General features: G+C 40.4%; 58 protein-coding genes and 4 pseudogenes (1 of these 62 running past the window's edge). 15 read left to right on the top strand and 47 right to left on the bottom strand.

Features of this window, described 5'->3' with window-relative positions:
- Nucleotides 1-242 carry the end of a hypothetical protein gene (locus MHB54_RS28630; RefSeq protein WP_063477446.1) on the top strand. The gene continues 397 nt to the left of window position 1, outside the view, so the window shows 242 of its 639 coding nt (coding positions 398-639); its start codon lies off the left edge, out of view; the stop codon is at nucleotides 240-242.
- Between the two features lie 168 nt (nucleotides 243-410).
- Here MHB54_RS28630 and MHB54_RS28625 read toward each other — a convergent pair whose 3' ends face one another.
- From MHB54_RS28625 to MHB54_RS28615, 3 genes and pseudogenes are all read right to left on the bottom strand, one after another.
- Nucleotides 411-1049: a hypothetical protein gene (locus MHB54_RS28625; protein WP_063477447.1), complete on the bottom strand. Its 639-nt coding sequence runs from the start codon at nucleotides 1047-1049 to the stop codon at nucleotides 411-413.
- A 45-nt stretch (nucleotides 1050-1094) separates the two neighbouring features.
- The gene (locus tag MHB54_RS28620; protein WP_074961862.1) at nucleotides 1095-1583 is read right to left on the bottom strand and encodes a peptidoglycan-binding domain-containing protein; all 489 of its coding nucleotides are present in this window, start codon (nucleotides 1581-1583) and stop codon (nucleotides 1095-1097) included.
- Nucleotides 1584-1717: 134 nt separating this feature from the next.
- Nucleotides 1718-2209 (bottom strand): annotated as a pseudogene (locus MHB54_RS28615) (Tn3 family transposase); the annotation flags it as partial.
- A 531-nt stretch (nucleotides 2210-2740) separates the two neighbouring features.
- Between MHB54_RS28615 and MHB54_RS28610 the strand changes: the two are divergent.
- The 3 genes from MHB54_RS28610 to MHB54_RS28600 all read left to right on the top strand — a co-directional run bounded on the left by MHB54_RS28610 (nucleotide 2741) and on the right by MHB54_RS28600 (nucleotide 4565).
- Nucleotides 2741-3163 (top strand): MerR family transcriptional regulator, encoded by a 423-nt coding sequence (locus MHB54_RS28610; protein WP_036684645.1) that lies wholly within the window; start codon nucleotides 2741-2743, stop codon nucleotides 3161-3163.
- A gap of 16 nt (nucleotides 3164-3179) precedes the next feature.
- Complete coding sequence (locus MHB54_RS28605; protein ID WP_036684644.1) at nucleotides 3180-4151, top strand: aldo/keto reductase; 972 nt, start codon at nucleotides 3180-3182, stop codon at nucleotides 4149-4151.
- Nucleotides 4152-4325: 174 nt separating this feature from the next.
- Nucleotides 4326-4565, top strand: a complete 240-nt coding sequence (locus MHB54_RS28600; RefSeq protein ID WP_179087093.1) for a hypothetical protein — start codon at nucleotides 4326-4328, stop codon at nucleotides 4563-4565.
- 177 nt (nucleotides 4566-4742) lie between these two features.
- Here the strand turns inward: MHB54_RS28600 and MHB54_RS28595 are convergent.
- Nucleotides 4743-7223: pseudogene (locus tag MHB54_RS28595) on the bottom strand (Tn3 family transposase); the annotation flags it as partial.
- A 1-nt stretch (nucleotide 7224) separates the two neighbouring features.
- Entirely contained in the window at nucleotides 7225-7794 is a 570-nt protein-coding gene (locus tag MHB54_RS28590) for a recombinase family protein (protein WP_076315855.1), read from the bottom strand.
- Between the two features lie 359 nt (nucleotides 7795-8153).
- On the opposite strand from MHB54_RS28590, the gene MHB54_RS28585 reads away from it, so the two are divergent.
- The 3 genes from MHB54_RS28585 to MHB54_RS28575 all read left to right on the top strand — a co-directional run bounded on the left by MHB54_RS28585 (nucleotide 8154) and on the right by MHB54_RS28575 (nucleotide 10164).
- Complete coding sequence (locus MHB54_RS28585; RefSeq protein ID WP_071220739.1) at nucleotides 8154-8750, top strand: TetR/AcrR family transcriptional regulator; 597 nt, start codon at nucleotides 8154-8156, stop codon at nucleotides 8748-8750.
- 188 nt (nucleotides 8751-8938) lie between these two features.
- Nucleotides 8939-9607 (top strand): YqeB family protein, encoded by a 669-nt coding sequence (locus MHB54_RS28580; RefSeq protein ID WP_340982188.1) that lies wholly within the window; start codon nucleotides 8939-8941, stop codon nucleotides 9605-9607.
- 347 nt (nucleotides 9608-9954) lie between these two features.
- Nucleotides 9955-10164 carry a hypothetical protein gene (locus MHB54_RS28575; protein ID WP_063477448.1) on the top strand — a complete coding sequence of 70 codons (210 nt, stop codon included), beginning with the start codon at nucleotides 9955-9957 and terminating at the stop codon, nucleotides 10162-10164.
- 377 nt (nucleotides 10165-10541) lie between these two features.
- On the opposite strand, the pseudogene MHB54_RS28815 reads toward MHB54_RS28575, so the two are convergent.
- Nucleotides 10542-10623 (bottom strand): annotated as a pseudogene (locus MHB54_RS28815) (hypothetical protein); the annotation flags it as partial.
- Nucleotides 10624-11176: 553 nt separating this feature from the next.
- Nucleotides 11177-12225: pseudogene (locus MHB54_RS28565) on the bottom strand (IS3 family transposase); the annotation flags it as partial.
- 843 nt (nucleotides 12226-13068) lie between these two features.
- On the opposite strand from MHB54_RS28565, the gene MHB54_RS28560 reads away from it, so the two are divergent.
- The 5 genes from MHB54_RS28560 to MHB54_RS28810 all read left to right on the top strand — a co-directional run bounded on the left by MHB54_RS28560 (nucleotide 13069) and on the right by MHB54_RS28810 (nucleotide 18376).
- The gene (locus MHB54_RS28560) at nucleotides 13069-13818 is read left to right on the top strand and encodes a DUF4046 domain-containing protein (protein WP_340982187.1); all 750 of its coding nucleotides are present in this window, start codon (nucleotides 13069-13071) and stop codon (nucleotides 13816-13818) included.
- A 402-nt stretch (nucleotides 13819-14220) separates the two neighbouring features.
- On the top strand, nucleotides 14221-15828 hold the full coding sequence (locus tag MHB54_RS28555; RefSeq protein ID WP_340982186.1) for a spore germination protein: 1608 nt from the start codon (nucleotides 14221-14223) through the stop codon (nucleotides 15826-15828).
- A gap of 4 nt (nucleotides 15829-15832) precedes the next feature.
- Nucleotides 15833-16933, top strand: coding sequence for a GerAB/ArcD/ProY family transporter (locus tag MHB54_RS28550; RefSeq protein WP_340982185.1), 1101 nt, complete (start codon nucleotides 15833-15835; stop codon nucleotides 16931-16933).
- Nucleotides 16923-18152, top strand: coding sequence for a Ger(x)C family spore germination protein (locus MHB54_RS28545; RefSeq protein ID WP_340982184.1), 1230 nt, complete (start codon nucleotides 16923-16925; stop codon nucleotides 18150-18152). Before MHB54_RS28550 ends, MHB54_RS28545 begins: the two co-directional genes overlap by 11 nt.
- A gap of 17 nt (nucleotides 18153-18169) precedes the next feature.
- Complete coding sequence (locus tag MHB54_RS28810; protein WP_063477453.1) at nucleotides 18170-18376, top strand: CLC_0170 family protein; 207 nt, start codon at nucleotides 18170-18172, stop codon at nucleotides 18374-18376.
- Between the two features lie 1560 nt (nucleotides 18377-19936).
- Here the strand turns inward: MHB54_RS28810 and MHB54_RS28540 are convergent.
- The 12 genes from MHB54_RS28540 to MHB54_RS28485 form a co-directional block, all read right to left on the bottom strand.
- Nucleotides 19937-21202 (bottom strand): TcaA 3rd/4th domain-containing protein, encoded by a 1266-nt coding sequence (locus MHB54_RS28540; RefSeq protein WP_340982183.1) that lies wholly within the window; start codon nucleotides 21200-21202, stop codon nucleotides 19937-19939.
- A gap of 38 nt (nucleotides 21203-21240) precedes the next feature.
- Nucleotides 21241-21552 (bottom strand): hypothetical protein, encoded by a 312-nt coding sequence (locus MHB54_RS28535; protein ID WP_340982182.1) that lies wholly within the window; start codon nucleotides 21550-21552, stop codon nucleotides 21241-21243.
- 24 nt (nucleotides 21553-21576) lie between these two features.
- A complete protein-coding gene (locus MHB54_RS28530; protein WP_340982181.1) occupies nucleotides 21577-22389 on the bottom strand; it encodes a hypothetical protein in 813 nt (270 codons plus the stop codon).
- Nucleotides 22390-22397: 8 nt separating this feature from the next.
- The gene (locus tag MHB54_RS28525) at nucleotides 22398-24584 is read right to left on the bottom strand and encodes a C40 family peptidase (RefSeq protein WP_340982180.1); all 2187 of its coding nucleotides are present in this window, start codon (nucleotides 24582-24584) and stop codon (nucleotides 22398-22400) included.
- Entirely contained in the window at nucleotides 24581-26950 is a 2370-nt protein-coding gene (locus MHB54_RS28520) for a VirB4-like conjugal transfer ATPase, CD1110 family (RefSeq protein ID WP_340982179.1), read from the bottom strand. The genes MHB54_RS28525 and MHB54_RS28520 overlap by 4 nt, the downstream gene beginning before the upstream one ends.
- The gene (locus MHB54_RS28515) at nucleotides 26901-27296 is read right to left on the bottom strand and encodes a PrgI family protein (protein WP_340982178.1); all 396 of its coding nucleotides are present in this window, start codon (nucleotides 27294-27296) and stop codon (nucleotides 26901-26903) included. The genes MHB54_RS28520 and MHB54_RS28515 overlap by 50 nt, the downstream gene beginning before the upstream one ends.
- 159 nt (nucleotides 27297-27455) lie before the next feature.
- Complete coding sequence (locus MHB54_RS28510; protein WP_340982177.1) at nucleotides 27456-28268, bottom strand: hypothetical protein; 813 nt, start codon at nucleotides 28266-28268, stop codon at nucleotides 27456-27458.
- 51 nt (nucleotides 28269-28319) lie between these two features.
- Complete coding sequence (locus MHB54_RS28505) at nucleotides 28320-28640, bottom strand: hypothetical protein (RefSeq protein WP_340982176.1); 321 nt, start codon at nucleotides 28638-28640, stop codon at nucleotides 28320-28322.
- A 94-nt stretch (nucleotides 28641-28734) separates the two neighbouring features.
- Nucleotides 28735-30600 (bottom strand): VirD4-like conjugal transfer protein, CD1115 family, encoded by a 1866-nt coding sequence (locus MHB54_RS28500; RefSeq protein ID WP_340982175.1) that lies wholly within the window; start codon nucleotides 30598-30600, stop codon nucleotides 28735-28737.
- Nucleotides 30600-31091, bottom strand: a complete 492-nt coding sequence (locus MHB54_RS28495) for a hypothetical protein (protein ID WP_340982174.1) — start codon at nucleotides 31089-31091, stop codon at nucleotides 30600-30602. Before MHB54_RS28495 ends, MHB54_RS28500 begins: the two co-directional genes overlap by 1 nt.
- Nucleotides 31092-32516: a DNA translocase FtsK gene (locus tag MHB54_RS28490; protein ID WP_340982173.1), complete on the bottom strand. Its 1425-nt coding sequence runs from the start codon at nucleotides 32514-32516 to the stop codon at nucleotides 31092-31094.
- Between the two features lie 58 nt (nucleotides 32517-32574).
- Nucleotides 32575-32835 (bottom strand): helix-turn-helix domain-containing protein, encoded by a 261-nt coding sequence (locus MHB54_RS28485; RefSeq protein ID WP_340982172.1) that lies wholly within the window; start codon nucleotides 32833-32835, stop codon nucleotides 32575-32577.
- Nucleotides 32836-32934: 99 nt separating this feature from the next.
- Here MHB54_RS28485 and MHB54_RS28480 point away from each other — a divergent pair, with 99 nt between their 5' ends.
- The gene (locus MHB54_RS28480; protein WP_340982171.1) at nucleotides 32935-33363 is read left to right on the top strand and encodes a helix-turn-helix domain-containing protein; all 429 of its coding nucleotides are present in this window, start codon (nucleotides 32935-32937) and stop codon (nucleotides 33361-33363) included.
- An 86-nt stretch (nucleotides 33364-33449) separates the two neighbouring features.
- Here MHB54_RS28480 and MHB54_RS28475 read toward each other — a convergent pair whose 3' ends face one another.
- From MHB54_RS28475 to MHB54_RS28400, 16 genes are all read right to left on the bottom strand, one after another.
- Nucleotides 33450-34031 (bottom strand): response regulator transcription factor, encoded by a 582-nt coding sequence (locus MHB54_RS28475; protein ID WP_340982170.1) that lies wholly within the window; start codon nucleotides 34029-34031, stop codon nucleotides 33450-33452.
- A gap of 54 nt (nucleotides 34032-34085) precedes the next feature.
- Nucleotides 34086-35453, bottom strand: a complete 1368-nt coding sequence (locus tag MHB54_RS28470; protein WP_340982169.1) for a HAMP domain-containing sensor histidine kinase — start codon at nucleotides 35451-35453, stop codon at nucleotides 34086-34088.
- 8 nt (nucleotides 35454-35461) lie between these two features.
- A complete protein-coding gene (locus MHB54_RS28465; protein ID WP_340982168.1) occupies nucleotides 35462-36172 on the bottom strand; it encodes a haloacid dehalogenase-like hydrolase in 711 nt (236 codons plus the stop codon).
- Between the two features lie 233 nt (nucleotides 36173-36405).
- A complete protein-coding gene (locus MHB54_RS28460; RefSeq protein WP_340982167.1) occupies nucleotides 36406-37875 on the bottom strand; it encodes a relaxase/mobilization nuclease domain-containing protein in 1470 nt (489 codons plus the stop codon).
- Between the two features lie 5 nt (nucleotides 37876-37880).
- Entirely contained in the window at nucleotides 37881-38216 is a 336-nt protein-coding gene (locus tag MHB54_RS28455; RefSeq protein ID WP_340982195.1) for a plasmid mobilization protein, read from the bottom strand.
- Nucleotides 38217-38559: 343 nt separating this feature from the next.
- Entirely contained in the window at nucleotides 38560-39042 is a 483-nt protein-coding gene (locus MHB54_RS28450) for a DUF2538 family protein (protein ID WP_340982166.1), read from the bottom strand.
- A gap of 25 nt (nucleotides 39043-39067) precedes the next feature.
- Nucleotides 39068-39388 carry a hypothetical protein gene (locus MHB54_RS28445; protein WP_340982165.1) on the bottom strand — a complete coding sequence of 107 codons (321 nt, stop codon included), beginning with the start codon at nucleotides 39386-39388 and terminating at the stop codon, nucleotides 39068-39070.
- Nucleotides 39389-39403: 15 nt separating this feature from the next.
- A complete protein-coding gene (locus MHB54_RS28440; RefSeq protein ID WP_340982164.1) occupies nucleotides 39404-40345 on the bottom strand; it encodes a tyrosine-type recombinase/integrase in 942 nt (313 codons plus the stop codon).
- Between the two features lie 18 nt (nucleotides 40346-40363).
- The gene (locus MHB54_RS28435) at nucleotides 40364-40819 is read right to left on the bottom strand and encodes a DUF2538 family protein (RefSeq protein WP_256703086.1); all 456 of its coding nucleotides are present in this window, start codon (nucleotides 40817-40819) and stop codon (nucleotides 40364-40366) included.
- A 39-nt stretch (nucleotides 40820-40858) separates the two neighbouring features.
- Nucleotides 40859-41041: a hypothetical protein gene (locus MHB54_RS28430; protein WP_340982163.1), complete on the bottom strand. Its 183-nt coding sequence runs from the start codon at nucleotides 41039-41041 to the stop codon at nucleotides 40859-40861.
- A complete protein-coding gene (locus MHB54_RS28425) occupies nucleotides 41022-41234 on the bottom strand; it encodes a hypothetical protein (RefSeq protein ID WP_340982162.1) in 213 nt (70 codons plus the stop codon). The genes MHB54_RS28430 and MHB54_RS28425 overlap by 20 nt, the downstream gene beginning before the upstream one ends.
- A gap of 24 nt (nucleotides 41235-41258) precedes the next feature.
- Nucleotides 41259-41597 (bottom strand): hypothetical protein, encoded by a 339-nt coding sequence (locus tag MHB54_RS28420; RefSeq protein WP_340982161.1) that lies wholly within the window; start codon nucleotides 41595-41597, stop codon nucleotides 41259-41261.
- 151 nt (nucleotides 41598-41748) lie between these two features.
- The gene (locus MHB54_RS28415; protein ID WP_340982160.1) at nucleotides 41749-41973 is read right to left on the bottom strand and encodes a hypothetical protein; all 225 of its coding nucleotides are present in this window, start codon (nucleotides 41971-41973) and stop codon (nucleotides 41749-41751) included.
- Between the two features lie 68 nt (nucleotides 41974-42041).
- A complete protein-coding gene (locus MHB54_RS28410) occupies nucleotides 42042-42701 on the bottom strand; it encodes a zeta toxin family protein (protein ID WP_340982159.1) in 660 nt (219 codons plus the stop codon).
- A complete protein-coding gene (locus MHB54_RS28405; RefSeq protein ID WP_076315766.1) occupies nucleotides 42694-42891 on the bottom strand; it encodes a hypothetical protein in 198 nt (65 codons plus the stop codon). The genes MHB54_RS28410 and MHB54_RS28405 overlap by 8 nt, the downstream gene beginning before the upstream one ends.
- A 153-nt stretch (nucleotides 42892-43044) precedes the next feature.
- The gene (locus MHB54_RS28400) at nucleotides 43045-43272 is read right to left on the bottom strand and encodes a hypothetical protein (RefSeq protein ID WP_340982158.1); all 228 of its coding nucleotides are present in this window, start codon (nucleotides 43270-43272) and stop codon (nucleotides 43045-43047) included.
- 523 nt (nucleotides 43273-43795) lie between these two features.
- On the opposite strand from MHB54_RS28400, the gene MHB54_RS28395 reads away from it, so the two are divergent.
- Nucleotides 43796-45055 carry a cytochrome P450 gene (locus tag MHB54_RS28395; RefSeq protein ID WP_340982157.1) on the top strand — a complete coding sequence of 420 codons (1260 nt, stop codon included), beginning with the start codon at nucleotides 43796-43798 and terminating at the stop codon, nucleotides 45053-45055.
- 279 nt (nucleotides 45056-45334) lie between these two features.
- Here the strand turns inward: MHB54_RS28395 and MHB54_RS28390 are convergent, their stop codons facing one another.
- The 11 genes from MHB54_RS28390 to MHB54_RS28340 form a co-directional block, all read right to left on the bottom strand.
- Nucleotides 45335-46048, bottom strand: a complete 714-nt coding sequence (locus MHB54_RS28390; RefSeq protein WP_340982156.1) for a cytochrome c biogenesis CcdA family protein — start codon at nucleotides 46046-46048, stop codon at nucleotides 45335-45337.
- Between the two features lie 21 nt (nucleotides 46049-46069).
- Nucleotides 46070-46435 carry a ZIP family metal transporter gene (locus MHB54_RS28385; protein ID WP_340982194.1) on the bottom strand — a complete coding sequence of 122 codons (366 nt, stop codon included), beginning with the start codon at nucleotides 46433-46435 and terminating at the stop codon, nucleotides 46070-46072.
- 288 nt (nucleotides 46436-46723) lie between these two features.
- Nucleotides 46724-47200, bottom strand: coding sequence for a signal peptidase II (lspA, locus tag MHB54_RS28380; protein ID WP_340982155.1), 477 nt, complete (start codon nucleotides 47198-47200; stop codon nucleotides 46724-46726).
- A gap of 367 nt (nucleotides 47201-47567) precedes the next feature.
- Nucleotides 47568-49721 carry a heavy metal translocating P-type ATPase gene (locus MHB54_RS28375; protein WP_340982154.1) on the bottom strand — a complete coding sequence of 718 codons (2154 nt, stop codon included), beginning with the start codon at nucleotides 49719-49721 and terminating at the stop codon, nucleotides 47568-47570.
- Complete coding sequence (locus MHB54_RS28370) at nucleotides 49714-50085, bottom strand: ArsR/SmtB family transcription factor (protein ID WP_340982153.1); 372 nt, start codon at nucleotides 50083-50085, stop codon at nucleotides 49714-49716. The genes MHB54_RS28375 and MHB54_RS28370 overlap by 8 nt, the downstream gene beginning before the upstream one ends.
- 75 nt (nucleotides 50086-50160) lie before the next feature.
- The gene (gene lpdA / locus MHB54_RS28365) at nucleotides 50161-51570 is read right to left on the bottom strand and encodes a dihydrolipoyl dehydrogenase (RefSeq protein WP_340982152.1); all 1410 of its coding nucleotides are present in this window, start codon (nucleotides 51568-51570) and stop codon (nucleotides 50161-50163) included.
- Nucleotides 51571-51610: 40 nt separating this feature from the next.
- Entirely contained in the window at nucleotides 51611-52249 is a 639-nt protein-coding gene (locus tag MHB54_RS28360; RefSeq protein ID WP_340982151.1) for a CadD family cadmium resistance transporter, read from the bottom strand.
- A gap of 141 nt (nucleotides 52250-52390) precedes the next feature.
- The gene (locus MHB54_RS28355) at nucleotides 52391-53047 is read right to left on the bottom strand and encodes a class I SAM-dependent methyltransferase (RefSeq protein ID WP_340982150.1); all 657 of its coding nucleotides are present in this window, start codon (nucleotides 53045-53047) and stop codon (nucleotides 52391-52393) included.
- Nucleotides 53048-53522: 475 nt separating this feature from the next.
- Nucleotides 53523-53699 (bottom strand): hypothetical protein, encoded by a 177-nt coding sequence (locus MHB54_RS28350; RefSeq protein WP_340982149.1) that lies wholly within the window; start codon nucleotides 53697-53699, stop codon nucleotides 53523-53525.
- 123 nt (nucleotides 53700-53822) lie between these two features.
- A complete protein-coding gene (locus MHB54_RS28345) occupies nucleotides 53823-54080 on the bottom strand; it encodes a hypothetical protein (protein ID WP_337035713.1) in 258 nt (85 codons plus the stop codon).
- Between the two features lies 1 nt (nucleotide 54081).
- Nucleotides 54082-54846 (bottom strand): ParA family protein, encoded by a 765-nt coding sequence (locus MHB54_RS28340; protein ID WP_337035664.1) that lies wholly within the window; start codon nucleotides 54844-54846, stop codon nucleotides 54082-54084.
- 653 nt (nucleotides 54847-55499) lie between these two features.
- Between MHB54_RS28340 and MHB54_RS28335 the strand changes: the two genes are divergently transcribed.
- Entirely contained in the window at nucleotides 55500-55691 is a 192-nt protein-coding gene (locus MHB54_RS28335) for a hypothetical protein (protein WP_340982148.1), read from the top strand.
- Nucleotides 55692-56357: 666 nt separating this feature from the next.
- On the opposite strand, the gene MHB54_RS28330 is transcribed toward MHB54_RS28335, so the two are convergent.
- Nucleotides 56358-57521: a replication initiator protein A gene (locus tag MHB54_RS28330; RefSeq protein WP_340982147.1), complete on the bottom strand. Its 1164-nt coding sequence runs from the start codon at nucleotides 57519-57521 to the stop codon at nucleotides 56358-56360.
- Between the last annotated feature and the right edge of the window lie 150 nt (nucleotides 57522-57671).

Here is a 57671-nt window from a genome sequence, read left to right as displayed (position 1 = left end):
AAAATGGTGCTGAGATTATTGTAAATCAGGTACCTGTCGAGGGAAGTACCATCGAGACTATAAAGGGCTTCTATAAAGAACCGACAGAAGTTACCGAAATCAACGGCCATACCGTTGTTTATGTAGATGGCGAACATAGAAAAGCCGCACATTTATTCTTGAATGATCATCTGTTTAATGTCTCCACCTCCACTGGAGACCTTGATGATGTAATGAATGTACTCCAACAAATTCAGGAGTAACAATAAAAACCCACCGGGATTGAACTGTACCTCCAATGTTAGATGTGTCTAACAATTGGGGTGCAGTTCATACGCGGTGGGTTTTCGCTTGTTTAACTTCCGTCAAATCCATCGATAAAGCTTCCGCAAAATGCCTAGTTGCTCCTTTCTTTGAGTGTGCCTTTTGGATTACTCTTTAATTTCTTTCGCTAGTTCAATCAGGTAATCAAGAGTCACATCTTCATAAACTGTACCCACGGTAAATACATGATCATTTGTAACAATGTGGACCGTTTTCCTTGGGCCTTCATCTGTAGTCACTGCTTGGAATCCATTGATATCAATCACGGACACTTCACTAGAGTCATATATGCTCAAATTTTTAAAATAGTCAATAGACACCCTTGGGTCACGGTCTACTTGGAAAAACGTTACTTCTGATCCGCTCTTAAGAGCATAGATTACTTGTTTTTCTACATTTGTTCCCCAATCAGTTTCATTTGCCAATACCAATTTCTCAATAGAATTGTTAGACGCAGTACTTATATTCGCTTGAGACATTGTTCGATCTGCCAAGTCTAACGGAATATGGATATTATCAGTCGAAGCATTTTCAATATCAATATTTACAGTAACCGGTTCAGGACGTTGATTTTCAGTAAAATCGCTTTCATTAACAACACCTTCCAAATCAGACGGTGTAGACTCAGATATGCTGCTTTCATTTACATTTGTTACAAGCGGTTGTTCAGCGGTATAAGCATAAATTGAAGTGCTTGCTCCCAAAGCAGCCACTATTCCTAAAGAAATTAGAATAGACTTTTTCATGTATTCATCCTCCTATTGATTTTATTGAGTATATTCGAGATAACATTAGAGCCATCTCTGGAAAACCAAACCAGAACTTACCACATTTCCATTTGATCTGTACTGAAGATAATAATTCATAGTTACATCGACGTTAGTCGCATAGTATGAATATATAGTTTGGTAGGTTGTGCTACCAGGATGAAGGTAACGGTATTCTCCATACCCCCCAGTAGGCATCACATAAGTATCCATCCTTGACCATGTACTTGAGCCAGCAACCCCGTCTGATGTCAATCCTTCTCTTGATTGGAAAGCTTTCACCGCATTTGTAGTGCCAGAACCATAACTGCCATCTATCGTTCCTACTGTTGATTGATATCCAGATGACCACAAGTTAGCTTGAAGTGCTCTAACATACCCTCCAGAAGAACCGGAACGAAGTGTTGGGAACTCCTCCCTGAAAAGTGCATCAGCTGCAGTACCTAAAAATAACATACTGGATAGAGAAATAGATGAAGCAAGCAATAAGACTTTCGACAGTGCTTTTTTCATTTTACCACCTCGTATTCTTATATTAACTTCATAAAGGGGTCCTGCCGACAAAACGCAGATATTATACGATAAGGAACTTTTCAGAAGGTAAAACCCTGATTTTTCTACGCTAAGCAGAAAAATCAGGGTTTTATTTATGTTCTGAGTGGACGTAGGGAATGAAAGGTCGAAATCTCAGGTTTAAATGAATATTCACCTAGAAAGTTTATGTGTTTCCATCCTAATGGTGATATGTGTGGAAGCAATTTCTCTTGATATTTTCCTGTAGTTTTAAAATGTTCAATTGCTTGTGATAGATACACGGTATTCCAAATACTAATAGCATTAATAATGAGGTTTAAGGCGCTGGCACGCTGCAACTGATCTTGTAGTGCTCTTTCTCTAAGTTCCCCATGTTTCCCAAAGAAAATAGCTCGTGCCAAGGCATTCATGGCTTCACCTTTATTTAATCCACGTTGGATTCTCCGACGTAATGTTTCGCTAGAAATGTAGTCTAATATAAACAAAGTTTTATCAATACGTCCCATCTCTCTTAGTGTAGTAGCAAGGCTATTTTGACGAGAATAAGAACCTAATTTCCCCATAATGAGAGAGGCAGATACCGTTCCTTTACGAATGGTGTTCGAAGAAAATAAAGTATTAGACTGAAAAATAAAGTGTTAGACTAGGAAAATAAAGTTGTAGACTGAGAAAATAAAGTATTAGACGCCCATGCCGCTAACGCGGCACCATCAGATGATGAAATACAGTTATTTCAGGATAGACTGAAGATGCTTCATTGAGCTAACTGGCAGTTTAGTTTAGGTAGCGAGTATTTAATCCAGCTGCCTTTTTCTCTGTTTAGTGCCGACTTTTGTTTGGTAGAACACTCAGATGCACGAAGTGTCCATTGAGTAAGCAAGAAGGATTCGAAAATAAACGATATTGGAACGAACATTGTGCGTATTTTAACGCCGAAGGTGCCTCTATTATAGATCCAGTTTTCACAGCCCCCCCTAAATAGGGTCAATGATGGGCATTATAATGATAACCAGTAGTTCAGACGTTAACAGCTGTCTCCCAAAATAACGCTTGCCTTAAAGTGTACTTTAAGGTTTAGGATGAGGAAGAACCAGCCGATACCGTCTGAAAATAACCGATAAGGAGCGATCCGGCCAATGGCATTCACGATCAAAGAAGCTTCAGAGCGGCTTGGTTGCCCGGCTCATACGATTCGTTTTTACGAGAAGGAGGGATTGCTCCCTTACATTAAGAGAGATAAGAACGGGAATCGACTGTTCGAACAAGATCACCTAGATTGGATCCGGCTGATGACATGTTTCCGGGCGACAGGGATGAAGCTGTCGTTGCTGAAGGAGATGGTGGATTTTGCGCTCGATGGTGATTCCACGATTCCACAGCGCAAAGCGATCTTGAACCAGTACAAGGAAGAATTATTTCGCCGCCAGAACGAATTGGCCGAAGCGCTCGACGCCGTCAATAACAAACTGTCGATATACGAAGACATCGAGAAAGGGAGAATCCCTTCCGAGAGCCAGTTGTTAATCAAGATGGAGGAGTCAGAGCGACAACAAACATAGAATGAGGGATTAACAAATGCAGCAAAGAATTTTGGGCAATAGCAATATCCTCGTCTCTTCGATCGGACTGGGAATTATGGGAATGTCTCCAGGCATTTACGGGGAGACTAACGACGAACAGTCGATCCAAACGATCCATCGCGCTTTGGACATAGGCGTCACGATGTTCGATACCGCGGACGTGTACGGGAACGGGCATAACGAAAAGCTGCTCGGCCGTGCTCTTCAAGGGCGCCGCGAGCAAGCCATTATCGCCACCAAGTTCTCGTACACCCCAAATTACGAGAGCATCAGTGGCCATCCTGATTACGTTAAGAAAGTAGTGGAGGATAGCCTTCGCCGTTTGAATACGGATTACATCGATCTATACTACCAACACCGCGTCGATCCGCAAATCCCGATAGAGGAGACGGTCGGAGCGATGGCAGACTTGGTCAAGGCAGGCAAAGTTCGGGCGCTCGGCCTGTCCGAGGCTTCCGCTTCCACCATTCGCCGCGCTCATGCCGTGTATCCGATCTCCGTGCTAGAGAGTGAGTATTCGCTCTGGAGCCGTGACATCGAAGAGGAGATACTCCCTACCGTAAGAGAGCTGGGGATTACCCATGTGGCCTACAGTCCACTGAGCAGGGGCTTTATCTCCGGCGAGCTTCGCACTTTCGAGGATCTGGCCGCCGACGATCTTCGCAGATGGATGCCGCGGTTCCAAGGAGACAACTTCCGGAAGAACATTGAGGTTGTCGACAAGATTAAGGAGATCGCGATGGAGAAGAACTGTACACCATCCCAATTGGCCATTGCCTGGACGATTGCCAACGGGGCGTTGCCTATCCCGGGTACGAAGCGTATCAAGTACCTGGAGGAAAATGCGGCCGCGGCTGATATCCTTCTCATGAAGGAGGACCTCGAACGAATCGATCAGGTCAGCCCCAAGAATGTCGTTCACGGCACGCGTTATATGAAAGAACAGATGACGCTGCTCGACGGCTAGACTATAATCAGAAGAAGCAATGGTCCACGGGTTCCGTGGACCATTTGCAATTGGATATTGTCTCAGGAGGTCGGCAGCCATGAACGCTCGTTTTACAGATCGAATCAAAATCGCTCCAGGCTTCTGGACGAGCCTGAGAGAAATCGGATAGAACCCATTGACGTTGCGCGCCAATTGAATCTTCCGATAACCATAATTAACGGACCGGTCGTACCGCCCGCTCAATATTATGCCATTTGGCAAGCTTATTACGAACAATCCGGAGACGTCGCTGCGGGAATCGTCAAGCTTGCGACAGCGTACGAGACGGCACAGTATCCGTCAGCCGTCTTGGCGACCTTTCACGCTCGCGACTTCCGTGACGTGCTTAACCGAATGGCGCGCTATAAGCAAATGTGCCCTCCCGTCTATTAGTTATTGAACTAACTGGAATCGTTAGTTGAACAACACAGCAGCAGTCTATGACTTTATTTTCTCGTTCATGGCTGCCGCCGTATGAAATGTTGGTGGCAGTCTAAAACTTATTTCTCAACACCTGAAGTTTTTCAAAATCTGAAACCGCGTCAGATCAACAACTGAAGTCTAATACTTAATTTTCTTTGGACAAATGGAATGTGCCAACCTTAATACATCATCATAATTTTCCTGAATGATCTTGGTGTTAATTCTTCCACGTAGCAACTTCTCCATTTCTGGATATTGGTCGGGCTTTTCAAATGAGTAAAGTTTTGAATCTGCAAGGTCTCGTAATCTTGGGGCAAACCGAAACCCTAACAAATTAGTTAGTCCGAATACTTGATCTGTATAACCGGCTGTGTCTGTATAATGTTCTTTAATATGCAAGTCGGTTTCATGATGCAATAAACCATCTATAACATGAACAGCGTCTCTTGCGTTTGTATTAATCACTTTCGTATAGAAGCTAGAAAATTGGTCACTAACAAAGCGATAAATGGTTGCTCCTTTTCCCGTTCCATAATGTGGATTTGCATCAGCGTGTAAGGATGAAACTCCTACTTGAACACGCATTCCATCTGAAGAAGAAGATGTACCATCTCCCCAGTACGACGACAAGCTTAACTGATGCTGAAAATTCACCATAATGGCTTGTGCTTTATTCATGGCATCTTCATATAAACGCCACTGTGAGGCTGTGGACATTTGCCGGTATGAAACTCCTTGTGTCGCTTCTGCCATCTTAGTAAGACCGATATTTGTTCCCATAGCCATAATCGCTGCCATGATCGCTGGCTTTTCTTCTTCTTTTGGAGGATGCAGTGTAGAAGCATGAAGAAACTGCTTGTCGAATCCCGTCCAACTTGCTACTTCCATAAGCAAATCTGTCAGCTTCACACGAGGTATCAGTTGATATAGAGATAAACTATATTCTCGTGCTTTTTCTGGAACGTTTTTCTCCAAACGATGGACATGCAGCCGTCCATCCTCAAAATTAACCCCATCTAATTCTGTGATATTCGCTTTAATCCATTCAAGCCGATTATGTAATACATCCATTTTTCCTTTTAAGTATTCATCAACAGAAGGTGGTGCGGTAAGTTCATTAAGCTGCTTGTTTTGCTCCCATGTTTCTTTTGTCACTAAATAATTATCAAAATCTTGATGCTGACGACTTCCTTTAATAGAAACGTTACCTGAGCGTACAAGATTTCTTAACTCGGTAAGAACAGACATCTCATAGTATTGGCGATTTATATTCCCGTCATCATCATAAACGTGCTTTTGCCAGCGATTCGAGATAAAGTCCAAAGGAGCACCTTCTGGAACCTTTCGTTTATTATTTCTGTTCATCTCTTTAATGGTCTCAATAGCTTGAAGCAATGGCTCTCCTGATTTTGTAGAAGTGAATTCCAAGGCTTCTAACAATGTTGGGGTATATTTACGTAAGTAGTTAAAGCGAAATTTTAGTAAGTCTAAGTAATCGTAATCCATTGGGCGTGACAATTGCTTCGCCTCTTCTATTGAGTTTACGAAGTCCTCCCAAGGCATAATAGCTTCTAATGCTTCAAATGGATCCTTCCCTTGTTCTTTTGCTTGAATCAATGCTGATCCCAAATCTGCAAAGTGAATAACCTTTTCATTAACTGATTTACCATTTAACCTCTGAATCTCTTCTTGAGCTTTACGTCCCTTTGATAACAATAAGCTGATTTGCCGATCATGTATCTCAAAGGCATGATCAGTAAGGTTTTGGCTAAGTTGTAGGAGATGTAAAATTAAAAGTGTAAATTTCTTATTCTCTTTAAATCTACGGAATGAACGGGGTTCATATTTGGAACCCAATCGTGCTAACTGTAAGACCCTATTTGGATGAATTTCTTTAATATCCACATTAAGTTGCAAAGTTCGTATGACTTGAAGACGTTTTATAACCTTTAAGAAGGCATCTGGAGAAGATTGACCGGGAACTTCTCGTAACCAAGCAAGGGGTGTCTTTGAATAGGTGGAACTTACATCAAGTAAGTGATCTAACTTTGGTTTTTGAGATTCATTTAATGTAGAGCTGATAGATTTAAAAATTCGTTCTTCTGCCCGTTGACGAGCCTCCCATACAATTCTTTCTATTGTTGTCATAGCTGGCAAAATTACTTTTTGTCTTCGCAATTCCTTAATTGTTGAGCGAATCAAGTAATCTGTATTCCCGTTCCCAAGAGCGTGTTGAAGAGTATATTGTGCAATTATTCGATACATCCCAAAGGATAAATTTTGGTAGCCATAATGCTGTCGAAGTTCCTCTAGGTGTTCATTTCGAGTTGCTACCCGTTTTGCATACTGTGTATATTCTTGTGGGGAGACATCAATTTGTTTCGCAATATAATCGAGTATTTGGTTGGGAATGTCTTTAATCTGAAATAAAGTCCAACCCGGATACCGAAGAACTGCAAGTTGTAAGGCAATCCCTAAGCGATTATGGTCTCTTCGATGCTTATTAATAAATGCAAGATCTTCTGTGGTAAAAGTATAGTGCATTTCCATATCATGCTCAGTCATATCATCAGGAATAGACATAAACATATTTCGCTGATCAAGGGTTAATAGTTCTTTCCCTCTCATGTTACACCTCCTCGCTGGATAGCCCTTTCTTTCCCAAGTAACGATATAGCGTTGTTGCTCCTATTCCTGTGGCTTCTTTAATTTGAGATAAGGAGTAGTCTTTACTTTCATACATCTTCATGGCAAGCATAATTTTTTTTGATTCAACCTTCGGTCTACCTCCATTTCTTCCCCTAGATCTAGCTGCCACCAACCCATCTTTCGTTCGTTCACTAATGATATCCCGTTCTAATTCAGCTATGCTAGCCAACATTCTGAAAAAGAATCGCCCCATAGCTGTTGTTGTGTCAATTTTATCCTGAATAGACGCGAAATGGATTCCTTTTGCTTCAAACTGTTCCATGAGTTCGATTAAATGTTTGGTACTCCGACTGATACGATCTAATTTATAGACAACTACTGTGTCACCCTTACGTAATACTTTAAGAAGCTCCTCCAACTGCGGGCGATTTTTCCTTTTACCAGATTCTTTTTCTTCAAAAGTTTCGTCCACTCCATGACGATCCAATGCATCAAGTTGTAATGATAATGACTGATCTTGCGTACTCACACGTGCATAACCAAATTTCAATTTGAAACTCCCCTTTCCATACAAATTAATTATACCAAAAAGGGGGTTAAGGCTGATGTATTGGTATTCTGTTTTTGGTTATAGTTTTGGGTATGTATTTTAGCACTATTTGAGACTTTTAAAGACGCTCACTCACCATAACCATAAACGGTCGTTTATGGTTGTTGTTTTTTAACAAGAAAATAGATATTTCTGTTAAAAATAGATAAGAGAATGTGAAAAAGGTGTATTTAAACTAACTAGGCAGGATAGTCGAATTCTTAGTGTTGACAGGAATAAGAAGTTTGTATTAAAATAAAAATTGATTGAAAGACCAATTTAAAAATTGAATAACCAATATAAACGAGAGGAAGACCCTGATGGAAAACAAACAATCTTTTATTGCTGAAGCACGAAGAGAACAGATTATTCAAGCTTGTATTGATACACTCGATGAACTTGGCTATACAAATGTCAGTTTAACTAAAGTCGCTAAAAAGGCAAAAGTGAGTACAGGATTAATTTCGTATCATTTTTCTGGCAAAATGGATTTAATCAATCAAACCTTAGTGCATTTATTTAACAAAAAATTGGATTTTATTAGTGGGAAGGTTGTTCGAGAAGAAACGGCTATTTCACAATTAAAAGCATATATTGAAGCTAGTTTGGCTTACCAAGTGGCTAATTATAAAAATAATATCGCATTGATTGAAATTGTCTTTAACGCTAAAGACGAAGAAGGAGTGCCTTACTATAAAGCTGATGATGACGAGGAAGATCTGTTAAATGTATTGCTCAAAGAGATTTTATTAGAGGGACAAAAGAAACAAGAGTTTTCTAATGAATTTGATGTAGAAATGATCTGTGTTCTGATTCAAGGTGCAATAGAAGAAAGTATGCTTAAAAATAGGGCTTCCTTTAGTCTTGAGAAGTATAGGGATGATTTAACTAGAGTAATAACAAAAATAGTTATGTAACATCAAAAGGTCTATTTCCCTTTAATTAGAATAATTGATGGTTGAATAAGGATATATATTTATGCGTATTTGTTGTTTGATAATTATTATTTTCATTTGTATTGAATATTTTTGTCAGAATTTCAAGATACTCTAAACATCTTAATTCAACTATTTTTAACTATAAAGTCTCGGAGGTAACAATCCCAATGAAAAATACATCCACAATTGGTATGGGTTTCTTGGAAAAATTGATTGCAGTATTATTTCCTATTGTTTTAGGAACGATAGGTTGGTTTCTTCCAAAGTTGTTGGAATTCGTAAAAAGAATATCTTTCTTTTCTGATTCAAAAGTCATTGAACTTTTGGATGCATTCAACCCTTTTTGGGTGTCTATTATCTTGATGTTCGTAGGTGTAGTTATAGGTGTTCTTTTATCACTAACAGTTTATAGTGAAGCACTAAAAATGAGCATAAGCGATCAAGAAATATTGATCAATAAAGATGATAAAGAAAAGATAATTAGAAAATCTGAGGTAAAAGAAATCTTTATGGAAGATAATAATGTCGTAATTACTGGAAATAAAGGTCAAGAACTTTTGAGTGAAAAGACGGATATTAAGAAGGAAAAAATACGAGAAATCTTTCTGTATCATCATTACCTTTGGTGTGAACAGGACCCTTATGTAGATGAATTCAAACTTTGGGCCCTAGAAGATCATTTACTTGGGGAGAACACCAATTCAATCTTATATGAACGTAGAAATGCAATTAGAGAAGGAGATAAGAAAATGGCAAAAAATTTAAAAATGGATTTAAATGAGCTAGGGGTAGTTGTGAAAGATCAGGGTAAGGATCAATATGTACGAAAGATTTAACTAAACAAGCCAAATTTAAAAAAGTCGGTTCCTTAGCGTATAGGAATTCGACTTTTTAGGTTGCAATTTGCTTAGCGTATAATATATGCGTTTTGTCGACATGACCCCATAAACTTGTAAACCATTATATCACAAATTATTACCATAAACACCATTTAATATAAAAATAGTTATTAAATTCCTAAAAATAGGGGTGGTTACCTACAAAATACTTAAAACCTAAGTATTCCGTTGGTTATATATATAAACACCTAAACCAGACTAAAGGTTAGGAAGAGTTGAAGAAATTTATCCGATATGCTGAATTATCGATAGGATACAAGGTGTTATTAGTGGAGAAATAAGGGGTGAAATTTAGGACTCATGCTAGCAATCCCAAGATATCGCTTTATAATGCTAAAAGAATAGAAGCGATTGAAAATCTGGAAATGCTTACAAAGGTGCAGCGTGAAATACAAAACTACCCGGGGGCGCCCGCAACAGAATTTTTTCGAGAATTTACTGTTTTAAAAATAAAGAAAAAGCCTAACTCTGCTGAGTTAGGCTTTTTTATCTAACTTCCGAATTAACTGACTCACGTAACCTTGGGAAAAACCAAGCTTTCTTGCCCATTCGCCTTGCGTAGCGTTGGGATAGGTCTCCATCACCTCGGCGAGCCGCCTCAAGGCATTGTCCCCTTTTTTTCCTCCAATACTACTCCCCTGTTCCGGTTGATCATCGCTTTCCAAAGCGGCGGCGCTTTCAAGGATGGCCATTGAGTCTAAGTCAGGTTGAGACACCATATCTCGTAAACAAGATCCACAAACTTGCCGCCCCTTGAAGTAACTTATCGACTCCATCGAATCACAAAACAAACATCCCGATTGATATTTACGAAACATCAATCGATTCGCCTGATCATCGATAAAAATCTCAACCGGCTCTCCCACATCCATCCCCAAAACCCGTCGTAATTCGATGGGGATCACAATCCGGCCAAGCTCATCCACCTGCCGGACAATTCCTGTACTTTTCATATAGCTTCCTCCTTCAAGCAAAAACTTTGCAACCCATTATGTTATCATCCAAGCTTTTTAGGACTTCAATTCATTTTGCTTACTGGACGTTGTGAAATATGTCGTTTCTAGTTAACACCAAATTTTATTAGAATTATAGATGAATTTACCTAATAAATCTATATTTCTATATAATTTGGTATTTTAATTATGGTTGGCTACGTTGCGTACCGGCTATCTAAATGACCGCTTTACCCCACATAGTCCGACTTTTTTATATTCAGAAATCCGGTACACCCACCAAGATGAATCGGCCGTCTTCCGGAAACGATAGCTAACACACAGAGCGGTTGCTAAAACCATAACCCTTGAATTACCTCTAGGGAAAGTTCAAGATATTTCGATATAATTTCTTGAGAGACAAACTTTTAGGCTTAGTGACAGGGTAGCTGCTCTAGACCGCAAAGTATTGTTTTCATTCTCTAGTCAATAGATTACACTCGAATTATTATAATATATAAGTTGGTTTGTTTATTATTATTTTGTCCACTATAATATGTAAAAAATTAATAATTGGATTTGTGTAGTGGAATCCTTGATCAGAATGAATCAGTGCATCTGATGTAAGTGTTATTGACCGGTTATTTTTTAGCTTTTTAACCGTTTCTAGTGCAATATCAAGCGTAATCTTATCCGACACCTGATAAGCCAAAATTTCATTGGTAGATGCATCTTGAATCGTAGAGAGATATGCTTTCTTCCCTTGTCCATAAAATAAATAGGTAATATCAGTAAGTAGTACTTTCCCAGGAGTTTCTTGTTTGAATTTACGGTTTAATTCATTTTTTAATACACGATGTTCCTGCGTAGCCTTAGCCATTTGACGATAAGGATTTGCTTTTCGGATGGGGCAAACAATGTTATATTTTTTCATTATTCTACGGATCCGTTTTAAGTTAAAGTTCACACCAAATTGAAGGGCTAACGTCATCTTAATCTGACGTGCTCCTTTTTTGCGATTGCGGTAACGAAAGGCTTTGAGGACCCATTCCTTAGCCTTTTCATCCTGTAGATCCCTCTGATTGCGACATAGCTGTGCCTGCATTGAAAAATGATTATAGTAGCCTGATCTGGATACACCAGCGATCTGACATAGGTACTTGACCATACGAATAAGGTGAAACTTTTGGATAACGGAATGAATTAATGTGAATTTTGTTGTATTAGCTATTTGAATTTCTTGTTCATCAGTCTCCTTTCTTCCATTTCGAGCTTTTATAACAGTTCGTTTTCTGCTTGTAATAGTTTGTTTTGAGCTAACAAACGTTCATACTTCTCCTCCATCGATAGCTCACGACCCAAAGGTCTACCTGAGTTTCCCTTACGTGTATCTGTAAGTCCATCTAACCCACTGGTCGTGTATGCACTCTTCCAACGTTTTGCAGCCTTATTTACACGAACCATTCCGAGGATTTCAATGTCAAAGCCGCAGGACTCAAAGATTTCTCTGGGTAGTCGACCTGACTCATATTCTGCAATAAATAAGCGTTTGAATTCATCTGTGTACGTAATACTCTTTTGACTTACGCTTTTCACATACGGATTGGATTTTATCTTGTTCACATCACGTTGACTAAATTAACTTAATACTCATGGTTTTCTCCCCGAATTTTATTTCCTTAAGTATATAGAAAAGTACCCCGTAGAGTAGACCTTTGGTGTCTACTCTACGGGGTACATTTTATATTACTGGCTGACCTTTTTTATAGGTTCTTATTATAATGACAGTCAGGATAGAATGTAGCGCATCGTTTTGAATTTCCGGCTGTCGAACAGGGTTTCGTTGTCCAAGCATACTTTATGACACATTTATTAGGATAGTTCCTGCCTAGCTGACATTATCTAAACGAGCGTGTCAAAACCTCTCGAAATATAAAGCTCTGCTATGTCACATTCTTGTGGAAACATCCCAAAAAGCAAGCTAAATCTGAACCCTACAGAATTTAAAAGCAAATGATTCTTTATATTGAATTATTAAATGGACAAAGAGAAACAAATGATTTCATTTTGGTAAAAATAACGACCCCAAAAACAATTTAAGTGTGAATAAATGAGTCATATGGTGGAAAAGTATTTAACAAAGGAGGCTGTTCACACTGCTGAATATATTTAAAATTCATGAAACATTTGGTTGGATTTTTTACTTTCGGAGTTATTTTTTCTAAAGACTGGGTATATTCCCCTGCTTGTCCTGATAATTATCAATTTAGTACAGATATATGTTACAAATCGCCTTGCTAACGTCGAGGTAAAACCAAAATAACCTGCATCATTAATATGGCACCAGAACTCCGCTTAGACTGCAAAGCTAAGGAAATCCCATTATATAAAGCCCAATTTCTCGGTGTTGTAAGTGGGAAATTAGGCTTTAGTTAGTTCAAAAAAGCACCCTAGGAGGAATGGATTATGGAGTCGTCAGAAATAATCACGATATATCGGGAAGTATTAGAAGGAAAGCGAGCACGTTTTCCTAACTATTTTTTTGATGGGAAGCAAGGAAAGACACATCTTATCTGTCTAACTCAATACTTATTAGAAAAGCATCTGAACATACCGACTAAGGATATTCCTAATAAAGTGAATGCTAGACTCCTGTGGAGTCACCGCCTGCGGCCTCCAGCCAGCATGCATGGATGGAGTTTTATGGAACTAATTCAACATGCCTATCCCGGGCAATTTCACTCATGGCAATTTAAACAGGTATCGAATGGTTATTGGAGGGGACACATAGGATTAGAACGTGCTGTGGAAACGATCAAATATGTTATTGAAAATAAGTGCAATATTCCACACAACAAAATCCCACAGCACATAGACTTTCACTTCTTTAAACAACATAGGTTGACTGGTATTCTTTCTTTGTTTGGTGATTCTCCATATCAGGCCATTAATGCCGTATATCCAAACCAATTTCAACCTTGGGAATTTAATAATGTCCCTATGAATTATTGGAGAAGTGATCTTAACATTAAAAAGGCCATGAACAATCTCATTTTTGATAAGCTTAGTTGTTCCTCATACGATGAAGCTCATTTAAAACTAAAGAAGACCCACTTTGAAAAGTATGGATATTCCGGATTATTTCAAACAGCATTTAACATGCGATTATATAATGTAAGAAAGTGGTTAGATGAAGCCGGCGATTCAGGTAAATAATGATTCAGTTCGAAGGTGCTTGGAAGTTCTTATTGCCTTTCGGATTAGCCAAGAATCCCTACCGAAAATAGAGGTTCACGAGAGTCTCTATCCAGAAGTTTTTCATCTATTGTATTGAGCTTCTTCTAGTTCATACATTGGGTTTTCGTTTCCCGCTCGTTACTCTATATCATGAATGAGACATAGGGATGACGTTAAATCCCTTGGTAAGGTTAAACAGAGAACTGCGGTGAAAGGTCTAATATGAATATCTAACAGACAACCGTCAAAGGCTGTCTGATTTTTTACTTTTTAGGTATCCATTAATAGTGTATTTTCAACACCGTGTAGATGAATAAATCTCCACTTTTTTACACATGGTAAGAACTATAAAAATAAACCAGTGTTTGGAGTGTTCACGCTATGTTTAAAAGAGGACGTCATTTTTCTAAGCCTCGAAAAAAAGAGGCACCATTCATTCAAGGGAAATTATCAAATCATCATTCCGAACGATTAAGTCCAGCGTTAGATGAGAACCTGAGACAGATCCATGCCCGAATTGGGGAAAATGGTGATGTTATCAATCGAGAGTTTCTTATCTTCGGGAAATACCGCGGGGCTATTGTATACTTGTCATCCCTGGTTGACGAACCCTCCATTTATAGAGATATACTGAAGCCTTTAATGCTGACTCCCTCACATGATAAAGACTTGGATGTTCCTTGTCAGGAATTGATCGATATGATCTGGGGTGAATATTTACATGTAAGCAAGGGAAAAAACATATCAGAAGTGAGCTTAATTCTTGAATCCCTCTTTCAAGGAAACACCCTATTCATGGTTGAAGGCTCCTCGGAAGCCATCCTATTAGATACGCGCACTATTCAGAAAAGAGGAATCCAGGAACCTCAAACGGAGCAGATCATTCGTGGCTCTCGAGAGGGATACATTGAAGTTTTAGAAACAAACTTAAACCTCCTTCGTGCAAGATTGCAGACGCCTGACCTGCGAATTACCATCAAACCTATCGGCCAAAGAACCAAGTCGAAGGTCGCTGTTTGTTACTTAAGCGGTATTACAAATCCAGAACTGATCGATGAAGCCAATAGAAGGCTATCCAAGATTAATACGGATGGGATATTGGATGCGGGCTACATTGAACAATTCATCGAGGATTATCCCTACTCCCCATTCCCACAAGTTCAAAATACGGAGCGACCGGATAAAACAGCCGCTTCTCTTTTGGAAGGACGTGTAGCTATTCTGGTCGATGGGTCCCCCTTTGCCTTGATCATTCCTGCGGTATTTAATCAGTTCTATCAAACCCTAGATGACTATACAGAACGTTTTATTATAGGCAGCTTGATACGTACGATTCGATTAGTTGCCTTACTATTTTCACTGTTTATTCCAGCGCTGTACGTATCGATCATTTCCTTTAACCCGGAATTGATTCCCACTGAATTTGCCGTCGCTGTGGCAAGCGGACGTGCAGGTGTACCTTATCCAGCCGTCGTTGAGATCTTGATTATGGAAGTGTCGATGGAGGTCCTACGTGAAGCCACATTAAGGCTCCCTCAACTCATTGGAGGCGCCCTCTCGATTGTGGGTGTTCTTGTTATTGGAGATGCGTCTGTTTCAGCGGGATTTGTTAGTCCCATTACTGTCGTCGTTGTTGCTTTAACCACCATTGGATCATTCGCAACTCCAGCCTATAATGCTGCGATCGCAGTACGTATGCTGCGATTTCCAATGATTATCTTAGCAGGCATGTTTGGCCTTTACGGTATGGTGATTGGCATGCTATTCATTGTCAATCATGTATTGAACATTGATTCGTTTGGAGTTCCTTACTTATCTCCTTTTGTTCCAGGAAATAAGCAAGGGCTAAAAGATTCTCTTATGAGGGCGCCATTATGGTGGATGTCTCACCGTCCAAGCCACCTGCATACACTCGATAATACGAGGCTCTCAGACAATGATCAGCCCAGCACAGATTCCGTATTACAACCAACAAGAGAAGAGAGATAAATTCATGAACAGACAAAGATCCATAACCTGGTTTCAAGCATCGGCCGTAGTCATCAGCTCTATTATTGGTGGTGGTGTACTCGATATCCCTCGTACCGCAGCTGCCACTGCGGATAGTGGCGCTCCTCTCATCACATTGGCTGGAATTGCGATTGCTTTATTGGGTATTTGGTTGATAACCGTTTTAGGCATGCGTTTTCCGAAGGAAAATTTGTTTCAGTATAGTCAACATATCCTCGGAAAGCCAGTTGCATATTCGGTTAACCTATGTATGGTTCTATTCTTTGTAATCCTTACAGCCTTGACCGTAAGGCAGTTTGGCGAGGTTGTGGTTTCCGCGGTATTGCGGAAAACACCTATTGAAGTCACCATCATCATATTATTGCTGCTTGCCACTGTAACGACGCGACGAAACATAATCAGATTTTCTTACATCCACATGTTTTATTTACCATTTATCCTCGGACCTGTCCTTGGTATTGCATTGATCTCACTTCAAAATGCTGAGGTACTCAATCTGCAACCCATCATCGGTAACCATCCCAAGGACGTTATTGGGGGGGGATTGTCCATCACAGCATTGTTTCAAAGCTCCTTGATTATCACGTTGATCATTCCCTTTATGAAAAAACCAGAGAAATCATTGAGATCCAGTATGCTTGGAGGGACTATTGCTGGATTATTGTATTTCATCATCGTTATCTCAACTGTTGCTGCTTTCGGCCCTCAAGAGACTATTCAACTGATTTGGCCAACACTGGAAATAGCAAGATTAACTTCCCTTCCCGGTAAAATTTTTGAACGCTTAGACGCTATATTTATTGCCGTGTTGGTTATTACTGTGTTCACGACCATTTATGCTACATATTATTTGGCAAGTTATGCTGCGCGCGAGACGTTTGGTTTAAAGGATCATGGTTTTCTTTCAAGCTTTCTTCTCCCCTTTCTATACCTTGTTGCCATGATCCCACAAGATATATTTCAGTTATACCGAATGGGTGAAATCGTAGGTAAAGTTGGCCTTTCATTAACACTGGGCTATCCATTACTACTATGGATTATCGCTGTAATACGAAAAATAAGGGGGAATCCCGTTGAAGAATAAATTCATGAAAGTCGTTGTTTATCTGCAGCTCCTAGCTATTTCTGTGCTATTGAGTGGATGTTGGGATAGTACCCAAATCGACGATCGTGCCCTTATCTTAGGATTAGCGATCGATGAGGCTGGCCCGGAAGCCTCCAAAAAGGAAGATCTCGCGAATCACAAAGAAAGAGATGTTAAACAACTTAATAAAAACATGATCCGTTTAACTGCTCAAATCGCGGTGCCTGGACGCGTTCCACTCGGTCCTGGCAATGGAGGTAGCTCAGATAGTAAAAAAAGCAGTCCGGTTTGGGTTGTCCAGGTTGTGGGTCACACGATCGAAGATGCGATGAATAATTTGCAACAGGAAATAGCAGATCCTCGCTTTTTAGAACACCTCAGGATCATCGTGATCAGTGAGAATATCGCGGAGAGAGGTTTGGATGATCTGAATGATGTTTTTCGCAGGAATGCGCAAGTCCGCCGTTCAACCTGGTTACTCGTTACCGATACAAAAGCTTCTGATTTGATGGAAGTTGCTCCTCCTCTCGAACGCGTACCCACTTTATATGTACTTTCTATGCTGGAAAAATCCGTTGAGATGGGGAAATTTCCAGAGATGTATTTGTCACACTTTTGGAATAATGGTTCTAAACTTGGACAAAACCCGTTTTTGCCCTATATTTCGATACGAGAAGGTGAAAATATCCTGATTAATGGATTTGCTTTTTTCAGAAATAATAAAATGGTTGGAACAACGTCGAGCCCTATTGAAATTGGCGTATATATGGCAGCAAAAGGGATAAATCCTGGAGGTTATACAGTCCTGTTCCCTGTCCAAGATACGGGTTATGTCATGGTTAGAGCCAAAAAACGAAAGAGTTACACTAAAGTTCGAATACAGAATGGAAAGCCACATGCTGATATTGATGTTTATATTCATGGTGAACTCGTTGAAAAACTCTCTGCGAATACAAATATTGACACGACTCTAGACTTGAAAAAAATTGAGGAAGAACAAGAACGGAGAACAACTATGGCTATTAACGACCTGATAAAGGAGACGCAAAAGGTTAAGTCTGATATTTTTGGTTTGGGTGAATATGTAAGAGCCCATGAACGATCCTACTGGAATGAGAATGTTCGAGCTAAGAATGATTGGGAGAACTTGTATGCCGGCATGTCCATACATGTGAACGTTAAAGTGAACATTCGTAGAGTAGGTATGAAAATTAAATAAGGGAGGATCTTTTGAAGATGATACTTAATCTAGGGTGGTCCTTGGTGGCTCTTTTCGTCCTGTCTGGATTATTTTTATTAGCTGTAGAAGGTCCGACATTTCGGAGAAAACACATGAAAAAAGAACGAATGGTTGCGCTTAGGTTAGGATGGATCCAATTAATCCTATCTGTCTTTCTGACTTCTATCGTGGTCACCTTGCAATTCCTTGGAATAGGTCGGTAGTAGAAAATTGAAAGCAGTTTATTTTCGTGCTATCTAGAGGTATTCATAGCAAGAGTGAACCAGGTTTGAATTAAAAACTCACTGAAGTTGATGTACCGCTTTATCAAGGTAGCGGCAACCCCTGCGATCTCATGCTTTATCCGTTGCAGTCACGGATAGAAAGGTGTTGTAGTGATGCAAGCAAGCATGGAGTAAGATATCTATATGCATAAATGATTAGTCCTGCTCACAAAAAAATCTTCGCTTACACTTCACTGTCTTCATCTATCCCTAAGTCATGCTGATAGATCAAATTTTGCCCATATATACTGCGAGTCCCTTAGTGAAGATCAAGTAGTAAACATATGTACACAACCGACCCCTTACCAAAAAAATTCATATCCTCTAGGGTAGGAATACATTTCGGATGTTTTTGCCCATCCCCTCGAAAAGGTGGAATAAGGGAACTTTTGATAAAGATATATTTATCAATATAAAGAATGGGCGCATCTTATTCAAGAAAAGCGCCCGATTGCGGAAGTGTTACTATTTCGTTATCAATAATAAGCTCCGAATCGGCTTGAATGCAAATGCCTATTTTTTGCCGAATGGAAGCCTTCTCATTGAACTCTTCTGTTCGTTACTTCAATGAAAATCAACAACACAGTTTAACAAAGCCATTATTTTAAGTTCTATTTAAATCCTTCTTCGTCTGGAAGAATTCAGCCATTGTCGGCGACCGCGATAGTGCATTTTTCTATGCTAATTCAAGAATTGATTCGGTTGCGGGCCTCAGGGTGAAAACAAAAACTTAGGATCGTAATGGCTCTCATTCTCCGTCATTCAGTATTCAATCCTTATGTGTGTACATTTTCAACGATTTCAATGCCGCAAAAAACAGAATAGCAAGGCTTCTCATTGTGTATACAACTGTACACTTTGTCCTCTATTTGTATAGCTGAAGCAGCTGTAGTAACTTGATCTTGATCCCTTTTGTAAGTAACTATATCATAAAGAAAGAATTAATTTGATGAGAACCACAACAACAAGGAGCGCTGCTACATGAAAGCAATACAATTCACCACGTACAATGCATATGGAGAATTTTGTTTTTATGTTAAAAAAGAACTACTGCAGGAATATTTGAATCAAGATCCCACTGTCGCCGCAATAATTAGTCCAGAGGATTTCAAAAACTATTACACACTTGAACAATCGCGATCGTTATTTGATTGGATCATGAAACGAAACCAAAATTAGAAAAACAGGACTTTTACGATTTATTTGATAACTGGACTAAACTTTAATTCGGAAGTAAGCATTTTTTCTCTAATAGGTCCCTTATCAAATTGACAATTACTCTGCAAACGCCACCATCAGGATCATTGTTGTTTCTCCTCAGGTGAACAAATAATTCAAAGTACTCGCGCTCTGCACATAGTCTATCCTGGCATGAGCAATATTTCATATTGTGTATACAAAATGTGTGCTACCGGCTCAATCCGGAATCGTTTAATGTGTACAAAAAACAAGAATGGCCTCACTGATCCAGAGTGGCCATTCTTGTTTATGTGTACACTTCTATTTTTTCGCACTCATGATAATGTATTTGTCCTCTTCATTTTGATTAGGAATATTCACAAAAGAGCCTAAGTTCGCCTCATCAATACTCCATGTTTGCTTTTCCTCATCATATAAAGCTTTCAAGGAAAGAGAATAGACATACTCTTTTTCCCTATGATAATCGGTTTTCAGTCTATTTAATCGAATGATTCCGTCCAGCTGCATGACCGGATTACCCTCTTTGTCGGTAACAATTTTGTGTGTTTCCTTATTGAAATAGGTTTTAATCAGATTATAAGAGTAGTTACCAAACATTGAAGGCTGATAAGCATTAACTTGTTTAGCCCTGAATTTGTCTGTGGTACTTTTGAAAGGCTCAACACTTTGCTTGACACTTGCTTGAGCGTATTCTTCTGCAAAACGAAGGAACAGCTCGTTAGCGAATTTTTCATCAGGAATAAAATAGAAGTGTGATCCGCTACCAAGGGTGTAATATGATTTATCATAATTCGAGCTTATTGTTTTCCCCCATGGAAATTCCGCTGAAAGCTGTATTTCTTTCTCGTCCGATTCCTCTATAGGCCCAAATTCCGCCGATTTAGGGTCACCAACACGAATTCCTGTCCCTTCACCTTTGAACAGAATCTCAGCTCCTTTTAGTTCCTTAGACAAGTCCAGAACGTACCCAGTTAAGTCGAATGCTAACTCCCTGCTCGGATTTTCTCCAGCTGTTATTGATTTTTTATCAGTGATGCTTATCCATGCAGATGATTTGATGGCTTCAATTTCATAGCTTCCTGCTAGTAATGGTTTCCGTAAGTCTTCTCGCTTCACTTCCTTGCCATTAAGCTTCAACGTAACATCATTCCCAAGGTCTTTAAAAGTTACATAAGTTTCTTTAGGCAACAACACGTATTTATCAAAAAACAGCAACTTCTTTCCTGATTTTTCTATACTGAACGGAAAATCTCCACTCACGCGCATTTCTTTCACGCTTTTTGCTACATCAGAATTTTCCTTATCCAAGAGTTGCATTGTCAGTTCCTTGTTGTCCGCAGCTGTCTTCAAAAAATACTTAGCCGAATCCTCCACCGTAGGATAAGTTTGTATTTCTTCAGGCAATACAGATATGAGCAATTCTGTGTCGTTATTATCTATTGCCGCGCTGATATTATCTAGGACGCCTTCTCTTGAGGTGCTCTTGTTCACTACAATTACACCAGCAATCACAAGCAGTACAACTACGCCAAGACTGACAAATAACCATTTTTTCCATTTCACCATCACAATACTCCCCTTCAAAATAAAGGGCTGAATAGTGATCATTCAGCCCTTGAATATAATGATTTAACTTTGCCCTGCGCCCCAAACTCACCTGACGTATCCCCTCCAGTATCAGCAGAAGCCTTCTTCAAATGGTCAAATTTACCTTGTTGAATTTCCTTGATTACATCATTCAAATTAATGCCGTGGCTACTCAAAACCACAATGCTATCCTCAATATTCCTTACCTTTTGTTGATGTTCAACCTCCTTGATCTGTTTGGCTACCTTCCGTAAGTCTTCCTCGATTTTCTCCTTTTTCTTTTTTAAAGCTTCTTCTTTCTCCATCAGCTTTAGCAATTTGTCTTCCACAAAAAAACCTCCTTCAAAAAGTCCTTAACAATCATAGTAATCATGCTTGTAACTAATCTGTTTATAAAGAAATACCATGAGTGCCAACAAAGCAATAATAGTGATCCCTATAATGATTTTCAGTGTTTGGGGTTCTATGGTGAATTTTTGCCGTTGTGGTTTTTCAGTTGGTTTAACAGAAGCCGCTTCATTTAAAGCATTATCTGTGGAGCTTTGAACACCACGATCTGTACTAGTGTTCTGATTCCCGCCCGAATCCGTTCTGTTCAGCATTCTTTCGATGCTCTCCTCTGTAGGCTCCTCATTCGAAGAAAGTTCTTCTTCGGTCTTGGTCTTGGTAGTTGGCTTTAAAGAGAGCTTTATTTTGAATTCGACCGCATCGCCTTTCTTGACGACTACTTTTTCGGACGAATCAATGTTATAGTCCGTGGCATTTTCCCCTACAACATTGATGAAATCCACTTTGTAAGTCCCTGGCTTCACGTCTTCTTCATACGTATATCCGTTCAGCTTATCCAATCGGGCCATAACATTTTCCTTGTCAGTAGAAGTGAAATTAACAAGGATCGTTTTATCGAAGTCTGGAGGAACAGTAGCGCTTAATTGAAGCATGTTCCCCACCACTGATTCTACCTCTGGCTGTTTGGGTTTATTGGATGGTTTAGTCGTTGATCCTTTAGTAGCTGGCTTCTGTTCAGACTTATTTGTTTGGTTTGCCGCCTTCGAAGAAGGCGGCGGTGGCGTTTTAGTGGTCTCTGCTGCAAAGGAAGAACCCGCGGATACCGCAAAGAAGATTACAGAAGCGATCGTTATACTGGAAACAAAACGCTTTCGCACATATTCACCTACTTTCCTGAAAATAATAATGGTCTTCTCGGATACTTAAAGCCTTTATAACTGTTTACAATAACCCCTGATCCTCCCTCACAATGGACGTATACAGCCTTACCTTTACTGTCTCTGCCAATGAAAATACCAATATGATTCACACCACCCTGTCCTGGTATGTTCTTAAATACCAAGTCTCCGGGTATCAAGTCACTTTCCTTGATCGCATAGGTCTGACCCCACTGATAAGATGTACCGCCAGCGGAAAACGAAGCTCCAAGCCCCGCTGTTTTAAACGCCCAATCTATAAAACCACTACAATCCATCCCATAAGGCTGATATGTCCCGGTTTTTTTACTTCCGGGTGCTGTTACTTTAACCGGAGTTCCCCACTTATCGTTCCAGCCGGGCGGGCTTTTTCCTCCCCAGAAATACCCCACCTTGCCTTCCAACGTTAGAGCAGTTTCAATTAATTTTTTCCTTGCCTCGCTTACATCACCAGTAAATTCAGGCGGTGGATAATTTCCCGGTATTCCCGGTGTTCCCCCTCCGGGTAACTCTTGAGCCAAATCAGGAAACTGTTCTTGTATTGCTCCCGAAGTAACAAGTCGTCTAGCCCACTCTTGTTGTTCTTCGTCAAACCCAATCTTTAAGAAAATATCCTCCATATCATAGGTGTAAATCTCAATTATCAGTCGCGTTTTAGTCACCGTGTGACAGGTTCTATTCCCTTTGCTGTCCGTAGAACATTCTTGTTCGGTATAAGTCTCTGTCCTTGTTTCTATCTCATTAAATTTTCCGTAAATTTCCTCCATAAATTCTTTTTGCTCATCTGTGAATTCCAAATCTTGTTCAAACTGAACTGCTAGTATCGCAAACATCTCAACCCAACTAGCATGAGCAAAACCATCTTCATTCATATAGTCAGTCCGAATATCATCATAACCGCTACTGCTTTGAAGGCGACTTATCTCTTCTTGGAATTCATTATCAAGCCTTTCGACAACACTCTTGTATTCTCTAGCATTGTCTTCATCAGTCATAAAAAATGAACCTGCTGAAGATGTGGTGGTTCCTCCCAAACTGTTTGTTAACATCATCAGGAAAAAGATTACCGCCGCTGCTGCCGCTCCCATAATCCAGACCTTGGGATTAGTTGCTACAGACGCTACGAACTTTTTAGCAGACTGTTGAGCAGCACGTTTCAAGAATGAAGCGGCAGAAGAAGCAGCTTTCCTCATTCCTGTTTTAAGGCCAAGCGAGGCATATCGCCCTTTTGGTACATACTTCCTGCTTAATGTCTTGATCTTGTTGGCACTGTTCTTAGAGACGCCCTTGGTAGCAATATTCCCCTTTACTTTGCGATGCGCTGAGATAGTCGGCACACGGTAGCGCCGATTTTTTATATAATGGTTGGCATGTTTAATCCTGTCTGTTGATTTTTTAATATTTTTATAAGCGGTTCTGGTTTTCTTTACCCCATCCCTCGGGAGCTCCAAGGACGTAATAGCGTCATGTGCTTCTTCATGATCATGAGGGTCTATTGTCCGTGTAAGCTGCCTTGCTGTCTCTTTGGCAGCGGTCTTTATCTTTTCCTTGCTTTGCCTTGAAATATGGTTGCGTAGTGCAGCTCTGATCCCTTTGGTACTGCTGGTGGAATGAATAGGTGTTTTTCGGGTAAGCTTCATTTTGTTACTGAGGCCACGCTTAACATATACGTTTCTGGCATTGGTCTTTATCTTTTTATTCTGGCCTTTCCTTAAAAGATGTCTGTGTAGCCTAACGTTCATCCTCCTGTCACTGCTGGAGGGCTGAACAACTGTCCTCCGGTTAACCTTCACTCCACGCTTAACATGTGTATTCCTGATAGTGGTTTTTACCTTTTCATTCTGGATTCCCCTTGAAATATGACTGCGTAGCCTTGCATTCATCCTCCTGCCATTGCTGGAGGGCTGAACAGCTGTCCTCCGGTTAGCCTCTACTCCACGCTTAACATGCGTATTTCTGGTAGTGGTTTTTACCTTTTCATTCTGGATTTCACTTGAAATATGACTGCGTAATCTGGATTTCATCCCTCCGTTACTGGAGGGATGTACAGCCGTATTCCGGTTAGATTTCACTTTGTTATTGAGAACGCCCTTAGCATATACATTCCTGACGGTGGTTTTAGATGAAGTACGGGTTCGGATATTGTTCTTCTTCATGCTGTATTACTCTCCAGATTAGCCTCCCTTACTTCATCAACCTTGGTCGTCATCATTTTGTATAATTTCGTATCCCTTGGGAACTCGTCATGGAAAGGAACAATTCCTTTACCTTCACCGTTCCCGATAAACATTAGCCCCTGACCACTATCTGAATTTGTCACATAGCTAAGCTGCGTTTCGGATATGTCCAGCAAAGTTGCCAACTCGCGGCGATCCGATTTAGCTTGATTGAGCATCATCAAGAACATGGAGTTAGAAAGCATCGTTCGTGCAAGGTCTGATTTAAGCAAATCCTCAACGTTTTGGGTGATACCTGTTGGAATCCCTCCCCACTTTCTGGCCCGTTTGTACAGTTCGTAAAGGAAGGCTGCTGAATATTCATTAGCAAAGAGCAAGTAAATTTCATCAATATATATCCATGTCCGCTTACCCTTACCACGATTAAGGGTGATCCGGTTCCAAACTTGGTCAAGCACAATGAGCATTCCCATTGTCTTGAGCTGCTTACCTAAATCCTTAATGTCAAAGCATACAAGACGGTTATCTATATTGATATTTGTCTTGTTGGCGAATACAGACAGATTACCCTTAACATAAAGCTCAAGCGCTGTAGCAATTTCGATAGCTTCCGGGTCTTCTTGTAGTTTGAGCTGTTCGTAAAAATCAATTAGGGTCGGTATGTCTTCTTTCGAAAACGTCTGTAGGTACTTGTGGTATGTGAGCTTCAAGCATCGGTCAATAATTGATTTTTCCTTTGGTGTAAGGCCGTATCTCCCACCGACTATTACCTCGCATAGAGAGAGTACAAAATCAGATTTAAGCATCAACGGGTCATCATCATCTGCATAGTCCATTGTCATATCCAGCGGATTGATGTAGTTCTTCGAACCAGCAGAAATATGAATAACTTCCCCTTGAAAATTGGATACAAGCCGTGTGTATTCGCGCTCCGGGTCGATAATGATAACATCATCATCTGTATTGAGAAGCACGTTAACCATTTCCCTTTTAGCTGCAAAGGATTTACCTGAACCCGGCGTTCCCAATATAAAGCCGTTCGGTGTATCCAGCGAAAGCCTGTTAAACATAATCAGCTTTCGCGATACAGCGTTCAGCCCATAATACATTCCACCCTCCTGAAACAATTCTTGGTTGGTGAATGGCATGAAAATTGCTGTGCTTTCGGTGGTCAACGTCCGTGATATTTTTAGCAGATTCAGCCCAAATGGTAAGCACGAATTCAAAGCATCTTCTTGCTGGTAATGCAATGTACCATTCTGGCAAAGGAATTTACTGCTGATGCCTGAAATCTCTTTAGTATCCTTATTCAAACCCTCAAGCGTATCTGAAAAATGAATCAATACAATGTTTGTCAGGAACATCTTTTGATTTTTATTGATCAAATCATCCAAAAGTTCATTTGCTTCTGTAAGCGAGTGCTTTAATTCATGAGGAATAAACGCCTCCAGATAGCCGTTTTTAAGGCTTCGTTTCTGGTACTCAATCTTATTAGCTTCCATACCCGTAATCTGCTTCTTAACGATCCTGAGCGCCTTATAAGAGTCTACGGACTTGATGTTCATCGTCGTGATTAGATTGAAGGAAAAGTCTGTAATCTCGCTAAGGAATTTGTCGTTTAGAAAGGTAGGCAAATCTTTGATGTAAATAGCCCTTGCGTATTTATCGCCTATAATCATATGATCCCGTTTAAAAGTAAGGGAGTCCGCAGCTATAAGGTCTTTGGTGATAAGCCCTTTTCTCTTGTGCTCTTTCGGATCATAGGTAAAGTGGCCTTCTTGACCCATACGATACACATCATGCAGCAGCTCCAGACGTTCATTAAGGTTTAATCCGCTGATAGAGCTACCCATCCTTTTAAATACGGCCTGAATCTCTCTCTCCATTCTCAGAAAGGTGTTACGCGCTTCGTCCATTGAAATAGATTCAATATTAACCGTGACAAATTTTTCTTTCTTTATCTCATTCTTGCCGCCCGATATTCTGCGTTTCAACATTTGATTGTACTCCTCACGAAACGGCTCCATATGGTCATTCCGCGACTTAATCATTACTCTGCTCTCAAAATCTTCTTTGTTAAAGCTTTTATTGATTATGGTTACTTGGAGATTAACAGTGTCATCAAAGAAATTTAAAAACTCGCAGTATTTCGAAAAAACTTCTTCTTGATCATCTTGCTTACTAACCTGATAATTAATATCCACATAAGTGAAGATTTTAGAGTAGCGATCCTTGCCATGTTTCAAAATTCCGTCCTCAGAAGCTGTGGAATAGGGAATGGATTGTTGACTTGATTTAGGAATTCTCGCTTTCTTTTTTGCGCTTTTTTTGTTTAGAAACAGCACGCTTCTTCCCCCCCTTTTGGTTCTCTGTTGTAAGCAGCTCAAACATATTCAAAGTGATATATTTTCTTTTCTGCGGATAAACGAACTCCTGTTGAATCACAGATTTTATAAATTGTTCAAAGGTCATACCGTTATAGTTAAAATATCCGATTAAGAATAATGGCATCGCAACGAATATAACCACCCAGCTTGCCGCATCTGATCCTATAACGTCCCTACCAAACCAGTACAGCGGTACGTTAACCACGACGGCTATTAGGGTACAAATCAACTGTCTGAGTGTTAAACCAAAGAACAATTTTTCTTTATAGGTTCTTATCTCCTTGGGAATTCTTATCTCGATCATAGTACCTCCAATTAATGTACTCATTTGTGTTCAGCGAGTTTGAGGGAAACGGTGAATGTACCCAAAACATTTCGATCTTCCTGGCTGCCGGCTTTAAATTTGTATACATACTTTTGGATCTTCAGCTGAACCAGGCTTAAATTTTGTGTTCATTCGGGATTAGTCGCCCATTATTTTTCTTGACCACGAGCCGGACTTGATCACAACAAGAAGTAAAGCCAAGGCAGTCAGCATACCTTTCCAAAGCTCCATATTAGCTCCATTTCCGGTGAAAAATCCGAATGATACATTGGCAATTATCGCAACGTATACAATACATCCGATGATGATAATAATTCCTTGTAGGCAGACTGCGGCATAATCAAATACAAATCTTTTGGCCTTTTCTTTAAGCTCATCGTGTATGAATGCAGCTATTGGAATAGGGGCAGCAGCCGTGTATATTAAGAGCTGGAATAGTCGCCCAAATACAATCAACATGATAACGATCTTGATCCCCTGTAAAATCCATTCAAAAGGCATCTGCTTAACTGCATAGAGCTTTTTATCGAACCAGCCCATGTTTTCGTACTCGGCTTCCATGGCTGAAAAATCTATTTTATAAAGCGATGCATCAGCTCCAGTAGTTCCTACAAGACTTGAGACATAAGAAGATACATGGAAAATGATGTTCAGAAAATCAAGCGTATGTTCCATGATTAACTTGGCGAATACCAGTTTCAACATACAAGAGACGACCGTTTCCCACCTGAAAAATGCGAAGTTCATTGACTTGTTCATAAAATCCAACAAAAAGTATAGGGTCAGCAGACTGTATGCAACAGGTAGAATGGCTTGATGAATTTCTGTTATGACCGAGTACACTCCCGGATACTCAGATGGCCCCTGATTGACCAGTCCTGTAACCTCTGTAATAATTCCGCTAAAGCCTTCAAAAGCAGCTTTTATATCATCAATCGGAGAAGAAGCCAACTATTTCACCACCCACTTTTTTGAGATAGGGGGCATTTCGCCCCCTCGTCATTACAATCCGAAAAGTGACAGTGATTTGGAGATACCAAAGACCATAAACCCTGCCGCCATTGTTTTCATCCCGCGAACTTTTCCATCGGCATCGTCTTGTTTGAAACCTAGTGCTGTTTGAATGCCTCCAAAGAAGGCGACAACCAGCCCGATCCGTCCTGCCCAAGTAGCGATTACTTCAATTACGCCGTCGAATTGATCCATCCCCTCGTTAGCGTTAGCGGCATAAATTTTAGTTCCAATCAGCATCAAGGCAAAGGACAAAGACAGAACTTTTGCAAACACAGGCTTTTTAATCATGTTCATGAATGATTTCTTCATTTAAAAATCTACCTCTTTCATATTTTAATTTTTAGTTATCTCATTGGAAAAATGGGTATTATACGTATACATGAGCAATATCCAACTTGGCTGATTAAATTAGTTCATCCATTTGCTTTTCCAAAATATCCAGTTCATCAACATTTACAACAGTTAAATCTTCCATCCTTTCCTCCATCTCTTTATCAGGAACCCGCATGTTCACCAATTCAGCTATCGGATCGGAGGCCAAAGATTTTTTCCAGCCCATTGATGAGTCAAAATAATTGTCCTCGTTCGCTTCATAGAGCAGCTTGTAGTTAGGATGAGATTCCAGTTTATATTTGTCTGAATAAAAAGGATCGAGTCCACGGACGAAGAGAATACACTTATTATCTGGCATTCGTGAAAGCTCGGAGATAGTCATTAAATCACGGCCTTGGCTTCCATAGCTGGTGCTGGAAGAACTATTTCTGCCCCTTGATTGGCTTGTATTCTTGGTATCAATCGTTTGTTTATCTAGCCCTACCTTAACCCACTCAAGCGTAGTACGCTCTTGGCCTCCCAAGAATAAAATCGTGTCACAGTTACCTATAATTGTTTCATGGGTTTCTTTATAGAGTGATTTAAGCTGTGACAAGTTTTGTATAATCGGAGCCACTGATATATTCCGGCTTCGCATCGTAGCGACAAGTTTGTCAAAGTCAGGGATTTGCCCTATATTCGCGAATTCATCAAGCCAGAACTTCACATGATATTTCAGACTTCCTCTATTCACAAAGTCAGCCTGATAATACAAAGCATCAAATAGTTGGGAATACATCATAGCAACAAGAAAATTAAAGGTCGTGTCACTATCGGGTATTACCACAAACAGCGCTGTCTTCTCATCCCCTAACGCTTGCAGCTCCAGGTCATCGTCACTGAGTAACCGTTCAACATCTTCAATGCCGAATGGTGAAAGTCGGACACCCACTGAAATCAATATACTCTTTGCTGTTTTACCGGAAGCCATTTTAAAAACATCATATTGTTTAATTGCCATATGATTAGGTTTTTCTTGACGAAGCATTGAGAACAATAAATCAAATTCGCTTTTAAAATCTTCTTCGTCCTCTTTCACTACTGCCAGCCTCAACATGAGAAAAACAGTTTTAAAATTGTGTTCATACTCTGGCAACTCATAATAAATGTAGAGGAACACGGCTTGTAAAAGTGCCTTTTCTGCACTTTCCCAAAAGGGATCAGAAGAAGATCCATTTTTGCTGCCACTCGTGTTTTTGATCAAATTGTTAATAACTTTTAATATATCACTCTCCTTTTTGATGTAGGCAAAGGGGTTATATCTACAGCTTTGTGACATATCAATTAAGTTAAATACTTTAACTTTATAGCCTTGCTGTACCAGTGAATGCCCTGTATCCCGAAGCAACTCACCTTTAGGGTCTGTTACAACAAAACTTGTGTTAGCTTGTAGTATATTAGGCTTTACAACAAACCTACTTTTCCCTGTACCAGCTCCACCAATAACTAAAAAGTTCAAATTTTTCTTCACTTTTTTTGAATCAAGACTAAGCCTTTCAGTCTGAGTCATGATAACATTAGCGAATTGATCCTTGCTGTTCTTTATGCGATTTCTCTCCGCATTACCTCCCCATTTAGCCGAACCATGCTCTTTTCCCGGCATAAGGTTCTTTTGTGTTGTAATCTTATACAGTGCAAAAATGAATACAGCGATGAATTCAAAGAATAAAATTCGAAGTGTTTTCTCACTTGGTAATACAACAATGTTGTTGATCATGCTGGCCTTAGAAGCTTCGGTAAGCTGTTCTACATCCAGTGTTTCAATATCAAACGGCTTCCCTGAAAGCTCAATCACATGATGTACATGTGAGGTTATATAAGCGATAGCAACATAAAGGATTGCACAGAAGATCAAAAAATTCCTATTCTGTCTTCTCCGTTTTTCTTGATCGGTCATCACCACCCTCCTATGTCCTGGCTAACATCCCTTGTAGATGAGCGATTTTGTGATTCGAGCAAATTCCTGGCTAAATTTAGCTTTTCAGCAAGTGTGCTTTTCTGCTGTCCTCCTTCCCGATCGTCAGGATGAGTCAATCCCCTGCCTATGTCTGGCTTGCCATGAGAAGCAGCTTTTTCATAACGCTCTATATAGTCAGCCAATATAGCCCTCCTAGACTCTGTTATTTCCGGTTGGTCATAGGATTTGAATAGTTCGTCACGAATTTTGTTGTAGGCCGCTGAAATATGCTCTGGAATCTTCTCATTACGTTCCATCTTATCTACATAATCGAGCAATAACTTCACGTCATCAGCCTTTTCGCTCTTTAGAGCAGCAGGATTATTGATAAACTCTGATCTTATTTGTTTGGATGCTTTATAAGCTCCTTGTAAGAAAAAATCTCGTTCTCCTTCTTTGTCCAAAGGCTTGGAGGCTTTTGAATCTGACATTTACCTCCCCCCCTTCTCTCTGTTTTTATTTTTTGTTGGTGCAGCCTCTCTTTGAGCTTCAATTAGCGGCCTAATCTGTCGCCTTCTTTCATCCAAACTCATACGTGTATTAACTCTGTGCAGCATGTCACGTACCATTGAGGCCTTATCATCCTGTACTGGCCCCTTACCAGTCGCACCTAACCTTTCTGTGAGGGATTCCCTGCCCTTCACTTCTTCCTTTTCTATAGCCAGGTCAGAAGTTTCACGTTTGAAGTCAATCTCATTAACCTTAATACCGTAGCTTTCTGCTAGTTCACGATGTTGAGGATTATTCATATCCAGTGTTACATGTGGAACTTTTATTTTATTGCCTTCAAGCCGCTCATAAGGCGTTAGCTGTTCTGGCGCTTGCTGTTCTGCCTCAAGCTGGCTTGCCTCTTGTCTCTCCCCTCTCTGTTTGAGAAAAGCAGGAATAGTGTCTGGAGCTTCCTTCTGAGTCTCTGCCTGAATCTCAGCAGCTTCTCTACCCTGTCCTCCAATGTATATCTGTGGTTGAGAGCCATCATACTGAGATACAAGCCCCTTTGATTCCATGCGATCAATAAGGTTTCTCGCCTCACCGTAGCCGACATTAAACTCAGACTGTAGTTTTGGAATCGCTATTTCCCCGGACTGTCTCGCAAGATCAACAGCTTGCAAGTAGCGTTCGTCTGCCATATTTTTTTGTGGGTCAGTGAATGAAGAAGTATCGACCCCTTCTCTTTCAGCTAATTCACGCTGAAAACCCACATCCATATCCAACACGGCATCGTTAACCTTAATTTGGCTATCCCCAACAACGTCATATTTCGTTTTATCGTTGTTTGGTGCATCGGCACTTTCTCTTGCTGCCTTTTCATTTTCGAGACGTGCGTTATCCATTTGAATATCACCTATATTGATGCCTTCCTTTGCTGCTAATTCACGATGAAATTCAATGTTCATATCAAGCACAGCATTAGGAACCCGGATACTTGATTCTCCAACCACCTGATAGGGTAATGCTCGTTCAGGCTGCTTATCGATGCGATCAGTCGGAGTCATCTCTTTATTTATAAGGTTTTCAATAATACTTTTGACACGAACTTCATCACTTTGTTTATAGAAAACAGAATGTCGGCCTTCATCTTCAACGACTGCATAAGCAATTTGATAACGTTTAGCTTTCTCAGCAAATTCTTTTAGTCTGCTCTTATCCAGATCAAAAAGTTTAATTTCATCCTTACTGGAAAGAAGCTTTTTCAACGATTTCTCGCCCGGCTTGTCGCCCTGCTCTCTAGCCTTATTGATGAGGAATATCAACATCTGTTTTATAGATTCGTTAGTCATTTTAGCGGTTTCTCTGGAAAAGTCTGAAGCCATTCGCGTAACAATTGTCGAAACATCACCGCCGATATCAGACATTCTATCGCCCCTCGTTACGAATTTTTCACTGGAACAGTACACGTTTCATTAAAGACCATTACACTGTTGCTTTATCTTCGCTTTCATCTTCAAGCTCCCTAATATCAACCTCCAGCGCCTTAGCAAGTTTTCTTATGTTTTCATGAGTCGGATATTTGCGATTCCCTTTCTCGATTTGGGATATGGTCGGCTGCGGAACTCCCGATTTTTCTGAAAGCTCCAGCTGTGTCCAACCTTTCTCCTTTCTCTTTTTTTTAAGTTTATAAATAACTCGCACCTCCTTGATCACATTATATTCGAAAACGAATATTTTAGTCAACGCTTTTTATTCCTATTCGAATATTTATTTTAGTAATGAGCATCCCTTATTCTTTTCTGTTATGATTTAAATAAAATTTTGCACTGGTGAGTGAAGTGAATGGATCAGCTAAACAGCATAATTGGAGCCAATATAAAACATTTTAGAAAAGCAGTAAAAATGTCCACTACGACATTAGCTGAGTTATCGAACACATCGCAAAGTACCATTAGCAAGATCGAAAATGGTAGTTCAACCAGCATCGAAATACTAATACAGATTTGTGATGCTCTCAAAATATCGCTCAATGACATTCTCCCTGCCGGCTTACTGCCCGACCAACCGGATCATTCCGGAAAGAGACAGTTACTTGGATTGTTAGACGAACTAACAGATGCAGAAATTAAAACAATACAACTCTTGCTCTCGGTCAACATCCTTCCAGTAATAAAGCAAATCACCCCTTTATTAACAGCTTTAGATGAGTTGGATGAGAAATCACGTAATAACCTGCACACCCTTTTTTATTCGATATTAAATAACAGGTGATAGCTATATCGTACAAGTTTCGACAATTACAAGGGAGGGCCAATTTTATACCCCCTCAATCAAAATAAGAGGCTAACCACTTAGGGTCAGCCTCTTATTTTGATTTGTATTTGCTTTATTTGCTTCTTTACAGTCTCAACAGACTTGAACAGCACCTTTGCTATCTCCGCTTTATTCATCCCCTTTTCCCGAAGATCGTAGACCTCTCTCTCAGTGGGAGTAAGGATATATTTTAGCTTCCTCTCCTTTTTCAGTTCCGCAACGAGTACAGCGGACGCATCAGGATGAATACCCGGATGATCGCCGTAGGCTTCCCGTACAGCCCTTGGTATGTCCCGGTAAGATGTTTTAGTAATATAATTAACTGCGCCTTTATCAAAGGCATCCAGGATGATTTCCTTGTCGTTTAAAGCGGTCAACATAATTATATTGCTAAGTCCTAGCTGCTTTAACTCCAAAGCCGTATCCAGCCCGTCACACTCGTTAGGACTTAACATCACATCAACCAAGGCTACATCAACGTCATTTTCTTTGTACGCCCTGATTGCAGCCTCTTTACTTGCCGCGCAGCTGACCACATTCAAATCCTGTTCTCTCTCTATAAAGGAAGACAGGCAGTCTTCCCATACTGGATCATCCTCGACCAACATAACATTTATTTGGGTCATCGAATTCCCTCCTATAGCGGTAAAAGAACTTCGTTTTAAACACACAGTATGGCGTTATACGGGTTGTTCAGTTATAGGAATTTGCAGAATAAAAGTTGTACCTAACCCCTTCTTGGATTGCACATCAATTTTTCCACTGTGCTTATGCATAACATTCATGCAATAGGCCAAGCCTAATCCGAAATTTTTACCTCTGTTCTTGGTTGTGAAATACGGATGAAATATACGAGTTAAATCTTCCTGATCGATGCCCGGCCCGTTATCTTGGATTTCAATAACGATAGCCTTTCTGGTTTCGTATGCAGATATCCGCAGCTGTCCGTTATGTTCCATCGCCTCAGCTGCATTCTTAATCAAATTCCGCAAAACCTCTTGCATATGCACACTGTCACAATACATTTTTACATGGGTTTTGACATGCATAACAACGTCAATATTCTTCTTTTCTAAATAGGGTAAGCTCATTTCAATACTGGATTCAATAATTTCACAGACCTTATGGTAATCAGGTATAAGAATGATCTCCTGGGAATGTTTCTGAATTCGATCAACCATTGAGAGCATGTGTGAAGTGGAGTCCATTATAATATCAATATCTTTTACAATCGGCTTCGGATTTTCCCGTTCAGCTTCATACTTAATCCGGTCGGAAAGTATATCAATTTTGCCAATCTCATTTTTTATAGTATGGTTTAGCGCTGATGCCCCCGAAGTAACCGCACGCATCGCACTTTCACGCTTGTTGTTATCGAATCGGAGCCTCACCCCTAAGAGTCCATGCTTTGAAATCAAAATGACAAAAGTCATGAACAACAGGGTTATAACTAAAGGCATTAACCTCCACACTTCCTCAAAATCAAAAAACGCCTTAAATGTATAGTTCACAAAAATTTGAAAGATGATCGGTGGGAAGGTGAACAAAATAATATAGAAGCGATTCCGTTTAATTAATTGAATACTCTCCTTAGCATAGCTGACTATCAACAATGTCATCCCAAATAATAAATAAGGTACACACCACATAAAGAGTATTCGAAAATTGTTTTTTATGTCTGGATAGAATGGCGTATTGAAAAGCATTATCACTATTGGAATCAGTAAGACACACGCAAGCTTGTTCTTCAATTGTTTGTTGAAGAATCCACTATAACTAATGGCGAACATTAAAAAACAATAAGGCAATCCATTATGATTCATGAATGAACCAATGATGTGTAATTTAAAGAGTATGTTTTCTATGGTCGGCGTGATCAGCTCATGTATATGTAGGTAAGGAATGGCCGTTTCTGTCATGGCACGAGAGAGACCACCACCGCCAGCCGCAAAAGCAGAAAATGCAACCCACCGAGTAGATTCATTTTTCGGGTTATTTACAAGAAGAACAGCTGCAATTGTCCATAAAAAAATAAGAACAAAAACCATATTTCCTCCTACAATGTTTCGCCCAGTTGAACTATGTCGGCTTTAATAAAACGAGCCTCTTTGTTTATCTGACCCATCCACTTTTCATCTTTCTTCGCAACTACGAAAGGATAGTCCACATGATTAAGAGCTGGTAAATCATATTTCGAATCTCCAATGGATAGAGTTACGGCAGGATCGAATTTTGCAATTTCCCTGCCCTTAAAACCATCAAGCTTTGAGAAATCTATTGTTATCCCATTCCCTTCCGGCTTTACGTTTAAGCAGCTGTAAGGAACATCAAAATATTCCCCATATTGTTTTACCAATAAATCAAAATTCGTCGAAAGCAATTCAACATAAACACCCTTTTCTTTCAAATGGAAAATCAAATCGTGAGTAAAGCTAATGAACTTCCCCTTCAAGCTTTTCTCAAAAAACGACTTCGAAAAGTATTCCAACTGAGCATAAGAGTATTTTTTGAATTTTTTCAGTACGAACAGTTTATTAAATGAGTCCCGTGACACGGCATCCAGTGCCAAAAAGTATGGAGCACGCAGAACAAATGAAGAAAAGTATAGAGGCCACAACTTTTCTCCAATCTCTTGTTTTTTTATAAACAGATAAAATTGTACGATGTTACTTTTGGTTATTGTGTTGTCTACATCAATAACAGCGTTCCTCACTCCTTTATTGTCAATCAAGTCGTCAATGTAAGAAAAGTCTGTAATGTAGTCCATGCGTTCTATAATCTCCTAATAATTGGTATCCATCCATTTTATCAGGTATCCGCTTAAGCAAAATGAGTCCTTGTATACAAAAAATATGTGCATCAAGTCCCGATCTTGTAGATGCCGGTCCTATTTTCGTGTACAAAAAATAGGAGTTCAATTGTGGCCAAGAAATGAAATGGGTACAATTGAACTCCTGCAGCAAGATCCCAGGACTGGATTTTGTGTACATATATTTACTCTTACCGTTCTTTCCTTTCATCACGCTCATTGTTTTTGTTCTTGGACAAATCGAAACGCCCTCTTTGATTCAAGGTCTTTTCAATATCAGTGAGCTTGTATAATTCTTTAGTCATTGCGTTATGGCGTTCCCTCAACTGTTCGATTTTTATTCCATATGATTCTTGTCTCTCCCTGTAGATTGAAAAATCTTTCTCCTGAATATTAAGCTTATTCAGCTGGTTCATTGCCTTTTCAAATGTTTCGATCTCCGCACTATATTTTTTCTTCACAAGCATTTTTCTGATTGTCGCTGACTTATATTCTTCATAAATCGGCTTATGCTTGTTGTAAGCTTCGATTGTCTGATTAATGAGAATGATACTTCGATTTGCTTTGTCTGCTTCCTCAATTACACCATTGATCTGTTTCAATCTTTGCTCTGTATCTTTGATCGCTCGCTGTAGATCACCGCGACTTTTTAAATTGTAATCTGTTATAAGCTGGAGCTGCTTGGACAGTTTCAATATTTCAATATCGGTGCTGAAATCTCTACGCGAATTTCTCCTTACTGCTTCTTCTGCCTTACGGTTTGTGAGCGTTCGAAGCAACGCAATAGTCAGCATGAAATTAACCGCCAATGAACCCCTTTTATATTTGTAGTTCCTTGCTGCGTCAAAAATTTGCGTGCGAGTTGGCTTGCTTTTAAAGCGATATTTGTATTTCCGTTTTGATTCAACAAAATTGAACTCTCTGAGCTGAATACGTTCTTTTATACGATCTTCTGTGTATTCCGGCCCTAAAGTTTTGCCACGTACTGATCTTCCCATACCGGGAGCCTTGAACGTCATATATTTAACATGGCCTTGTTTCATCGTGTACCCAAGCCGCTTCATGTTCTGCATAAATTCTTCAAATGATTTAGATGATTTAATGACTTCATCTATGTCCTGTTTGATATGCGCCTTCCATGAATTCCCTCTCTTCTCTTCGTTCCATTCTTTATAAGATTTCGGGATAGCATGTTCATTTAGAGGAATAACACTGAGGCTGTATTCCTTTGCAATCTCATCTGAATAATCTCTTGCATCCTGTAAGCTCCGTTTACAGGCATTGAACTTTTTTCCACTCAACGAAACAGAATTTATAACAACATGGTTATGAATATGGCCTTTGTCTATGTGAGTGCTCAGAACGTATTGATACTTATCACCAAACATTTTATCGGCCCACTTCAACCCAATTTCATGAGCCTTGTATGGATCAGTAATTTCATTTTCTTTAAAGGACTGCATGAAGTGAAACCCCAGTGTTCCTTTCTCTTTTTTGTGATTTTTTTTGTTCGCAAGCATCTGCTTATAAGCAAGCTTATCATTAGAAGCACAGTTAACCCCTGTAACCAAACAGCCGTGATCGGTCTTATTGTCATTCACTATATATTTAAGAGAACGGTTCAGCGTTGATCTGATTGTAATTTGTTTAACATACGGCAATGAAATCAACCTCCACCGTAAAATTTTTCAATCTGCTGATAAATAACATCCAATTGTTTTTTCAGATACTTGATGTCATCGAGCGTCACGTGTTCCAACTCGTTAGCCCTTCGCGCCACCTGATTAATGTTCGTTCCGATTTTATTCACTTCGTAAACCAAATCGTCCAACTGTTTAAAATCTTGTTTGACTATCAGACCATCAAGGGTCATGCTACGGCAGTATTTACTTCTATCTAATTCGGCGGCAGCTGCCTTTTTATCAATTATCTCAAGTTCACCCTCAGTAACAAAAAACTTCACTTCTTTATCTCTGTATCGCTTTTTTGCCAATAGGATCACCATCCTCAGTTTAAAGGGGTATTAGGGCGCAGCCCTAAATGGAACGGGTATTAGGGTGAAACCCTAACAAGCGTTTTTCGGAAGTGTGGCTACACTTCCAATGCTTGCTATCCTAACCCATCACAAAACTTCTCTACCCAGCATTTTATCATTCCCATCATTAAGAATAAAGAAAAAAACAAAAAACCTCCCGACAAAGGAAGGTTTTAATGATGCGTCCTCTCGTGCCCTGCCAGATCGGCAGAGGGTATAAAAGGGATAAAGGGGTTTAGAATTTGGCTAAACGATCCTGGCTCCAAAGCCTATCTCCATACTGCAACTACGACATTAAGTTTCCTGATAATCACACTTCAATTACAAATCGATCCCTACGAAGTTCCAACGACTGTATAAATAGCTTATATACCTCGTCACCAGCGTTTCCAAGCCAACTACTCAAGTCAAAATAATGCTTACGACCAGTATACAATTCGACTGTTGATTGAATTAGACCACGATATGCACTGGAAAGTTGCCCGACGATTTCAGATTCAGAGTGATAACCATTTTCGTCGTTATCATCCTCTCCGATCCACTCGCCCCAGTACCATCCTATTGGCCCATTAGACTCACTCCAATTAACTCTGTAATAAATTTCTGGGTGAGAAACAATATAACAAGCAGCCGCATATTCCGGGTTTTTGTAAGCATTAAATCTCTCTATAAGTTGAATGAAGTTTTCTCCGTGTTCCTTAGAAGCAAACCAAACGTTTCCCAACATCATGCCTCTTTTGATAGGTTGTCCAGATTGTTCTTTTTCCGTTTTCATTTGATCTTTCATATCCATTCCATGCACTCTCCTGTTCTATGAGCTATCGCCTATTCTTTTGGACTTTTTCGCGAGCTTGATCAATCGTGTAACCCTGACGAACATAATGATTTTCTTCCACATACTCTATGTGCCGATCAACCTTTTCTGGCATTGTTTCTGGACTCCAACCTTCTTGAATAGCTCTTCGAAGAAAATTCAATGGTGATTTAACAGGGCGCGGTGACTGCCTCATAATCAGTAATAATTCCAATACTCGTTCAAAAGGTAGCGATTTTAGCAATTCCATAATTTCGAAACTAGGATAAGTAAGTGTTGCCGTTTGATAAGCCAAAGCTATTGCCTTCACACTTCCTGTCTCCATAAATCAAATCCCCTTTCATTCAATTGAGGAAAGACTTTCTAAAGCTTCCCTGCGTTCCTGACTACTCGACTTTGTATAAACGCGAGTGTAATTCAGATTCGTGTGACCCAAGATATCAGCCACCCTTTGAAGAGAATAACCAGTCTCTATAAGATCATGTGCGAGTGTATGACGAGGAACATGAGTAGTTAAGTCATTTATGCCTGTCTTTTCGCTTAATGTTCGATATAAGTATTCAATGCCTTGTTTAGTAAGGTTAGTGCCGCCTCTTGATGAAGTGAATAATTTTTTAGTGTCTGGATCGCCGCGCTCAGCCAACCATTCAGTTAGTGCCAAACGTAAATCTTTGTTCATTTCAATACGTCTGGCTTTTCCTCCTTTACCATCACGAACAAACAAATATCCCGTCTCAAATGAAACATCTTCCGGTTCCAGATCAGTAACTTCACTTACCCGAAGTCCAGCATACAACTGTACATAGACAATCGCTCGATTACGTGTAAACTTCCAACGGTTCTTTTGCTCTAAATTTTTATCATCCACAACCCTGAGCAGTTTATTGCGTTCAAAGCGCTCCAACCACCTTGGGTCTTGGTCGAAATCAGCAGCTATTTTTTGCGTTTTTACTTTCAATGCTGGATTACTTTTGATAAGTTCGTTTTCATTAAGAAACCGAAAGAAAGAGCGAATTGATTTCACAAAATTATTTACTGAACTGACCGAATAGCGTTTTGATTCTTCGTTTCCTCGCTGGTAAGTCGCTTCCTCAAGCAAATACTTTTTCCATGCATTCAAATCCCGGCCTGACACATTTACGGGATCAAACGTCTCGCTTTTCATTATCCGGTTGTGCCACTCGATGAAAATTTTTGCTACGGTAACATAGCGATCTACAGTATTTTTACTCGCTCCATCTTCGAAAAGCCATGCTTCAAATTCTTGTATGAGGTTAGTCATCGCATTCACGTCCTAATTTCAATTAACTTCACGATCTAACCGTACTAAAACTGCTTGCTGATAAACTTTGATCAATTCATTGTCCCAAGTTCCTAAAGCACTGCAAAGGTTAAAATCATCATAGCTACTGTTGAACAGATTGGCTCCCAAAAGTATCAATTTTCGATATCCGCTAGATAAAGTCGAATATGCATCTGTTTCAACTTCGTTTCCGTTTTCGTCCTTCTCGTAAATCCGCTCAATAATGACTCGCTTCTCTTTTGTGAAATAGTCTTCTTCTTCAACTTCCCTAGTTTGAAATTTGTACATCCACTCCATGGGGCCTTCGTCACCAAACTTCCCATTAGTCCGGTTGTAAATTTCGGGTAACGCAAGAATATAACATAAAGACTTATATTCTGGATCATTTACCGAATGATAAAATTCAACAAGCTTATAATAGTTGTTTTGATGGGCATCGTTTACAAAGTACATACCGTACACCTCCGTTTTCTTTTGCATTTACAGCATCATTCAATCTCTATCAATCCGATTAATATCTACGCCCAAATGATCTGCAAGCATAATCTCTGCGTCAGCCTTCACCTTGCCCCAAAGCATCGAGATGGAGTCTACATACCCTCTGCAAAGAAACTCAGCTTCGAGGGAATGAGGCGTTCTCTTCTCGTCAATTATTTTAATTCCCTTTTGCTTCATTCTCTGCCCAACAGAACGCTGCTGCTTTTATAATTTCGTCTTGTATACTCTTTAGCTGCAATTCAAATATGTGACGAAGCTTGAAGTCAGCTTCCTTCATTTTTTTGATGTTCAGCTCTAAAACATCAAGTAAGACTGGCAATTCCAAGTATGCTTTAACTAGCGCCACGTCCTCTGCATCAGCTTTACGCATTTCTCCTCCTGAAATGATTCTGCATCAATTTAACGACCGATACAGCTCAAATGTTGACTTATCAAGTCTGTTTGATGTCGTGTAATGATGTAAGAGAAATTCAAGCGCAGAAGAATTCTCGTATAGATTAAGTTCTTGCTTGAGTGCGACAAATTTCCGTTTGTGATCCTCACCTATTTCTAAAGCCTCTTTCTCCAAACGTGCTTTCTCCATTTTTATCTCATGCTTATAATTCAGAAAATCTTTATGGATTTGAATTAAGCTTTCAATCACGCCATACGTTGTCTTTGCTTTAAGCTCATCTTTCAAGTTCTCTATCTCCACTTTCAATTCATCTGGAACCTGTATCGTTGATCTCGACACGTACACACCCTCCTTATAAAGTTGTTTTGATCCGTTAGTTACATGGACAGAGTTGTACTCAAAATATCATTACGGATCTCGCCGGTTCGATTCTTTTTGTGTAAAAAATGGATCTGAAGCAGCTCGCCTGGGTTGTTTTTTGTGTACATAATTAGAATGATTGTTGCCGATCAATTATTTCTGCCTTTTCACGATACTGTTTATCCTTCACAAGCGTTATCTTTTCATAAGAATCATCATATAGGGCCAATAAATAAGCGAGTGTTTCGGAATCAGTCTTGCACTTCAACGCATCCCGTACTGTACGTAATGATGCTTTGACTCCACTACTACAATCCACCCTCGGTCTTGCATCCTTAGACGTTGTTCTAGCCATTAACACACCTCCTAATGGGTCTGTTATGTATCATTTAGGGTCATAAAAAAACGATAAGGGGCCGCAACTTATCTCTCCAGTTCATCCTTGCTTCTAGGTTTCCGTTCCTCACGGTTGTCTATTAGAGGTTTAATCCGGTTCAACTTATCTGCTAACGTAGGACGTGAGTCAAACGAATGTCTGGCCCATTCAGGCAGCTTATCCACGAGATAATGTACTTGTCCTCTCTCATTGATTTCGAGTAATTGCGTGAACTCCGAAGTATTGTCAAACACGTATGTCCGATCAGCAATATTCGAAGCAATAGCCAAATTTTTGAGTGACCGATCATAGCGCCGTCTAATGTCTTCCTCAGGTATGAAATGTCCTCCTTGAGCAACACGCATTTCAACACGGCTTATATGGTATTCAACATTCTTCAACCCCACATAATACAAATCAACCTCAAACCCGGATGCTTTTGCTTGTTCCATTTGACGAATAGCCGTTTTTCCTGAAAGAGTTGTCTCAATGGAAAAGCTTCTCTCTGAACGGATACACTCTTTAACACGGTTTAAAGTTTCCCTACCAGCTGCTGGTGAGACACTTTCAGGATTGTCAGGGTTAATACTTTTAGCAATGGCGTCCGGGTCGATTACCTCTCCGATCCGACCGACTAATTGTTTAGTCAGTGTACTTTTACCAGCTCCATTTGTACCAGCGAAAACAGTCATGACAGGTTTATTCATGATAGGCTACTTCTTTTCGTCCTTCTGCCGTGAAAACGACTTTTGTTTTCTTACCATCTGGGTATTCTTTCACCATTTCCCCATTCTCTTCATAGACAGCTGGTACACCGTTTTTCCTAGCCTCTTCACGAGCTGAATGTGTCGCTTTCTTCAAAGCTTCTTTCAATTCATTTGTGGAAATTCGACTCATCAGTAATCGCCGCCTTTTCAAAAAAAGTTATGTGTTGAATTTATATATTCATTTTACCACAGTTATGTATTGAAAAACAAGGTTTTCGGATGAATTTTCCATACATAACTTTTGTTATGTGTTGAAAAAAAACCGCCCAGTTGACAGGACGGTTTATGCCTTTATTATCTTCAATTTCAGAAATTTAACCAACATGTTTAAGAAAATAGGCAAGGACAATATAATCAATGCAAAAAATTTATCTCCCCAATTTGGAATAGAGCCTGAAAACAGAGTGTAGGCCATCATTCCGAACAAGGCTAAACGTGTTAAAAGGCCAATCAGATTTTTCATAGGATAAAGAAAGCTGGCGACCAGCACGATTATAATAAACTCCTGCATTCTTGCCCCTCCTTTCTAAACGTTTCCTAATTATAACATTTATCCAAGTCTAATTACATAGTCACCAAAGCCCTGTTTTATAGATCACATAAAACACAAAATTAGTTGTTTACGTATACATTTACGTTTATGTGTACGTACTCGTAAACATTTACGTTTGCATAATTATTTCATTTTGCAATATCGGGTAATACCAGCGTAGCTGACACCATCCGCAAACGTATGGATTGAAATGGAAATTTAAATTGTTAACATTTTTTAATTTCGTGGTCAACCGTAAAGAGAAACAGAGCTCAATGAACTCGACTTTTCATTTTTTCTTGGGGATCACGCCAACAAAACGCGGATTTCGTACGTTAAGCCGGGGATGCCCGGGTAATCAATTAGACAAATTAAAAAAGTCAATTCCTTTTTATAGAAGCTTTTTTTAGGTTTTTAGTTTAGGGTTCGTTTTTTTTGAGAATAAACAGGGAAGAGTTTACAAAGAATAAGTCCATTACTCATAAAGAAGGAGATGAATGATATGTCAAATAAAATTCAAATGCCTCGGGAAGAAGGAATAGACCATACCTTAAGCCTTATGAGAGAAGGATATATGTACATTTTGAACAGACGCCACAGTTTTAATTCTGATATATTCGAGACCCGGTTGTTTGGAAAGAAAGCGATCTGCATGGGAGGAAAGGAAGCTGCGGAAGTTTTTTATGACACTGAGAAATTCAAAAGGAAAGATGCAGCACCAAATCGGGCGGTGCAAACATTGTTTGGCAAGAATGGTGTTCAGGCGTTAGATGGACAGGCCCATAAACATCGAAAGGAAATGTTTATGTCGATCATGTCTCCTGACGGACTTAAAAAACTGACCGACATTACAAAAAAACAGTGGGAGATGGCGGTGGATAAATGGGAACAAATGGATAAAATTGTTCTTTATGAAGAAGTACAGGAAATTATGTGCAGGACAGCCTGCCAGTGGGCAGGTGTACCGGTACAAGAAGACGAAGTGAAGAAGCTGACAAAAGATTTGGCAGCGATGTTCGAGTCGCCAGCTGCAGTTGGCCCAAAACATTGGCTAGGGAGAAATGCACGGAATCAGGTAGAAAAGTCGATCGGAGAACTCATTAATGAGGTTCGTGATGGGAAAGTGAATTCCCCTGAAAATACTGCATTACATAGGTTTGCCTGGCATCGCGATCTGCAAGGGAATTTCCTGGATACCGAGACCGCTGCTGTGGAAGTAATTAATATCTTGAGACCGATTGTGGCGATTGCTATATTCATCAATTTCACTGCACTGGCAGTGCATCATTATCCGGAAGAAAGGGAGAAACTTGAATCCGGCGATGAAAAATATGCTCAGATGTTTGTACAGGAAGTGCGCCGTTTTTATCCGTTTTTTCCGTTTGTCGCGGCACTGGTAAAAAAAGATTTCACCTGGAACAGCTATAAATTTGAAGAAGGCACATTAACTTTGCTAGATCTTTATGGCACAAATCATGATCCTAAAATTTGGGGCAATCCTGATGTGTTCAGTCCGGATCGGTTTGCCGAATGGCAAGGCAGCCCCTTTGCCTTCATCCCTCAGGGTGGTGGCGATTACTTAATGGGACATCGCTGTGCCGGTGAGTGGGTCACCATTGAAGTCATGAAAGTAAGTCTCGATTATCTAGCGAATCGAATGAATTATGAAGTTCCTGACCAGGATTTAAGTTTCAGCATGGTCAGCATACCAAGCATTCCCCATAGTAAGGTAGTGATCAAAAATGTTAAGCGAAGGATATAAACTCATTTCTGCTCTACTCAATTATTGTGAGTATAACTTATTAAACGGTGATGAAGTTCAATAAGTACAAGATTAATATTTTTCACTCTCAGCTCCACGGGGGCTTAGCCCCTCCCATGACCGGACTTACAACAGCTAGATGATGAGCGCTTCTGGGCACGCAATCGAAAAAGAGGGCTGATTCCTTTCGGAATTGATATTGTCAAATTTTCAACTTATATGTGTGGATTTTTTCTATTAGAAGCAAGAATCATTACACCCCTTTTCTGTGAGACGTAATTAAAACCCGGTGAATCCTCCATATAAACGAATCAGCAATATGGTGATCTCGGTCATTTTGTCTGTATATAAGAGAATCGCAATTAAAAGCATCATGACCCCGCCGATTTTTCTTATCAACTGTGTATAGTTGTTTATCCATTTTAATTTTCCGATAAAAAAGGCCATAATGAAAAATGGAATTCCAAATCCCAGTGTATAGGCGAATACATAAATCAATGATTGTTCGGGGCTCGTTGCACCGAGAGCCAAAATTGCGGAGAAAATAGGCCCAATGCACGGTGTCCATCCTGCTGCATATGTAATCCCAACGAAGACGGAACCCAAATAACCTGTAGGCCTGTTTTTTAGTTCAAAGCGTTTTTCTTTCATTAGCACACTAGGTTGAAATACGCCGAGCATAAATAAACCCATCAGACCAATCAAAACCGCACCCAATTGACGAATCAGGTCTTGATAATTCGAAAAAAAGTCTCCCAGCAGGCTAGCTGACAAGCCTAATGCAAAGAAGATTATTGAAAAACCAAGAAGAAATAATAGTGTATGTAGTAATGCTTGATGCTGAAACACACCTTTCTTTCGGACCAATTCTTGCGTGGAAACTCCAGTTATATAAGATAAAAACGAAGGGTATAATGGGAGAGTACACGGGGAAATAAAGGATAAAAAGCCGGCTCCGAACGCCAGCCACACTGTAAGATTTGCAGCAATCAAATAAAACACCTCACTTTAAAGTTAATGCAGTGATGGTACTAATAAATTTGTTCCCCAATTAAGCAGGAAATATAGAATAACGCCGATAAAGAAAAACGAAGACGTAAGACGGTTGTCGGCAGAATTAACAGGAGGAAGCAAATCAGCAACTGCCACATAAATAAAAATTCCAGCGGAAAAGGCAATCGCTGCTGCGGCAATTTGTTCATTTGGCAAATATAAATCGGAAAGTAAAGTTGCAGTAATAGCACCTGCAACCGTCGAGACTCCGAAGAGCACCACAGCTAACAATGCTTTGATTCTATCTCGTGTGAGAAGAAAAATAATGGACGAAATCGTAATTCCATCCGGTATTTTATAAAGGAGTACAGCGATAAATACGGTGATTCCAAGATGAAAGTCTACCGTGAAACTGGCTGCGATCGATAACCCATCAAACTCCTACTGCTGAGCTTTTAACACGTTGATGTACATAGATTTCCTCCCCGAAGTGAAAATGGCTCGATACATAATGCTGAAAAAAAAGGGATCAATAGACCAGCGCTTAAAGCCATCAACGCGTGTAGTCCCCTGAGCGACCAATTACGTTTAAACGAAAAATGAGACCGCCCATCACATTGATAGCCGCCAGCAATACATAAAGCAAACTCACTCCAATTCAGTACAACCACCCTATTACTCTGGAAACGTCTGACTCGATCTAGCATTTGTTCTGGATGCCCAGAGCGTATCGATCAATATCATAACGACACCTGTCGAGATAAAGACATCAGCCATATTAAACACTGGATAATTGATAAACGTAAATTCCAGCATATCTACGACTTCTCCATGAAGAGCACGATCTATAAAATTCCCCAGCGCTCCTCCAAAAATCAGGGTTAACGCATAGGCTAGGAATTTTTGCTTCCGATAGATTTTGTACAAGTAAATGATAATACCAACAAGAACAATAGCGGTCACCACAATTAAAAATAACCGTTGGTTCTGCAAGATGCCAAACGCGGCCCCCCGATTTCGACTGGATGTCAGTTGAATAAAACCCGGAATAAGCGGTATCTTTTGACCGATATCCATATAAGTCGCAACACTCCATTTAATCAACTGGTCAACGGCAAAGGCGACAATCGCAACGATATAGTAACGAAGCACGTGTACACATCCTTTCAAGTAAAGCCGAGTCAGGGGCGACGCCCCTAACTCGGCATAAATGTTCACTAGCGGTCATCAGGTTCATCCTTGTCTTTCTTAAGTTCCTTTATTAATCACGGGGAAAAACACTAGACAAGCCATAAAAATTACGAAGACAATCGTTGGAAGCGGTTTTTCTTCAGAGGTAACTTTCAACTGTTCCGATGCCACGTCTCCCGCTAACGATTTAGCATTTGAACCTCATCTGCGTGTACTTCTAAGGCTACTGAAACAATAAGGTACAATATTAAGATTGTCGATAGAACGAATCTCATCACATCATCCTCATCACCATGTAGGTTCTCAATGGTGGGCAAATACCGATCCTTTATTCTTTCACGCGCATGAGTCGCAAACCGTTTAACGCGACTAGGAGCGTTGCGCCCATATCGGAAAGAATGGCAATCCACAGCGTTAGCCATCCCGGAATAACGAGCAGCAATGCAATCAATTTAATCGCGAGTGCAAAGGTAATGTTTTGTTTAATTATACTTAATGCATTTCGGCTTAGTTTTATCGCGAATGGCAGTTTCCTTAAATCGTCACCCATCAACGCTACGTCTGCCGTTTCCAGCGCTGTGTCTGTGCCGGCTCCGCCCATGGCGATGCCAACCGTAGAAGCAGCCAGCGCAGGGGCATCATTGACGCCATCCCCAACCATGGCTACGTTCCCGTAATCAGATCGCAATTGTTTAATAAAGTCCAATTTGTCCTGTGGCAGCAGTTCGGCCTGAACATCCGATACACCGACATGTCCGCCAATGGCAGTTGCCGTACCCTTGTTGTCACCGGTTAGCATGATGGTTTTTTTGATGCCAAGCTGGTGCAACTTTAGAATAACTTCCTTACTCGATTCACGGACTTCATCCGCTACCGCGATCACCGCGAGAATTTCATGATCCGTCCCGACAACCATGGCCGTCTTGCCTTGGTTTTGTAGGGCTGTAACCAGCTGCTCTTGCTCACTGCTGAACCGAGTAGTTGGCAGTTCCTTAAAGAGTTTCGGATTTCCAATGTAAAACGTCGTTCCGTTGACAATCCCTTTAATACCTTTGCCTGTAATGGAAGAAAAATCTTCAACCCTGACATTGAAATACGAAATGTTTTCTTCTTCGGCTTTTCTCATGATGGCTGAAGCAAGAGGATGTTGGGAACGGTACTCTAATGCCGTAATGACGGACAATAATTCCGATGCATTTGTCTCCTTGCTAAATATGCTGAAATCCGTTACCACAGGGACGCCTTTAGTGAGCGTGCCGGTTTTATCAAATGCAATGGCCTTTAAGGCGCCCATTTCTTCGAGGTAAACGCCGCCTTTGATAAGGACGCCCTTTTTGGCAGCATTTCCGATTGCCGAAACGATGGAAATTGGAGTCGAAATAACGAGTGCACAAGGACAGCCAACAACCAGAACAGATAAGCCTTGATAAATCCATGTCGCCCAGCTTCCATCAAAGAACAACGGGGGAATGACAGCGACTAAAGCTGCCACGATCATGATGATTGGTGTGTAGTACTTCGCAAATTTATCAACAAAGGCTTGCGAAGGAGCTCGTTCACCCTGTGCTTCCTCGACTAGGTGAATAATCTTTGCAATAGTTGTATCATCTACGAGCTTGGTTACTTTAACTTCAAGCAAGCCTTCTTCATTTAACGTACCGGCAAAAACGTCGTCCTCGACCGTTTTTTCAACCGGCACGGACTCACCGGTAATCGCTGCTTGATTAACGGCGGAGTAGCCACTTACAACCACACCATCCATGGCGATCTTTTGACCGGGTTTCACGATCATGATGTCGCCAACAGCGATGTCATCCACATTAATCATCATTTCTTGCCCGTTCCGGCGAACCAGAGCTTCTTTTGGTGCGATGTCCATTAAGGAACGAATCGATTGTCTTGCTCGATCCATCGAGAATCGTTCAAGGGCTTCACTAATGGCAAACAGAATAACGACGATCGCACCTTCGGCCCATTCCCCAATGATCGCGGCGCCTATAATGGCCACGGTCATCAGGGTTTTCATGTCAAATTCAAATCGCAATAAGTTCTGAAAACCAACTTTAAAGAGCGAGAATCCACCGATGATGATCGAGGCGGCAAATAACAAGGAAGTGATCAGATTTTCTTCACCATTTACATTCTGGGAAAGATAACCGAAACCCACCAATAATATTGCATTCAATAATGTGCTGTGTTTCTTATAAAATGGCTCTTTAACTTCCTTTTGGACTTCTTGTGTTGCTTCCCGTACGGTTTTTTCCGGGTTCACCTTAAGACTTTCAAATGCACCGGCTTTCTCCAGTTCTTCAATCGTTGCATCACCGTAAACGGCAATTTTAGAAGCGCCAAAATTCACTTTCGCATCTTGTACGCCCGGCAGTTGCTTTACATTATTCTCAAATTTCCCGGCACAATTCGCGCATGTGAATCCTTCAACGCGGTATACGTTTTTGTTCTCTAATTCTGCCGCTTTACTCAACGACAACAACCTCCTTCTGATGCTCAATGGCGAGCCTAATCATTTGTTTAAGCCGTTTATCTTCCAGTGCATAAAAAACAAGTTTTCCTTCTTTGCGGTACTTCGCAATGCCCATGTTCCGCAGTAGCCGTAAATGATGGGAAGCTGTTGCCATTGTGGAGCCAATAATATTGGCCACATCGCAGACGCATAACTCATCCTCATCGCACAGTGCATAGGCAACTTTTAGCCGCGTATTGTCAGCAAGCACTTTAAATATTTGCGCCATATCCTGAAAATCATTTTTGCTTATTTTTCCCCGGACCCGCTTGACCTTATCCTCGTCATAACAAAAGATCTCACATGTATCTTCTTGATTCTTCATCTAATCACCTCAATCTAATATACGTTTGATTATTATATCATTCCTTTGCCATTGGTTTGTCAAAGGAAAACAAAACTAAATATGAATGGGATGGCCAAGGGCAACTTCTGCTGCTTCAGCCGACAACTCCCCAAGAGTTGGATGCGCATGAATCGTGAGGGCTAAATCTTCCATGGTCGTTCCCATTTCAATCGCCAAGGCAATTTCCGGAATCAAGTCAGACGCGTTTGTGCCGACGATTTGACCGCCAAGGATCAAACCTGTTTTCTTATCGCCTACCAGCTTGACGAATCCCTCGGTCGCACTCAAAGAGAGAGCACGCGCATTTGCCGCAAACGGAAACTTCCCCACCATGATGTCATATCCTTTCTCTTTGGCTTCAGGTTCGCTAAGTCCTACGGAAGCAATTTCCGGATCGGAAAACACAACCGCAGGTATCCCTTTATAGTCGAAGGCACTTGGCTGGCCAGCTATAGCTTCAGCAACCACTTTTCCTTCGTATGAAGCTTTATGTGCCAGTGCAGGGCCAGGGATAATATCACCAATCGCATAAATATGAGGAATAGACGTTCGCCCTTGTTGATCGACTTCGACGAGTCCCCGGTCTCCAATTTTCACCCCAATTCGGTCAAGACCAAGTTCGCCATCGGTGTTTGGCCGTCGTCCTACTGTCACAAGAACATAATCAGCCGTCACTTGTTGTTCTGCCTGATCCACCGTAAAGGTGACTGCGACTTCATCAGCCGATTGTTGTGCAGATTGAGCAAAGGCATTCGTGTATACCGAAACGCCAAATGAATCTAAATTTCTTCGCACAATACGGGTAATTTCACTTTCGAATCCGGGCAAAATCGACGGTGAACCTTCCAAAACGGTTACCTTCGTGCCGAATTTCGCGTACATTTGTCCTAGCTCGATGCCGACATAGCCGCCGCCGATAACGACCATCCGCTTAGGGATTTCGGTAAGGCTGAGTGCTTCGGTGGAGGACAAAATCCGGTTCCCATACGGAAATGCTTTTAATTCAATTGGGCGTGACCCGACAGCAACGATACAGTCGTCAAATTGGTATCGGAGTGATTCTTGTTCATTATAGAGACGGGCTTCCCGATCATTAATGAAAAGCGCCTCTCCTTTGAAGACCGAGATTTCATGCTTTTTGAGTAAAGATTGAATACCCGTTTTAAGGCGATTCACCACTTTCGACTGTTTCCACTGCTGAATCTGTGAAAATTCAATATCAACGCCTTTCGCTTTTAACCCGGATATTCCGCTTTCCAGCATTTGTTCATAACGATGCGCCGCTGATATCAGCGCTTTGGACGGCACGCAGCCGCAATTGAGACATACACCTCCGAGTTCCGATTTTTCCACCAGCAACACTTTCTTGCCGAGCTGCGCGGCTCGTATAGCTGCAACATAACCCCCAGAACCACCGCCGATTACCAACAACTGAGTGTGCATGCTTGCGTCACCTACTACCATTGTGTTTCCCTCCAGTTCGTCATTTCGATTTTCGTGAACGTTATCCAAACAACCTTATGAGATATGCAAATGAATCACCATGCAGCATGATCGAAATACCTAATGCGATAAACACCAGTGGAACAATGACACTTCCGTACTTTTCCAGAATCTTTAGAATGGCCGGGAAGTTTGCCAACCGATACGCCAGGAAACACCATACCGCGACCATCAAAAGGAACACAATCGCAATGGATAAAAGTGACGCATTCCCCTGGGTCGTAAAATACGGGATGTATATGCCCAGGTTATCCCCCCCGTTGGCAAAGGTAATCGCAGCGACTTTACCAGTTAGTGGTCCAAACAAACGATTGTTTGAAGGTTGTGACTTTAGATTGCCCAATTTCTCAAGCGCTTCCTCTGCCTCATCTTCTTCCTCCTTTTTGAGGAACATTCGGATACCGAGATAAATCGGTATCAGCCCGAGAAAACCGGCCCATTCAGGTGGCAAAAATGTAAAACCGAAAGCCCCTAATAGGCTCAATATAACGAGCAATCCGAACCCAAGATATTGCCCTAGAACAACTTGTGTGTGCCGCGCTTTTTCAATCTGTGCGAAAAAGATCATCAGCACAAAAATGTCGTCAACGTTTGTCACGATGAACGTGCCAATAGCGGAAAGAATTAGTGTGAGTGACATTGCGATTTGCTCCATCCAATTGTAGATTTACATGTTCTTATACAAATAATTATTTAATTAAACGTTACAATTTAACAAAGGTTTACTCCGGCTAGCTATTTGGGGCAGTAGGCGCGAAGCTAACTTCACCGCAATGCTGGTTTATTTCTTCGCTTTGTATAAAGAAAGAGTTCCGTATACTGTCATGAACTTATCCGTCTCTTTAGATTTAGCAAACCCGGCCTTATCGATAATTTGCGGTATGAGGCCATTTACGTTATCTGCTGTCGTTTTAAAACCATCGAGGATTTGGATTGAAAGGAACGCAATACGCATGAGCCCATTTTGCGCCTTTCCCCAATCCGCTATGTGAAGTTCACCTTGTGGTTTAAGTACACGGAAAACTTCTTTTAGTGTTCGGAGTTTATTTTCTAAAGTCAAATGATGGAACATTAGACTTGTGACAACACGATCAAAGGAATGATCTGGGTAGGGTAATTCAAACGACATCCCTTGATTAAACTTGATGTCCATCCCCATGTTCACTGCTTTTTTCTCTGCAATTCGGAGAACATTCGGATCAATATCCAGTCCGGTTATTTCTGCTTTCGGGTAAGTTTGTTTTAAAAGAAGGGTCAATGTACCAGTCCCGCATCCTAAATCAAGCACTCGCTGCCCCGGATCAACTTGAATTTTTCTAATTAATTTGCTCTTGAAGGTAGACTCCCTCATAGTCCAGCGAAGTATCGGGTCATAAAATGAGGTTAGCCAGTGAAATCTCAGGGCTGGTATAAAATCTCTATTGTCTTCTTTACGCATCCTTCACCTTCAATCCGGCCATCTTGCCAGTAGTATGTGCATTTTGTACCTTTCGGACTTTAGGATCTTCATTTAAATCACATGAGTACTTTTCTTTTCATCCCAACCCCAACAATCAAACATTAATTTGATTATTATTATACACAAAATTTTCTTATAATCAAATAGATGTTTGATTATCGCTTGAGTTGAGGTAAATATTCAAGTTCCGAAAATGTTTTTGGCATCGGAACTTCGAGACAATCCGATGCACAAAATGAATATAACGAGGTCATTAATAAATCATTTGCGAGTGGTGTCAGCTACGCTGGTACTAACCCAATATCTATAGCACACTTTTTTTCGATTACGTATACATATACATTTACGTTTGCATTATAATATCTAAACAAAAAGAGTCATCCGCAAATCTAAGCAGATAACTCTATGTGTAAGTTGTATATATTGTAAACGTATACGTATACGTATACGTATTCTAAATATTCTCGCAAATCGAATCAAGCTTGCGCTGAATGTTTTGAAGCTCATCAAGACGCGCCTCAAAAGCTATCCTTACATCCTCTGAAACCCCTTCTGACAACTTTTGATTGATAATCTCAATCCTTTGATACACTTTAGCACGTAAATCAAGAATCATAATGTTCTCAATCATAAATTTAATCCCCCTAATAATTTTAATGGGTCAACGTGAAGTAATTCGAAAGTGATGAAACATTTACGTACACGTACACGTATACGTAACAAAAACGTAAATGTATACGTGTACCAATCATAATTAGTTGTTTGTAGAAAAGTAACGCCTTAATGCTTCGTTAATGATCCGTGTTTTTTCGCCTCGACCATTTTCGGCGCTCTCTCTATCCAGTCTTTTTTTCAATTCATTCTCGATCCAAACGGTATCCCTTTTGTGTAGTTCTTCAAACTTCTTCTTTTTAGGCTTAGGAGTCGTTGGAACTTCTGTAGAAGAATCTATAAGTTCTGGATGAACACTGCTGCCCGATGTGCTTCTAATTTTGCTTTTCAATTCATCCATCTTAGACACGCTGAATCAGCTCCTTTACGAATTCTCTGTAGAGTTTCAATCCTTGATTTAATTCAGGGTTATCTTGAAAACCATTGATAGATAAACGCCCTATAGCAGCTGTACGAGTCATTATAGTTTCAAAGCATAGCTCCCCGTATTCTTCCTCGATCAGCTCAATTAACGCCTTATTATCGGTTCTTCTTGCATCTATAAGAGAACGTAATATACCAGCAATCTTCATATCCTTATTAACCAGCTCCTGCACATGAATACATGTTTCTAAAAAGCGGCCAATTGCTGAGTAACAAAATTTACTTGCTTCGAACATAGCAACAACTGCATCAGAAGCAGCCAGTGCATTAATTGTCTGATCGCCTAAAGCTGGCGGCGTATCAATAATAATGTAATCATACTCACTCTGCACGTTCTCAAGAGTTTCCTTTAGCACCAGTGATCTATTCCCACGATAAGATTCATACAGCCATGAAGGAAAACGCGCCAAGTGGTCTTCTGCCGTTAGCAAATCTAGTCCCTCGGTTACGTTATGTACATACTTACGAGCATCTTTTTCCTTTAGTGCCTCGAAAACCGTTCTCTCATGAAAGTTATAAATATCTTGCTGCGTCAATAATTCGGTCAAATTCCCCTGTGAATCCAAATCAACTGCAAGGACTTTTTTTCCATATTCCTGGCTAAGAATATAAGCTACAATTCCGGAAGTAGTTGTCTTGCTTGAACCACCTTTTTGTATTCCAAATGAGATCACCTTTGCCATTGCCATGCCCTCCCCATACCTTTATTATAGTTCCAATTATAACATACATTTACGTATACGTAAACATAAACGTACACATTGTTTTCAACCGGATTAACATTACACCCTAACACCAAAATGTTGTTGTGCCGCAGGTGCGGCAACAGGTGTAAACTGCGGTCATCCCTCCACTTATCTATTATGAATATTTCATATAGTGAAAAATCATAAACAGTGATCCAGTCACAATATACGTACTTCTAGCACACTTCTATTAAAACCTGTGGAAAAGTCGGTTCTCCCTCATAAGATATCCACACCCGTTATAAAAGGTAGCCGAGCTACGCTCGCCTTTTTGATTAAAATCATCCTCCCCACGCCCGCCCCTGCATTTGTGTACTCGCAAATTCGTAGTTGACAGGCACTTGGGGTTGTGATAGGCGGGTGGTGAGCCTGAGGAAGCGAGCACACGCCCCCCTTATAGCCGAAATCGGCATATAAGAAGGGCTAGGCTAGGGTCAACTTTAGGCGTAACGGAGCCGCCGTCGGTCGCTTCGCTTTTACTGTCATCAACGTGCCCAGGTCGTGCTTTACCACGTGGTCGCATATGCTATTATGCGGCGCTCTGACAGCCAGCCTACGCCTTGCGGCGTACACGGACGGGAATATGGTCGATGGAGTCACATCGCCACTCTGGAGCGATTGCAGGGGCGCAATCAGGCGCGAATAAACAAGGCCATTTAGTTGGCTTAATCATCCCCAAGCAGTTAATTACAGGACGTCGCGCTGCCTACACCGTTTCAGGTTCGGACTTTTTCGCCGCAGGCCGCTTCCGAGGAGATCGGGACGACAAACCCGATGTGTGATCGCTTAGACCATTTTTTTATCGTCGTTTTGGGTGGCATTCTGCTTAGTTCTTAAAAAAGGCAATAAGAAACTAAGCCCTCGCATGTCCATTTTTTTAGAAAAAGTGGATGCGAACGCCTGATATTTGATTATGAAATTAGCCCTATGCTATGTATAGGAATAAACAAAAAAACTCTCAATTTCCGCCGCACACCTAAAAATGGCATCAGGAAAGAGAGAGTCCTTACTTTACTTTAAATTAAGGGATATAGTATAATAGGCCCATAATTATAGTAAAGGCTCATACTCTTGAGACGCTACAAAATGGCTTAGTTTGGCGACGGAGACATTTTGCAGTGTTGGTGTGTGGGCTTTTTGCTATTTTTAAGGTTCTTTTTTTGGAATCTTTGAACCTATTAATATCATACGTCATAGATTTAAATTTTGGCAAATTGCGACAGTATTCATTTTCCGTAGTCAAACGGATGTTTTTTTAGTGTTTTCCGTAGTCAAACGGATGTTTTGAAGCGGTTTTCCGTAGTCAAACGGATGTTTCAGAGAATTGGAACGATTTAGTAAGTAATTTCATGAATTTTGCATTTTTTTTGATGGTTTTCCGTAGTAAAAAGGATGTTTCTTCTTGTTTTCCGTAGTTAAACGGATGTTTCAGCACAAAAAAAGACCCCCTATGAGGGGTCAGGGAAAAACTCTAATTGCTCTGGAATCAATTCTCTTGATTGAGCTAATGTATTTAGGAAGATCGGGTTTTTCGTAACCGTCAAATAACGGTCTTGTAATCCTTGTTTCTTTCCTTTGAATTCGAAGCGCTCTATAAACCCTACTGCTTGCAGTTCAATACATGCGCTCTTGATACGCTCAACAATTTTATAGACCTGCATGATCGGCTCGTTATCATCTAAAAAGTGAAAATGACCAGCCAGCGTTTGAAGTTCAAACGTAACTGTAGATTCCTCGGGATAAGATGATACTAACCAGTATAGCCCTTGTGCTAAATACGATTTCAAGTCATTCATAAGAATAAGGGAAATGTCAAACAAATTCCCGACCCGATTAGCCTCAACTAACCATTCAGGCAGCTTAATTTGAAACTTATATTGAAAGTGGTTGGTCGTTCCTACCTTGCGTCTGAATATAATTTGATCTATTAAGCGAGTAAAAGCGATCTCTTCATATTCTGAATCCTTAGAGCGTTGATACTGTGTTAAGGTCACTTCTATTTTCATAAGCCTCATTAAGGCTTCCTGGATGCGCTTATAGTTTGCCGATCCATCCGTTAGCCCTAATTCATTCAATATATCAGCGTATTTCAGCTCAACATATGGTTTCCCGTCTATGTTCTGCTTGAACCATAGAGACTGTATAGCGCCCATTACACGGGCCTCATAAGTAGTTAGTACCTCGCCCGTATTGTTCTTAATATGGACAGAACGCACACCGTGTACAGTCGTTGTGGGCTGATTCGGTATGTTCTTCGGATTAGCAGAAAACAAAGCGTGCTGCGCTATATTCCTGTTAATGGGTACAACCTCACGCAAGTATTCCACTGACTTCACTTTTAACGCTCTTTCCAGAATTTCAACTTTAGCCTTTGCTCTGGCTGCATCGCTTTCATTATCATGCTGCTGAGTCTTTACAGAATCAATGTATTGGTTGGCAAACATGAATAATGCCTTTGCTGGAACGATCTGAATAAGCTTTGTACTTAGCTCGTCCACTGTTTCCTGATAAATGGTCGCTGCCTTTAACGGATCACCGATTTTCCTTGTTCTCTTTAAAAATTCACTTGTTATATCATCAAGACACAATTCAATTTCATTAAACTCCTTCATAAAACCTCCCACTGTTCCTATGTGCCTGTATTTATTCTATATCAAGTAAAAGCAATCGCAAATGAATCCAATTCCCCAATCGGGTTCTTACGTATAGTCTACCATTTCTCAACTTTCCATTGGTATACATGGGAATCGCTTGTTTTTTCC

Source organism: Paenibacillus sp. FSL M7-0802 (assembly GCF_038004945.1).
GTDB lineage: Bacteria > Bacillota > Bacilli > Paenibacillales > Paenibacillaceae > Paenibacillus > Paenibacillus polymyxa_B.
Note: the sequence above shows the minus strand (reverse complement) of the source record. Positions and strands in the feature narration are given on the sequence as shown.

Bases quoted from the DNA above. Each gene is read 5' to 3' on its own strand.
- MHB54_RS28625 (WP_063477447.1), bottom strand. From the start codon at position 1,049: ATGAAAAAGTCTATTCTAATTTCTTTAGGAATAGTGGCTGCTTTGGGA.
- MHB54_RS28620 (WP_074961862.1), bottom strand. From the start codon at position 1,583: ATGAAAAAAGCACTGTCGAAAGTCTTATTGCTTGCTTCATCTATTTCT.
- MHB54_RS28610 (WP_036684645.1), top strand. From the start codon at position 2,741: ATGGCATTCACGATCAAAGAAGCTTCAGAGCGGCTTGGTTGCCCGGCT.
- MHB54_RS28605 (WP_036684644.1), top strand. From the start codon at position 3,180: ATGCAGCAAAGAATTTTGGGCAATAGCAATATCCTCGTCTCTTCGATC.
- MHB54_RS28585 (WP_071220739.1), top strand. From the start codon at position 8,154: ATGGAAAACAAACAATCTTTTATTGCTGAAGCACGAAGAGAACAGATT.
- MHB54_RS28580 (WP_340982188.1), top strand. From the start codon at position 8,939: ATGAAAAATACATCCACAATTGGTATGGGTTTCTTGGAAAAATTGATT.
- MHB54_RS28560 (WP_340982187.1), top strand. From the start codon at position 13,069: ATGGAGTCGTCAGAAATAATCACGATATATCGGGAAGTATTAGAAGGA.
- MHB54_RS28555 (WP_340982186.1), top strand. From the start codon at position 14,221: ATGTTTAAAAGAGGACGTCATTTTTCTAAGCCTCGAAAAAAAGAGGCA.
- MHB54_RS28550 (WP_340982185.1), top strand. From the start codon at position 15,833: ATGAACAGACAAAGATCCATAACCTGGTTTCAAGCATCGGCCGTAGTC.
- MHB54_RS28810 (WP_063477453.1), top strand. From the start codon at position 18,170: ATGATACTTAATCTAGGGTGGTCCTTGGTGGCTCTTTTCGTCCTGTCT.
- MHB54_RS28540 (WP_340982183.1), bottom strand. From the start codon at position 21,202: ATGGTGAAATGGAAAAAATGGTTATTTGTCAGTCTTGGCGTAGTTGTA.
- MHB54_RS28525 (WP_340982180.1), bottom strand. From the start codon at position 24,584: ATGAAGAAGAACAATATCCGAACCCGTACTTCATCTAAAACCACCGTC.
- MHB54_RS28515 (WP_340982178.1), bottom strand. From the start codon at position 27,296: ATGATCGAGATAAGAATTCCCAAGGAGATAAGAACCTATAAAGAAAAA.
- MHB54_RS28505 (WP_340982176.1), bottom strand. From the start codon at position 28,640: ATGAAGAAATCATTCATGAACATGATTAAAAAGCCTGTGTTTGCAAAA.
- MHB54_RS28500 (WP_340982175.1), bottom strand. From the start codon at position 30,600: ATGACCGATCAAGAAAAACGGAGAAGACAGAATAGGAATTTTTTGATC.
- MHB54_RS28495 (WP_340982174.1), bottom strand. From the start codon at position 31,091: ATGTCAGATTCAAAAGCCTCCAAGCCTTTGGACAAAGAAGGAGAACGA.
- MHB54_RS28490 (WP_340982173.1), bottom strand. From the start codon at position 32,516: ATGTCTGATATCGGCGGTGATGTTTCGACAATTGTTACGCGAATGGCT.
- MHB54_RS28480 (WP_340982171.1), top strand. From the start codon at position 32,935: ATGGATCAGCTAAACAGCATAATTGGAGCCAATATAAAACATTTTAGA.
- MHB54_RS28475 (WP_340982170.1), bottom strand. From the start codon at position 34,031: ATGACCCAAATAAATGTTATGTTGGTCGAGGATGATCCAGTATGGGAA.
- MHB54_RS28470 (WP_340982169.1), bottom strand. From the start codon at position 35,453: ATGGTTTTTGTTCTTATTTTTTTATGGACAATTGCAGCTGTTCTTCTT.
- MHB54_RS28465 (WP_340982168.1), bottom strand. From the start codon at position 36,172: ATGGACTACATTACAGACTTTTCTTACATTGACGACTTGATTGACAAT.
- MHB54_RS28450 (WP_340982166.1), bottom strand. From the start codon at position 39,042: ATGGATATGAAAGATCAAATGAAAACGGAAAAAGAACAATCTGGACAA.
- MHB54_RS28445 (WP_340982165.1), bottom strand. From the start codon at position 39,388: ATGGAGACAGGAAGTGTGAAGGCAATAGCTTTGGCTTATCAAACGGCA.
- MHB54_RS28440 (WP_340982164.1), bottom strand. From the start codon at position 40,345: ATGACTAACCTCATACAAGAATTTGAAGCATGGCTTTTCGAAGATGGA.
- MHB54_RS28435 (WP_256703086.1), bottom strand. From the start codon at position 40,819: ATGTACTTTGTAAACGATGCCCATCAAAACAACTATTATAAGCTTGTT.
- MHB54_RS28430 (WP_340982163.1), bottom strand. From the start codon at position 41,041: ATGAAGCAAAAGGGAATTAAAATAATTGACGAGAAGAGAACGCCTCAT.
- MHB54_RS28425 (WP_340982162.1), bottom strand. From the start codon at position 41,234: ATGCGTAAAGCTGATGCAGAGGACGTGGCGCTAGTTAAAGCATACTTG.
- MHB54_RS28415 (WP_340982160.1), bottom strand. From the start codon at position 41,973: ATGGCTAGAACAACGTCTAAGGATGCAAGACCGAGGGTGGATTGTAGT.
- MHB54_RS28410 (WP_340982159.1), bottom strand. From the start codon at position 42,701: ATGAATAAACCTGTCATGACTGTTTTCGCTGGTACAAATGGAGCTGGT.
- MHB54_RS28405 (WP_076315766.1), bottom strand. From the start codon at position 42,891: ATGAGTCGAATTTCCACAAATGAATTGAAAGAAGCTTTGAAGAAAGCG.
- MHB54_RS28400 (WP_340982158.1), bottom strand. From the start codon at position 43,272: ATGCAGGAGTTTATTATAATCGTGCTGGTCGCCAGCTTTCTTTATCCT.
- MHB54_RS28395 (WP_340982157.1), top strand. From the start codon at position 43,796: ATGTCAAATAAAATTCAAATGCCTCGGGAAGAAGGAATAGACCATACC.
- MHB54_RS28370 (WP_340982153.1), bottom strand. From the start codon at position 50,085: ATGAAGAATCAAGAAGATACATGTGAGATCTTTTGTTATGACGAGGAT.
- lpdA (WP_340982152.1), bottom strand. From the start codon at position 51,570: ATGGTAGTAGGTGACGCAAGCATGCACACTCAGTTGTTGGTAATCGGC.
- MHB54_RS28360 (WP_340982151.1), bottom strand. From the start codon at position 52,249: ATGTCACTCACACTAATTCTTTCCGCTATTGGCACGTTCATCGTGACA.
- MHB54_RS28355 (WP_340982150.1), bottom strand. From the start codon at position 53,047: ATGCGTAAAGAAGACAATAGAGATTTTATACCAGCCCTGAGATTTCAC.
- MHB54_RS28350 (WP_340982149.1), bottom strand. From the start codon at position 53,699: ATGATTGAGAACATTATGATTCTTGATTTACGTGCTAAAGTGTATCAA.
- MHB54_RS28345 (WP_337035713.1), bottom strand. From the start codon at position 54,080: ATGGATGAATTGAAAAGCAAAATTAGAAGCACATCGGGCAGCAGTGTT.
- MHB54_RS28340 (WP_337035664.1), bottom strand. From the start codon at position 54,846: ATGGCAAAGGTGATCTCATTTGGAATACAAAAAGGTGGTTCAAGCAAG.
- MHB54_RS28335 (WP_340982148.1), top strand. From the start codon at position 55,500: ATGGAGTCACATCGCCACTCTGGAGCGATTGCAGGGGCGCAATCAGGC.
- MHB54_RS28330 (WP_340982147.1), bottom strand. From the start codon at position 57,521: ATGAAGGAGTTTAATGAAATTGAATTGTGTCTTGATGATATAACAAGT.